57 protein-coding genes and 1 tRNA gene (1 of these 58 running past the window's edge) are annotated in these 57,671 nt (G+C 34.1%); 39 read left to right on the top strand and 19 right to left on the bottom strand.

The window, feature by feature from the left end; translation table 11 throughout:
* From BT156_RS13845 to BT156_RS13835, 3 genes are all read left to right on the top strand, one after another.
* Positions 1 to 1,081 carry the 3' portion of an NADP-dependent glyceraldehyde-3-phosphate dehydrogenase gene (locus BT156_RS13845; protein ID WP_072410875.1) on the top strand. The gene continues 548 nt to the left of window position 1, outside the view, so 1,081 of the gene's 1,629 nt are visible here — the last part of the coding sequence; its start codon lies off the left edge, out of view; it ends in the stop codon at positions 1,079 to 1,081.
* A gap of 152 nt (positions 1,082 to 1,233) precedes the next feature.
* Positions 1,234 to 1,728, top strand: a complete 495-nt coding sequence (locus BT156_RS13840; RefSeq protein WP_072410873.1) for an RNA polymerase sigma factor — start codon at positions 1,234 to 1,236, stop codon at positions 1,726 to 1,728.
* 77 nt (positions 1,729 to 1,805) lie between these two features.
* A complete protein-coding gene (locus BT156_RS13835) occupies positions 1,806 to 2,408 on the top strand; it encodes a hypothetical protein (protein WP_072410871.1) in 603 nt (200 codons plus the stop codon).
* 46 nt (positions 2,409 to 2,454) lie between these two features.
* Here BT156_RS13835 and BT156_RS13830 read toward each other — a convergent pair whose 3' ends face one another.
* A complete protein-coding gene (locus tag BT156_RS13830; protein ID WP_072410869.1) occupies positions 2,455 to 3,951 on the bottom strand; it encodes a S41 family peptidase in 1,497 nt (498 codons plus the stop codon).
* A gap of 174 nt (positions 3,952 to 4,125) precedes the next feature.
* On the opposite strand from BT156_RS13830, the gene BT156_RS13825 reads away from it, so the two are divergent.
* Positions 4,126 to 5,223, top strand: a complete 1,098-nt coding sequence (locus tag BT156_RS13825) for an MBL fold metallo-hydrolase (RefSeq protein WP_072410866.1) — start codon at positions 4,126 to 4,128, stop codon at positions 5,221 to 5,223.
* A gap of 1 nt (position 5,224) precedes the next feature.
* On the opposite strand, the gene BT156_RS13820 is transcribed toward BT156_RS13825, so the two are convergent.
* Complete coding sequence (locus BT156_RS13820; RefSeq protein ID WP_228430136.1) at positions 5,225 to 5,470, bottom strand: GNAT family N-acetyltransferase; 246 nt, start codon at positions 5,468 to 5,470, stop codon at positions 5,225 to 5,227.
* Between the two features lie 384 nt (positions 5,471 to 5,854).
* Here BT156_RS13820 and BT156_RS13815 point away from each other — a divergent pair, with 384 nt between their 5' ends.
* The 6 genes from BT156_RS13815 (at position 5,855) to BT156_RS13795 (ending at position 10,435) form a co-directional block, all read left to right on the top strand.
* A complete protein-coding gene (locus tag BT156_RS13815) occupies positions 5,855 to 6,280 on the top strand; it encodes a hypothetical protein (RefSeq protein WP_072410862.1) in 426 nt (141 codons plus the stop codon).
* 269 nt (positions 6,281 to 6,549) lie between these two features.
* A complete protein-coding gene (locus BT156_RS13810; RefSeq protein ID WP_072410860.1) occupies positions 6,550 to 7,455 on the top strand; it encodes a helix-turn-helix domain-containing protein in 906 nt (301 codons plus the stop codon).
* 88 nt (positions 7,456 to 7,543) lie between these two features.
* Positions 7,544 to 8,545 carry an aldo/keto reductase gene (locus BT156_RS13805; protein WP_072410858.1) on the top strand — a complete coding sequence of 334 codons (1,002 nt, stop codon included), beginning with the start codon at positions 7,544 to 7,546 and terminating at the stop codon, positions 8,543 to 8,545.
* Between the two features lie 43 nt (positions 8,546 to 8,588).
* A complete protein-coding gene (locus BT156_RS13800; RefSeq protein WP_072410856.1) occupies positions 8,589 to 9,581 on the top strand; it encodes an MBL fold metallo-hydrolase in 993 nt (330 codons plus the stop codon).
* A 272-nt stretch (positions 9,582 to 9,853) separates the two neighbouring features.
* Positions 9,854 to 9,991, top strand: a complete 138-nt coding sequence (locus BT156_RS22145; protein ID WP_170857319.1) for a hypothetical protein — start codon at positions 9,854 to 9,856, stop codon at positions 9,989 to 9,991.
* A gap of 72 nt (positions 9,992 to 10,063) precedes the next feature.
* Positions 10,064 to 10,435 (top strand): nuclear transport factor 2 family protein, encoded by a 372-nt coding sequence (locus BT156_RS13795; RefSeq protein ID WP_072410854.1) that lies wholly within the window; start codon positions 10,064 to 10,066, stop codon positions 10,433 to 10,435.
* A 27-nt stretch (positions 10,436 to 10,462) separates the two neighbouring features.
* Here BT156_RS13795 and BT156_RS13790 read toward each other — a convergent pair whose 3' ends face one another.
* Complete coding sequence (locus tag BT156_RS13790; RefSeq protein ID WP_072410852.1) at positions 10,463 to 11,362, bottom strand: LysR family transcriptional regulator; 900 nt, start codon at positions 11,360 to 11,362, stop codon at positions 10,463 to 10,465.
* Between the two features lie 67 nt (positions 11,363 to 11,429).
* Entirely contained in the window at positions 11,430 to 13,649 is a 2,220-nt protein-coding gene (locus BT156_RS13785; RefSeq protein ID WP_072410850.1) for an NADP-dependent isocitrate dehydrogenase, read from the bottom strand.
* A 166-nt stretch (positions 13,650 to 13,815) separates the two neighbouring features.
* Here BT156_RS13785 and tpx point away from each other — a divergent pair, with 166 nt between their 5' ends.
* The 20 genes from tpx to gcvP all read left to right on the top strand — a co-directional run bounded on the left by tpx (position 13,816) and on the right by gcvP (position 31,003).
* Positions 13,816 to 14,313, top strand: a complete 498-nt coding sequence (gene tpx, locus BT156_RS13780) for a thiol peroxidase (RefSeq protein WP_072410848.1) — start codon at positions 13,816 to 13,818, stop codon at positions 14,311 to 14,313.
* Between the two features lie 171 nt (positions 14,314 to 14,484).
* A complete protein-coding gene (locus BT156_RS13775; RefSeq protein WP_072410845.1) occupies positions 14,485 to 15,996 on the top strand; it encodes a T9SS type A sorting domain-containing protein in 1,512 nt (503 codons plus the stop codon).
* Positions 15,997 to 16,265: 269 nt separating this feature from the next.
* Complete coding sequence (locus tag BT156_RS13770; RefSeq protein WP_072410843.1) at positions 16,266 to 17,477, top strand: DUF763 domain-containing protein; 1,212 nt, start codon at positions 16,266 to 16,268, stop codon at positions 17,475 to 17,477.
* 289 nt (positions 17,478 to 17,766) lie between these two features.
* Positions 17,767 to 18,357 carry a Crp/Fnr family transcriptional regulator gene (locus BT156_RS13765; protein ID WP_072410841.1) on the top strand — a complete coding sequence of 197 codons (591 nt, stop codon included), beginning with the start codon at positions 17,767 to 17,769 and terminating at the stop codon, positions 18,355 to 18,357.
* Between the two features lie 76 nt (positions 18,358 to 18,433).
* The gene (locus BT156_RS13760) at positions 18,434 to 18,841 is read left to right on the top strand and encodes a VOC family protein (RefSeq protein ID WP_072410839.1); all 408 of its coding nucleotides are present in this window, start codon (positions 18,434 to 18,436) and stop codon (positions 18,839 to 18,841) included.
* A 92-nt stretch (positions 18,842 to 18,933) separates the two neighbouring features.
* The gene (locus BT156_RS13755) at positions 18,934 to 19,386 is read left to right on the top strand and encodes a hypothetical protein (protein WP_072410837.1); all 453 of its coding nucleotides are present in this window, start codon (positions 18,934 to 18,936) and stop codon (positions 19,384 to 19,386) included.
* 108 nt (positions 19,387 to 19,494) lie between these two features.
* Positions 19,495 to 20,019: a DinB family protein gene (locus tag BT156_RS13750; RefSeq protein WP_072410835.1), complete on the top strand. Its 525-nt coding sequence runs from the start codon at positions 19,495 to 19,497 to the stop codon at positions 20,017 to 20,019.
* A 2-nt stretch (positions 20,020 to 20,021) separates the two neighbouring features.
* A complete protein-coding gene (locus tag BT156_RS13745; RefSeq protein ID WP_072410833.1) occupies positions 20,022 to 20,798 on the top strand; it encodes an alpha/beta fold hydrolase in 777 nt (258 codons plus the stop codon).
* Between the two features lie 242 nt (positions 20,799 to 21,040).
* Positions 21,041 to 21,472 (top strand): VOC family protein, encoded by a 432-nt coding sequence (locus BT156_RS13740; protein ID WP_072410831.1) that lies wholly within the window; start codon positions 21,041 to 21,043, stop codon positions 21,470 to 21,472.
* A 74-nt stretch (positions 21,473 to 21,546) separates the two neighbouring features.
* Positions 21,547 to 21,960 carry an SRPBCC family protein gene (locus BT156_RS13735; protein ID WP_072410829.1) on the top strand — a complete coding sequence of 138 codons (414 nt, stop codon included), beginning with the start codon at positions 21,547 to 21,549 and terminating at the stop codon, positions 21,958 to 21,960.
* A 35-nt stretch (positions 21,961 to 21,995) separates the two neighbouring features.
* Positions 21,996 to 22,235 (top strand): helix-hairpin-helix domain-containing protein, encoded by a 240-nt coding sequence (locus BT156_RS13730; RefSeq protein WP_228430134.1) that lies wholly within the window; start codon positions 21,996 to 21,998, stop codon positions 22,233 to 22,235.
* A 113-nt stretch (positions 22,236 to 22,348) separates the two neighbouring features.
* Positions 22,349 to 23,215 (top strand): VOC family protein, encoded by an 867-nt coding sequence (locus tag BT156_RS13725; protein WP_072410825.1) that lies wholly within the window; start codon positions 22,349 to 22,351, stop codon positions 23,213 to 23,215.
* 67 nt (positions 23,216 to 23,282) lie between these two features.
* Positions 23,283 to 23,711, top strand: a complete 429-nt coding sequence (locus BT156_RS13720) for an SRPBCC family protein (RefSeq protein ID WP_072410823.1) — start codon at positions 23,283 to 23,285, stop codon at positions 23,709 to 23,711.
* A gap of 125 nt (positions 23,712 to 23,836) precedes the next feature.
* Complete coding sequence (locus BT156_RS13715) at positions 23,837 to 24,283, top strand: SRPBCC family protein (protein WP_072410821.1); 447 nt, start codon at positions 23,837 to 23,839, stop codon at positions 24,281 to 24,283.
* 28 nt (positions 24,284 to 24,311) lie between these two features.
* Entirely contained in the window at positions 24,312 to 24,770 is a 459-nt protein-coding gene (locus tag BT156_RS13710; RefSeq protein WP_072410819.1) for a DoxX family protein, read from the top strand.
* 226 nt (positions 24,771 to 24,996) lie between these two features.
* Positions 24,997 to 25,551: an RNA polymerase sigma factor gene (locus tag BT156_RS13705; RefSeq protein WP_228430131.1), complete on the top strand. Its 555-nt coding sequence runs from the start codon at positions 24,997 to 24,999 to the stop codon at positions 25,549 to 25,551.
* A 13-nt stretch (positions 25,552 to 25,564) separates the two neighbouring features.
* Positions 25,565 to 25,912: a hypothetical protein gene (locus BT156_RS13700; protein ID WP_066757441.1), complete on the top strand. Its 348-nt coding sequence runs from the start codon at positions 25,565 to 25,567 to the stop codon at positions 25,910 to 25,912.
* An 88-nt stretch (positions 25,913 to 26,000) separates the two neighbouring features.
* Positions 26,001 to 26,273: a hypothetical protein gene (locus BT156_RS13695; protein WP_072410815.1), complete on the top strand. Its 273-nt coding sequence runs from the start codon at positions 26,001 to 26,003 to the stop codon at positions 26,271 to 26,273.
* A gap of 678 nt (positions 26,274 to 26,951) precedes the next feature.
* The gene (locus BT156_RS13690) at positions 26,952 to 27,599 is read left to right on the top strand and encodes a DnaJ domain-containing protein (protein ID WP_072410813.1); all 648 of its coding nucleotides are present in this window, start codon (positions 26,952 to 26,954) and stop codon (positions 27,597 to 27,599) included.
* A 545-nt stretch (positions 27,600 to 28,144) separates the two neighbouring features.
* Positions 28,145 to 31,003 (top strand): aminomethyl-transferring glycine dehydrogenase, encoded by a 2,859-nt coding sequence (gcvP, locus tag BT156_RS13685; protein WP_072410812.1) that lies wholly within the window; start codon positions 28,145 to 28,147, stop codon positions 31,001 to 31,003.
* Positions 31,004 to 31,089: 86 nt separating this feature from the next.
* Here gcvP and BT156_RS13680 read toward each other — a convergent pair whose 3' ends face one another.
* Together BT156_RS13680 and BT156_RS13675 are read right to left on the bottom strand one after the other, a co-directional pair.
* The gene (locus tag BT156_RS13680) at positions 31,090 to 31,509 is read right to left on the bottom strand and encodes a DUF1801 domain-containing protein (RefSeq protein WP_072410810.1); all 420 of its coding nucleotides are present in this window, start codon (positions 31,507 to 31,509) and stop codon (positions 31,090 to 31,092) included.
* 143 nt (positions 31,510 to 31,652) lie between these two features.
* Positions 31,653 to 32,363: an AAA family ATPase gene (locus BT156_RS13675; RefSeq protein WP_072410808.1), complete on the bottom strand. Its 711-nt coding sequence runs from the start codon at positions 32,361 to 32,363 to the stop codon at positions 31,653 to 31,655.
* Between the two features lie 838 nt (positions 32,364 to 33,201).
* Here BT156_RS13675 and BT156_RS13670 point away from each other — a divergent pair.
* Positions 33,202 to 33,537: a DMT family transporter gene (locus BT156_RS13670; protein WP_072410806.1), complete on the top strand. Its 336-nt coding sequence runs from the start codon at positions 33,202 to 33,204 to the stop codon at positions 33,535 to 33,537.
* Between the two features lie 309 nt (positions 33,538 to 33,846).
* On the opposite strand, the gene BT156_RS13665 is transcribed toward BT156_RS13670, so the two are convergent.
* From BT156_RS13665 to BT156_RS13655, 3 genes are all read right to left on the bottom strand, one after another.
* Complete coding sequence (locus BT156_RS13665; protein ID WP_072410804.1) at positions 33,847 to 34,473, bottom strand: class I SAM-dependent methyltransferase; 627 nt, start codon at positions 34,471 to 34,473, stop codon at positions 33,847 to 33,849.
* Between the two features lie 59 nt (positions 34,474 to 34,532).
* Positions 34,533 to 35,267: a DNA-formamidopyrimidine glycosylase family protein gene (locus BT156_RS13660; protein WP_072410802.1), complete on the bottom strand. Its 735-nt coding sequence runs from the start codon at positions 35,265 to 35,267 to the stop codon at positions 34,533 to 34,535.
* 78 nt (positions 35,268 to 35,345) lie between these two features.
* Complete coding sequence (locus tag BT156_RS13655; RefSeq protein WP_139255483.1) at positions 35,346 to 35,888, bottom strand: hypothetical protein; 543 nt, start codon at positions 35,886 to 35,888, stop codon at positions 35,346 to 35,348.
* Between the two features lie 166 nt (positions 35,889 to 36,054).
* On the opposite strand from BT156_RS13655, the gene BT156_RS13650 reads away from it, so the two are divergent.
* A complete protein-coding gene (locus tag BT156_RS13650; protein ID WP_072410798.1) occupies positions 36,055 to 37,410 on the top strand; it encodes a deoxyguanosinetriphosphate triphosphohydrolase in 1,356 nt (451 codons plus the stop codon).
* A gap of 6 nt (positions 37,411 to 37,416) precedes the next feature.
* Here BT156_RS13650 and BT156_RS13645 read toward each other — a convergent pair whose 3' ends face one another.
* The 6 genes from BT156_RS13645 to BT156_RS13620 form a co-directional block, all read right to left on the bottom strand.
* The gene (locus BT156_RS13645) at positions 37,417 to 38,493 is read right to left on the bottom strand and encodes an NAD(P)H-dependent flavin oxidoreductase (RefSeq protein WP_072410796.1); all 1,077 of its coding nucleotides are present in this window, start codon (positions 38,491 to 38,493) and stop codon (positions 37,417 to 37,419) included.
* Between the two features lie 31 nt (positions 38,494 to 38,524).
* Positions 38,525 to 38,905: a nuclear transport factor 2 family protein gene (locus BT156_RS13640; protein ID WP_072410794.1), complete on the bottom strand. Its 381-nt coding sequence runs from the start codon at positions 38,903 to 38,905 to the stop codon at positions 38,525 to 38,527.
* 75 nt (positions 38,906 to 38,980) lie between these two features.
* Positions 38,981 to 39,712: an SDR family NAD(P)-dependent oxidoreductase gene (locus BT156_RS13635; RefSeq protein ID WP_072410792.1), complete on the bottom strand. Its 732-nt coding sequence runs from the start codon at positions 39,710 to 39,712 to the stop codon at positions 38,981 to 38,983.
* A gap of 7 nt (positions 39,713 to 39,719) precedes the next feature.
* Positions 39,720 to 39,938, bottom strand: a complete 219-nt coding sequence (locus tag BT156_RS13630) for a tautomerase family protein (protein WP_072410790.1) — start codon at positions 39,936 to 39,938, stop codon at positions 39,720 to 39,722.
* 272 nt (positions 39,939 to 40,210) lie between these two features.
* The gene (locus tag BT156_RS13625) at positions 40,211 to 40,744 is read right to left on the bottom strand and encodes a YceI family protein (protein WP_083582351.1); all 534 of its coding nucleotides are present in this window, start codon (positions 40,742 to 40,744) and stop codon (positions 40,211 to 40,213) included.
* Positions 40,745 to 40,864: 120 nt separating this feature from the next.
* Positions 40,865 to 41,437 carry a Crp/Fnr family transcriptional regulator gene (locus BT156_RS13620; protein ID WP_072410788.1) on the bottom strand — a complete coding sequence of 191 codons (573 nt, stop codon included), beginning with the start codon at positions 41,435 to 41,437 and terminating at the stop codon, positions 40,865 to 40,867.
* Positions 41,438 to 41,649: 212 nt separating this feature from the next.
* Here BT156_RS13620 and BT156_RS13615 point away from each other — a divergent pair, with 212 nt between their 5' ends.
* Positions 41,650 to 42,582 carry an SPFH domain-containing protein gene (locus tag BT156_RS13615; protein WP_066757502.1) on the top strand — a complete coding sequence of 311 codons (933 nt, stop codon included), beginning with the start codon at positions 41,650 to 41,652 and terminating at the stop codon, positions 42,580 to 42,582.
* Between the two features lie 53 nt (positions 42,583 to 42,635).
* Here BT156_RS13615 and BT156_RS13610 read toward each other — a convergent pair whose 3' ends face one another.
* The 3 genes from BT156_RS13610 to BT156_RS13600 form a co-directional block, all read right to left on the bottom strand.
* On the bottom strand, positions 42,636 to 42,983 hold the full coding sequence (locus tag BT156_RS13610) for a DUF4377 domain-containing protein (RefSeq protein WP_072410786.1): 348 nt from the start codon (positions 42,981 to 42,983) through the stop codon (positions 42,636 to 42,638).
* 202 nt (positions 42,984 to 43,185) lie between these two features.
* Positions 43,186 to 43,524 (bottom strand): Mpo1-like protein, encoded by a 339-nt coding sequence (locus tag BT156_RS13605; RefSeq protein ID WP_072410990.1) that lies wholly within the window; start codon positions 43,522 to 43,524, stop codon positions 43,186 to 43,188.
* A 138-nt stretch (positions 43,525 to 43,662) separates the two neighbouring features.
* The gene (locus BT156_RS13600; RefSeq protein ID WP_072410784.1) at positions 43,663 to 45,333 is read right to left on the bottom strand and encodes an APC family permease; all 1,671 of its coding nucleotides are present in this window, start codon (positions 45,331 to 45,333) and stop codon (positions 43,663 to 43,665) included.
* Positions 45,334 to 45,582: 249 nt separating this feature from the next.
* On the opposite strand from BT156_RS13600, the gene BT156_RS13595 reads away from it, so the two are divergent.
* The 3 genes from BT156_RS13595 (at position 45,583) to BT156_RS13585 (ending at position 50,530) form a co-directional block, all read left to right on the top strand.
* Positions 45,583 to 48,546 carry a tetratricopeptide repeat protein gene (locus BT156_RS13595; protein WP_072410781.1) on the top strand — a complete coding sequence of 988 codons (2,964 nt, stop codon included), beginning with the start codon at positions 45,583 to 45,585 and terminating at the stop codon, positions 48,544 to 48,546.
* 70 nt (positions 48,547 to 48,616) lie between these two features.
* Entirely contained in the window at positions 48,617 to 50,374 is a 1,758-nt protein-coding gene (locus BT156_RS13590; protein ID WP_072410779.1) for a TonB-dependent receptor, read from the top strand.
* 84 nt (positions 50,375 to 50,458) lie between these two features.
* Positions 50,459 to 50,530 (top strand) — tRNA-Arg (locus tag BT156_RS13585).
* Positions 50,531 to 50,803: 273 nt separating this feature from the next.
* On the opposite strand, the gene BT156_RS13580 is transcribed toward BT156_RS13585, so the two are convergent.
* Positions 50,804 to 50,995: a cold-shock protein gene (locus BT156_RS13580; protein WP_072410777.1), complete on the bottom strand. Its 192-nt coding sequence runs from the start codon at positions 50,993 to 50,995 to the stop codon at positions 50,804 to 50,806.
* A 703-nt stretch (positions 50,996 to 51,698) separates the two neighbouring features.
* Between BT156_RS13580 and BT156_RS13575 the strand changes: the two genes are divergently transcribed.
* From BT156_RS13575 to BT156_RS13565, 3 genes are all read left to right on the top strand, one after another.
* Complete coding sequence (locus tag BT156_RS13575; protein ID WP_228430128.1) at positions 51,699 to 52,580, top strand: glycosyltransferase family 2 protein; 882 nt, start codon at positions 51,699 to 51,701, stop codon at positions 52,578 to 52,580.
* A gap of 576 nt (positions 52,581 to 53,156) precedes the next feature.
* Complete coding sequence (locus BT156_RS13570; protein WP_072410775.1) at positions 53,157 to 54,701, top strand: T9SS type A sorting domain-containing protein; 1,545 nt, start codon at positions 53,157 to 53,159, stop codon at positions 54,699 to 54,701.
* A gap of 6 nt (positions 54,702 to 54,707) precedes the next feature.
* A partial coding sequence (locus BT156_RS13565; protein ID WP_139255482.1) for a hypothetical protein occupies positions 54,708 to 57,671 on the top strand: 2,964 nt, incomplete at its 3' end.

Below are 57,671 nucleotides of genomic sequence, written 5' to 3'. Positions count from 1 at the left end.
GAGCATGGGGCCGTTTAATTATCCTTTAAACGAAATTTTTACAACATTGATTCCTGCTTTGATTATGGGAAATACAATCTTGTTTAAGCTTCCTAAACATGGCGTGTTGGCGCATTATCCTTTGTTAAATGCTTTCAAAGAAGCTTTCCCGAAAGGAACCGTAAATACGTTGTACGGAAAAGGTTCCGAGATCATAACACCGATCATGGAGAGCGGAAAAATTAATGTTTTAGCTTTCATTGGTTCGAGTAAAGTCGCCAACGGATTGAAAAAACTGCATCCAAAGGTGAATCGTTTAAGGGCAATTTTAAGTTTAGATGCAAAAAACGCAGCGATCGTTACTAAAAACGCCAACCTTGATGTTGCGGTGAGCGAATGTATTTTAGGGGCACTTTCATTCAATGGACAACGTTGTACGGCGCTTAAATTGATATTTGTACAAAAAGATGTTGCAGAAGAATTTACGCAAAAATTAACTGCTGCAGTTTCAGCTTTAAAAGCCGGACTTCCTTGGGGAAAAGATGTGAAAATTACACCGCTTCCGGAAGTAAATAAACCACCTTATTTAAAAGAATGTATCGATGATGCTTTGGCGAAAGGAGCAAAAGTTTTAAATGAAAACGGAGGTTACAATGAAGCTTCATTTGTATTTCCGGCGGTTGTTTATCCTGTAAACAGTGATATGAAACTGTATCATGAAGAACAATTTGGTCCCGTAATTCCGGTTGTTCCTTTTGAAGATATTGATGAGCCGATCGATTATCAGGTAAATGCCGATCACGGAATGCAGGTGAGTATTTTCAGTGAAGATCCGTTGGAAGTTTCAAAATTAATTGATCCTTTTGTGAATTTGGTAAGCCGTGTCAATATCAACTGTCAGGCTCAACGAGGCCCCGATGTTTTTCCGTTTACAGGAAGAAAAGACAGTGCAGAAGGTACGCTTTCGGTTTTTGATGCGCTTCGTTCGTTTTCCATCCGATCTTTGGTAGCTGCAAAAATAACGGAATCCAATAAAAAATTACTGAATACGATTGTGAGAGAACATGATTCTAATTTTTTAAGTACAGATTATATTTTTTAAATTAAAAATTCTTATTTCATAAAAGAGATAAATCTTTTGTGGTGATAAATAAAAGTTCGATAGAATGCTTTCTGTCGGGCTTTTTTTATTATTTTTCAAAAAAACTGTAACATTATTTTTAAAACTGAACTAACTCTATAGAGTAAAAAGCCATGACCTCATTAGAACAGGAATTTTTAGATAAAATTGAAAAACATAAAGGAATCATTTTCAAGATTTCTAAAATGTACATGGACGAAAAAGACGATCGCGACGATCTTTTTCAGGAGATTACCTATCAGGTCTGGAAAGCTTATTCAAACTTCAGAGGCGAAAGTGAGTTTTCAACCTGGCTGTACAGAATTGCCCTTAACACCGCAATTGTTTTCTTAAAATCAGAAAAAAAGAGAAGTTTTATCGCTAATGAAGATTTTTCCAATTATAAAATCATTCAGGATGAATATGATCATGCTAAGGAAGAAAAGCTGGCTGAAATGTATAAAGCAATCAATCAGTTAAATCCCATCGATAAAGCTTTTATTTTCTATTACCTGGAAGATTTTTCCGGAAAGGAAATCGCCGATCAGATGGGGATTTCTGAGGTAAATGTAAGGGTGAAAATGAATCGCGCCAAAAATAAGCTGAAAGATATTTTAAACTCAAAATAGCAAAGTTATGAGAGTAGCGCTTACATCTCACAACTCTTATTTCGTAACAAATTAATCAAAATTTTAAATCAATTATCATGAATATAGATGAACTAAAAAATACCTGGAATGAAGACGATTCTTTTGAAGAAACCCCTGAAATAAGCATTGAACAGAAGAATAAGATCAACCTTCCGCTAGAAAAAATGCGCAAAAACATGAGGATGGAATTTTTATCAACCATCGGAATATTTATCTTCGGATTTATGGTTGTTTGGATTCCTGTTCCTGAAGCTCCGTTTAAATTTAAATTTTACCTCACTATTTTATTGGTTTCAATGGCTTTGGTGACGTTCTTTTTCTTTAGTAAATTTTTCAGGTTATATAAGGAAATGGGAAGTCCAATGTTGAAAACCTATGATTCTTTGCAGGATCTTCTCCATCAGTTAAATTTAAATAAACAGTATTATGTTTCATTTTACCTGAGTTTTGTGCCGTTTTTGGTGTGTGAATTGATTATCGTGATAGAATGTATTCCTCATCCACACCCATTATCGGATATGCAGATTGCGACGACGCTGATCGGATCTGTTTCAGTTGGACTATTTTTATTATACCTCGTAGGAAACTGGTGGTTCAAATATTTTTACGGTAAGCATATTGCCAAAATTGAGAATCTTTTGAAAGAATTGAAGCAATAAATAGAGTTTCGGCGGGCTGAAAGCCCGCCGAAACCTTTTAAATTATTTACTTTACATTCCCTTTTTCCTTTTCAATTTCCTGTTTTACCCAATCCAGCTGTGGATCTTTTTTCTCAATAATATCGTGCAGAGTCTGTGGAATGACAACATTTGGAATAACTCCTTTTTGAGAATTAGAAAGTATAATATTAGGATTGACAAGAAGCAGACCTATCGGCAGTGTGAGCCTTGAATTGGGAAGTACCTGATAAGAGTAAAATCCGGCAACGCTTCCATCATTTGCCCCTCCGGTTTCTTCTCCCACCAAAGTGGCACGTCTGTCGTATTTTAATTTAGAACTGAAAATGGAAGATGAAGAAAAGCTTCCGCCATTCACCAAAACGAAAACCTTTCCCTGAAAAGCATCTTTATTGGGTTGGGTTACATGGTCGGCTTTTATTTTATAGTAAGATTTTCCGTCTTTTCCTTTGTAAGTATTGAGGGCTTTAAGAAAAACATAGGTTGGGTAGGTTACCCCTTTTACGGCATATTCTAAAGCTGAACTTTTCTTAAAGTAATTGGTTTGTAACGGGGTAAGACTTGAATTAAGCTGTGAAGGCTTTATCAGTACAAAAGGCTTAGTGGCAAGATAAGAATACAGTTCATTGATTTCTTCAAGAGAGCCTCCGTAATTATTACGGATATCGATGATGAGGTACGATGTTTTAGCATCTTTTATTTCAGCGAACGTATTTTTATAAAACTTATCAGAAGCTGAATGAGAGAATTTTTTGATTTTTAAATACGCTGTAGAATTATCTTCACCTAAAAACCTGAAACTCCTGTTGTACGAACTGTTGCCTGCCGGTGGGGTGATTTCTTTCTTTTTACCACACAAAATGGGCTCTTCTTCTCGATGGAGAATGAAGGTCTGTTTTTGACCGTTATATAAGGTTTCAATTTTGGCACTGTCCAGAATTCCATTTTCCAAAGTATAGAAATGGAAGAACATATCTTTCAGATAATAAGGCTGAAAAGTGGTGTTGAAGCCGTCACTGCTTATTAATTTTTTATATTTTTCAATATAAAGAGAAACAGGAATATCATTAATGCTGATGAGTTCTGTTCCGGGTTTGATGTTTTGTAAAGAATCTTTATTTTCAACAATATATAGATGATTATCCTGAATTCTGTATCTGAAGCGCATAAACAAACGCTTTTTGATCTTTAAAAGATCCTCCTTAGAAAGTTCATTGGGAGACTGCAGAGAAAGATGTCCCTGCCTGATACTCGTAATAATAGGCTGTAGTCTGAAGTAAAACTGCGTTGGCGTAAGAGGTTTATCAAGAGTTTGTTTTAAACTGTCGATTTTATGATCCAGATCTTTTTGTGAAATATATTGATAAAGTTGAGGATGCATCTGCTTGAGCTTATAATAAGCAAAATCTACATCTTGTTTAAGTTTTTCGGACGGAATATAATTATCCTGCTGATTACGCTGCTTTCTTATGGAAGAGCAGGAAGCCAGAATGATGATAATTAGTATTACCGAATAGTTTTTCAATGTGTTTGAGTTTTTTCAATCGGCTAAATTAAAAGGTTTAAAATTACCATTCAATAAATGAGTAATAAATTATTCAAAACAGATTATAATTTTAGTTAAAAATAAAGGATTCTCGTTTCCGGATCGTCATGTAATATTAAAGTTATACATTTGAACCCTATTTTTTTCAAGGAAATGATCTATATAATTATCGCAGTTGTCGTTTTATTAGTAGCGGCATATTTCATAGTAACCGGTCAGGAAGTTTTTGGTGAAGCGCCTAAAGGTAAGAGATTAGAACGTGTGAAACAATCTGAACTATATAAGAACAAGCAGTTTCAGAATCTTAGTTATACCCCCTCCATCGCAGAAGGATATGGAATGACGACTGTGTTATACGATTTCTTTTTTGCTAAAAAACACCCTTTATTGAAGCCGTTAAAGCCTGTTCCATCCTTTCATACAGACCTTAAAAGTATTCCAAAAAACGAAGATGTTTACATTTGGTTGGGGCATTCATCGTATTATATTCAGACAGATGGCGTTTCTTTTTTGATAGATCCTGTTCTCAGTACATATGGTTCGCCATTCAAGTTTTTCAATAAAGCTTTTGCGGGATCAGATATTTTTAAACCTGAAGATATACCGGATATTGATTATTTGGTGATTACGCATGACCATTTTGATCATCTGGATTATCCGACGGTAAAATCTATAAAAGATAGAGTGGGAAAGGTGATTTTGCCGCTGGGAGTCGGCGCACATCTTGAAAGATGGGGTTATAAAGAAAACCAGGTCATTGAAGATGAATGGGGAGCTTCGTTTGATTTGAAAAGCGATCTTAAAATAACTTTTACGCCTGCAAGACACTTCTCAGGCAGAAATGTGAAACGCAACGGAACACTTTGGACTTCTTATGTATTGGAAACTCCAACCAAAAAAATATTTTTAGGTGGCGACAGCGGTTATGACACACATTTTAAAATGATTGGTGAAAAGTATGGCCCATTTGATTACATTATCATCGAAAACGGTCAATACAACGAAGCTTGGAAATATATTCACGGGTTGCCAGAAGATGTAGTTCAGGCATGTTTAGACCTAAAAGCTAAAAATGTAATTCCGGTTCACTCTTCAAAATTTGCGTTGGCACTTCACGCCTGGAATGAGCCTTTACAAAAAATTACAAGCCTCGGAAAAGACAAAAATCTACATATTCTTACGCCAATAATTGGTGAAACTGTTGATTTAAATAAAACCGACAATCAATTTAAGGTTTGGTGGGAAGATTAATTTAGGCGTGCCAAATATCTTTATATCTGGCGGGGTGATTTTCAAACTGCTGTCTTACAAAATCACATTCAGGGTCTACGAGTAGATCCTTTTCTTCGGCGTAGCGTACCAATTCATCCAGAAGCAACTTGGCAAATCCATGACCTTCATGCTCTTCATTAAGTTTGGTATAGTAAACAATGAGAAGCCTGCCATCAATTTTTATGGACATATATCCTGCCTTTTTTTCGTCAATTAATATCTGCAATTCATCTTGATATGGAGATATTTCGAATTTTATATTTTCCATAATAATTAAGATTTGGGTTGAATGAATATTAAATTAGAAGATTATTTCAACCTTCTTTTCTTTAAAATTACAAATTTAAAATGAAATTTAGACACAAAAAACACAAACATTCATGCAATTTCTTAAGATTCATTAGTGATTAGTATCTAAATTAAAGTAATTCTCCAAACACTAAACACTAAACACCAAACACTAAACACTAAACACTAAACACTAAACACCAAAACACCAAATACTAAAACCTATCCAGCTATTTGTGAAATGTTTAACAAAGATTGGGAAGATATTGTATTGATTTGGCATTTTAATTGAGAATACTATTATAGTAAAATTTAAAACGAAATGAAAAAGATATTATTAGCAGCGTTTTTTGTTGGGACATTTAGTCTCAGTTATGCACAGTCAGAATACTACAACGATTATAGAAGAAGTGTAACCGATATAAATTGGCAGACCGTGGCTGCGGATCTATTATTGTCAAAAACACAGACAAACGAATTAAATTCACTCAACGACAGATATCACGATTACAATTCTTGGAACAGAGTTTATGTAAACAACCCGGACAGATGGAGAGAAGACAGATATTATGAAATAGAAAGAATTTTAGGTAGAGAAAAATATCAGAAATTCAAAGCTAAATATTACAAAGGCCAAAACCCTACAGCAGTTTATAATCGAAATAAAAACAATGACAAAAGATATAAACACATGACCAAAAAATCCAAAAATTATAAACAAGATAACGGAAGAGGTCACAAACATTAACCTATTATCAACTATATATATTCAATTTTTTAACTTGACTGGTCGAAAGATCGGTCATTTTTTTTGATATTAATCGTAATTAGAGATAATCGAAAAATCTTTTGGAGTTCTGCCAGGTAGAACGTCTTTGCGAACTTAAAATCAACGGAATCATTTATAAAAAAAACTTTACGGGCTTTGCGTTAAAAAAATGGTATTATTAAAATGGATATTCAATTTTATAGAATTAATTGTAATTATATCTTGTTTGAATTTTATAACTTTGAATAATGGAAACACCGGAAACAATAAGCGAATTTTACGAGCGTAATGTAAATAATATCACTTTCAAAGGTACTACAACCCCGGGAATTGGGCATTTTAATGTCTTTAGCCGTGACGATTGTTCTTTGATAACGCCTTACAGTAGGAGAGATTATTATAAAATTTCATTAATCATCGGAAAAGGAAAACTTCATTATGCTGATAAGTGGATCCATGTTGACAGACCCGCATTATTGTTTTCAAATCCAGTGGTTCCTTACTCTTGGGAGGCTGATGATGAGGATCAAACGGGTTGGTTTTGCCTTTTCTCAGATCAGTTTTTGCAAAATGGAAACCGTTTGGGAAACCTGCAGGATTCTCAGCTTTTTAAAATTGGAGGAACACCGATTTTCTTTGTTGATGATGAACAAAAGAAGTCAGTTTCTGAGATTTTCCAAAAAATGATGATCGAAATTCAGTCTGATTATATTCATAAATACGATATGCTTCGCGCCTATCTCCATCTCCTGGTGCACGAAACCATGAAAATGAATCCAGCCGAAAATTTTGAACATTATCAAAATGCTTCTCAGAGAGTAGCTTCATTATTTATGGAATTGCTTGAAAGACAGTTTCCAATTGACAGTCCGGAGGCTTATCTCAAATTGAAAACTCCAACCGATTACGCAGAAAGTCTTTCTGTTCATGTGAATTCACTGAATCGTTCTGTAAAAGAAATTACGGGTAAAACGACAAGTCAGCAGATCACTTCAAGGATCATTCAGGAAGCCAATGCATTATTACAGCACACAGATTGGAATATCTCTGAGATCGCGTATGGATTGGGATTTGAAGAACCTGCTTATTTTACCAATTATTTTAAAAAGCAGACCGGGCTTACTCCAAATGCCCTTAGAAATTCTCTTGTTTGATTTTTATAATTCTTAGTTTGAATTCTATATGAAATATTAAAAGTTCTTGTTCTAATTTTGTTCTTATAATTTAAAATCACAATCAATTATGAAATTCAGAAAATTAGGAAACACAGGAGAGCAGTTATCTGCTATTGGTTTAGGATGTATGGGAATGAGCTTTGCGTATGGCCCTGCAGACGAGCAGGAAAGTATCAGTACTTTACATAAAGCGCTGGATCTTGGAGTGAATTTTTGGGATACTGCGGATATGTACGCCAACGGTGAAAATGAAAAACTGATCTCAAAAGTATTGGTTCCGAATCGTGATAAGATTTTTATAGCTACAAAATTCGGATTCAGGTTTAAAGATGGAAAAGCAAGCCACAGCGGTGCTCCCGGAACTTATTTTGATGGTTCTCCGGAATGGATCAAAAAGGCTGTTGATTTGAGTCTTCAAAGATTAAAGATTGATGAAATAGATCTTTACTATGCTCACAGAGTTGACCCAAATATTCCTGTTGAAGAAACGGTCGGAGCGATGGCTGATCTTGTAAAAGCGGGTAAAGTAAAATATCTTGGTTTATCGGAAGCTTCTCCGGAATCCATCAGAAAAGCTAATAAAATTCATCCTATTACGGCTTTACAGTCAGAATATTCTATACTTACAAGAGATGTGGAGAAAGAAATTCTAGCCACTATCAGAGAGCTTGGAATTACTCTGGTACCTTATTCGCCTTTGGCAAGAGGTTTTTTTGCTAATATTAATGAAGCTCAGAATTTCGGCGATGATGATTTCAGAAAGTCTCTTCCGCGCTATCACAATGAAAGTTTGGAAAATAATAAAAATTTAGCCAAAGAATTCAATGATTTAGCAGAATCTAAAGGAATAAAAGGAACTCAATTAGCCTTAGCTTGGGTTCTGAATCAAGGGGAAGACATTATTCCGATTCCAGGAACAAAACGTATCAAATATTTAGAAGAAAATATTGCCGCAACGAATATTGAGCTTTCTCAATCTGAACTTGAAACCATTGATTCTATTCTGAAAAAATATCCAAATATTGGAGAAAGATACAGCGAAGGTTCTATGAAATTGGTGAATAATTAAATGAAAATTTTAATTCAATAATTAAAAAAACACCATTTAAACCATGAATAGGAGAGAACTTTTAAAAACCGGAATATTGGCGGGAACATTGAGTATTATTCCTTTTTCTGAAACTTTGGCGACCGCAAAAGAGACAGCATTGAATCTGGAGGATGATCTTTCAGGCTTTAAAAAGATAAAATTAGGCGAGCTTGATCTATTCATTTTAACGGATGGGTTTATTCATGAGAAAAATCTGGAATCTTTTGCTCCGAGAGGAAATATTTCAGAACTGAAAACCATTCTTAAAGACAACTTCAGATCCGATGAATACGTAGATATGGCGATGAATGTATTGCTGGTAAAAGCAAAAAATAAACTGATTTTGCTGGATGCCGGAATGGGAATTTTCTCTGATGAAAGAACAGGATTTTTAGTTAAAAGTCTTCAAAAAGCAGGATTTTCACCCAAAGATATTACAGATATTTTCCTTTCTCACGCTCATCCGGATCATATTGGCGGAGTAGTGGATAAGCAAAATAAACTGGTATTTCCGAACGCCAATATTTTCATTTCAAAAGTTGAACATGATTTTTGGATGCAAGCAACGATTAAAGATTTCAGCAACAGTATATTAAAAACGGTACCAGATGTTCTTAATCAAATTATTCCGGGCATTCAGAAGGTATTGAAAATCATTCAGCCAAAGTTAAAATTTTACGATTTAAATAGCTCTTTATATGATAATTTTAACTTTCAATTGGCGCCCGGACATACTCCAGGCTTAACAGCCATCACGATTTCTTCGGGCAATGAAAAACTAATTTATATTGCAGACCTGATTCATTCTGATATCATCCTTTTTCCGCATCCGGATTGGGGATATTTTGGAGATACGGATCTTGATATTGCAATCGCATCACGTAAAAAACTGCTTCAGCAATTGGCCGAAACCAAAACGAGAGCTTTTGCCTATCATTTGCCTTGGCCTGGATTAGGTTTTACCAAAAAATGGGGTAATGCATTTGAATGGATTCCTGAGGCATTTATGAATTAAGTTTCATTTAAAATTAAAATTTTCTACGACATAATTAAACAATAAATCCTCTCATTTCTGGGAGGATTTATTTTAACATAAGAAAAGTTGATACTGTTATGTATCGTTGTGCAGTATTAATGACGGAAGAAGTTTATTATTACTTTAAATTTCCCTAAATAATGCGTAAGCTATTTTCACTGCTCGAAACTCATTTTCAATAATGCTGATCTTTTTTCTTACAGATGTTTGTAAAGTATATGGACGTTATGTAAAATGAAATGCGTACCCTGATGTTCCAACAGAATATTGCAGAACTTTTCGGGAAAATAGTTGCATCAATGATTAACTGGGGCAGGGAGCATAGAAGAGTGATTGTGGAGGATAGGATTTTTAATGATCCATATATTAATAATGATGAAAAAAAGTAATACTATCATGAATTCTTTTCATTTTTATTGAATATATTTAATATATACCTTTGTCAATAAAAATAAATCAAAATGATTGAACAAGAAATCAGAGCGATGCTAGAAAGATATTTCGACGTATTGCAAACTCAGGATCTTAATGAATTTGACAAAGTATTTAATGCAAACAGTGTGTTGTACTCTGCGCAGGACAATAATTTTGTAGTAAGACCTTTTCAGGAATACAGAGAAATGGTGAAAAACAGAAAATCACCTGTTGAACTAGGTTCAGGCCGTAGAGACGAGATTGTTTTTTTAGATATTTTATCTGATGAAATGGCTTTTGCGAAAGTGCGCTTACAGTTATTCGATAATATTATGGTAGATTATCTGAATATCGTAAAAGTAGACGGAAACTGGAGTATTGTTTCTAAACTTTTCTATAGAGAAGGCTCAGCAGTATAATCTGCTATCTAAGGAATTCAGTATATTTTAATCTACTAAGTCGCAAAGTTCCAGTTTTAAATATTCAATAAATTTATTGAAATAATCGGGATTTTTTGTGTCTTTCAAAATTGAAATATATTGAATTCTTTTTAATCCATTTTCTCCAATTTTAATTGCTTTTAAGGTTGGATTTGCCAATAAGTGCTGTTCTGCAGACCATTTTGGCATTGTCATTATTCCCATTTCAGCTTTCACCATAGATAAAGATGCTTCTGTAAGAGGGATTGGCATTATTTTTTTTGGAACTATATTTTGTGGTTTTAAAAATAAATTATAAACTGTTACCTTTTCTAATGGTAAAGAATGAACGATCAGATTTTCATCTTGGAAATCCTCTGGTAAAACATATTCTTTTGATGCTAAATGATGGTTTTCAGAAACAAGTAAAACAGTTTCGTTCTCAAAGAGTTCTATATATTCTAAGTTTTTATTTTCTATAAGGTCACTTGTAAGGGCAATATCCAGAGTATGGTCCAAAAGACTTTCTAAGGCATTGTTTGCCGCATGTATTGCTATATTCAGATCTACTTTAGGATAAGAATTATTAAACTTTTTTAATACTGGAGCCAGCCAATGGTACCCGGAAAAACATTCACTACAAAGATTTATAGTGCCTGTATCTCCATGAATCAGACTATTGATTTCATTCTGAGTATTGTAAAGTTTATCAAGAATCTCATTTGCTGTTTTATACAGCTTTTCTCCTGCTTCTGTTAAAATAAGCTTTTTATTACTTCTGATAAAAATATCAGTACCTAATTTCTGTTCGGCCTCTTTTAATTGATGACTTAATGCAGACTGTGTCAGGTGTAACTTATTGATGGCTTTTGTGATGCCGCCTTCCTCAACAATAGCTTTTATGAGTTTTAAATGTCTGATTTCCATTCTTTGCTGAAGATTTTTATAATAATTCCCCCTTTTTAAAAGGGGGAATTACAGTTTATTTTTTTTTTTAGATTCCGTCAATAATTTCATTTAAAACGGTGCTTGGTCTCATTGCTTCATACGTTTTGTATGTATCAGTTTTGTAGTAACCATCAATGTTTTGTGGTTTACCTTGAGCACCAATTAATTCAGCATTAATTACTTCTTCGTTTTCCTGCATTGCTTCTGCAACCGGAGCAAATTGTGCAGCTAATTCAGCATCAACAGTTTGGTTTCCTAAAGCTTCAGCCCAATACATTGCTAAATAGAAGTGAGAACCTCTGTTATCAATCTGGCCAACTTTTCTAGCAGGAGATTTGTCTGTTGCTAAGAATTTAGCATTTGCCTCGTCTAATGCATCAGCTAAAACCTGAGATTTTGTATTTCCCTGAGTTTGTGCTAAATGTTCTAAAGAAGCCTGTAAAGCCAAGAATTCACCTAGAGAATCCCATCTTAAATATCCTTCTTCCAAGAATTGTTCAACGTGTTTTGGAGCAGAACCTCCGGCACCTGTTTCGAACAGACCGCCACCGTTCATTAATGGAACGATAGAAAGCATTTTTGCAGAAGTTCCAAGTTCAAGGATTGGGAAAAGATCCGTTAAATAATCTCTCAATACGTTTCCTGAAACAGAAATTGTATCTTTTCCTTCTCTTGCTCTTTTCAATGTTTCAGTCATTGCGTCTTTAACATCAAGAATCTTAATGTCAAGTCCGGTAGTATCGTGATCAGCCAAATATTTTTCAACTTTTTTGATCATTTCTCTGTCATGAGCTCTTCCTTTATCTAACCAGAAAATAGCTGGAGTTTCAGAAAGTCTCGCTCTGTTTACGGCTAATTTTACCCAGTCCTGGATTGGAGCATCTTTAGTCTGACACATTCTGAAAATATCACTTTTTTCTACTTTTTGAGAAAGAAGAACGTTTCCATTTTCGTCCTGAACTTCAATTGTACCGTCTGCAGTTGCCTGGAAAGTTTTGTCATGAGAACCGTATTCTTCAGCTTTTTGAGCCATTAAACCAACGTTAGGAACTGATCCCATTGTTGTAGGATCTAATTTTCCGTACGCTTTCATATCATCAATTACAGACTGATAGAAACCTGCGTAAGAACGATCCGGAATGATACAAACTGTATCTTCTTCTTTTCCTTCTTTGTTCCACATTTTACCGCCACCTCTTACCAAAGCAGCCATAGATGCATCAACAATGATATCGGAAGGAACGTGGAAATTAGTAATTCCTTTGTCAGAATTTACCATTGCCACTCTTGGTCCGTTTGCCAAAGCAGCTTCAATATCAGCTTTAATGTCAGTTTCCTGAGCATTTCCTTTGATTTTATCGAAAAGGTCAGCAAGACCGTTGTTTGGATTAACATCTAAAGACTTGAACGTTTCAGCATATTTAGCAAAAACATCTTTAAAGAAAGTTTCTACGATAGCCCCGAAAATAATTGGATCAGAGATCTTCATCATCGTAGCCTTTAAGTGAGCAGAAAGAAGTACGTTTTTGTTTTTAGCTTCTTCAATAGCTTGTTGAACGAAAACTCTTAAAGCGTTTAAGTTCATTACAGAAGAATCAATTACTTCTCCAGCCTGAAGACCTGCGAAATCTTTTAATAAAGTTTCTGCACCATCATTTCCTTTGAAAACGATTTTATATTTTGTTGCATTCTCAAGAGTGATAGAAGTTTCTGTTCCGTAGAAATCCCCGCTGTCCATATGAGCAACGTCAGTTTTGCTGTCGGAAGCCCAATCTCCCATTCTGTGAGGGTTTGCTTTTGCGTAGTTTTTAACAGCTTTTGGAGCACGTCTGTCAGAGTTTCCTTCTCTTAACACAGGGTTTACAGCGCTTCCTAACACTTTAGCATATTTAGCTTTGATTGCTTTTTCTTCGTCATTTTTAGGCTCTGCAGGATAATTTGGAATTGCGAAACCTTTAGACTGTAATTCAGCGATAGCCGCATCTAGTTGAGGTGCTGAAGCTGAAATATTGGGTAATTTGATAATGTTTGCATCAGGTTGAGTAGCCAATTGACCTAATTGAGCCAATGCATCGTCAATTTTCTGATCATCTTTCAAAAATTCAGGGAAGTTTGCTAAAATTCTTCCTGCCAAAGAAATATCCGGAACTGCAATTTCAATATTCGCTGATTTTGTAAATGCTTTTACAATCGGTAAAAACGAGTGTGTTGCCAACATTGGAGCCTCATCCGTTAATGTGTAATAGATTTTTGATTTGTCTGACATTATACTGTTATTTATTATTTGATTTTTTAGTTCCACAAATTTAGTTAAAAATTAAATTTTTAGATTAATCCTAAATGAGATTTTTCACTTTAAGATTAATTTAACCTTTGTTTGATGAAAAAAGTTTTCATTTTCATTAAATTTGAAAAACCTTAAAAAATAAATTATGTCAAATATTACCTTAAAAGGAAACGCAGTAAACACAATAGGAACTTTACCGTCAGTGGGAACTACCATCAGAGATTTTGCTTTGGTAGATTCAGGTTTAAACGTAAAAACACTAGAGAGTTTTGAAGGAAAGAAAAAAGTGTTCAATATTTTCCCAAGCATCGATACGCCTACTTGCGCATCTTCTGCAAGAAAATTCAACGAAGAAGCTTCAAGCTTAGAAAATACAGTTGTAATCAATGTTTCTAAAGATTTACCGTTTGCATTAGGAAGATTTTGTGCTGCAGAAGGACTGAATAATGTAGAAACGCTTTCAGATTTCAGAAGTAGTTTCGGTGATGATAATGAGCTTACAATTGCAGATTCTCCATTGAAAGGACTTTTAAGTCGCGCAGTAATTGTAACTGATGCTGATAATAAAGTAGTTTACACAGAACAGGTTTCGGAAATCGCTGATGAGCCAAATTATGACGCGGCGCTTTCAGCTTTAAAATAATTTAGGAATAAAAAACTTTTCTATGAAAAAGCCTTGTGAAATATTTTACAGGGCTTTTTTATGAAAATAATTCGACATTAATTATTTGCTAATTAATATTTTAAATTGTTTCATTACGATTGTTGCATTTTATTTGTAAAAAAGATAGTTTTGCAAAAAACTAAATAATCAATGAAACAAATTTTCACATTTTTATCAACCCTAACCTTTGCATTAGGGTTCTCACAGGACGGCTTTTTAGACACAACTTATGGGAATTCAGGATTTTACGTCCATAATAGCGGAGCTTACGGAAAATCTATTGAAATTGATGCCAATCAAAAAATGGTGATTGGAACCTATGGTACGGATCTTACTTTTAAATTCTTTAGATTTAGTTCATCAAATCAATTAGACACTACTTTTGGAACAGGAGGTTCAACGTCAATAAGTTTAGGCGGAGAAAATGCTGTACTAAATGATATGAAAATACAGTCTGATGGAAAAATTGTAGCAGTAGGATATTGGGAAGATGCAGGAAGCGCTAACAGGAAAGATTTTATTGTTATCAGATTAAATGCAGACGGAACATTGGATACTACTTTCAATACAACAGGAAAACTTACCATTGCGTTTGGTTCAAATGAAGATGTGGCAAATGCAGTCGCAATACAGAATGATGGTAAAATTCTGGTAGCAGGACATTCTTTCACGGGATCTTACAGAGATGTTGCCATTGCAAGAATAAACGTAAACGGAACATTGGATAACACATTTGGCACCAACGGGAAGATTACAACAGATATTGCAGGAAATCATGATGCAGCGACTTGTATTGCTATAAATAGCGACGGTAAATTTGCCGTAGGCAGCTATACTTACGGAGCGGGATCATCAAGTATTTTTGCTGATTTTGGTATTGCGAAATACAATACAAATGGTTCTTTAGATACATCATTCAGTTCAGATGGAAAGCATGTTGTGGTGATTGCTTCATCATTTAATGATAAACCTGTTGCAATAGCATTTCAAAGCAATGGAAAAATCTTAATGGGTGGATCTGCATTTCTTTCCACTAGCAGCAGAGACGATTTTGCGGTAGTAAGATTGAATGCTAACGGTACATTAGATACTTCTTTTAATACAGCGGGTATTTTTACAACCACCTTAGGATCATCTGATGATACAGCTTATGCTATGAAATTGCTTTCAGACGGTAAAATTTTATTGGCAGGAACTATTGCTTCAGGATCTTATAATGATATAGGTTTAATAAGAGTTACAAGCAGCGGTTATTTAGATACAACTTTCGGAACCAACGGGAAAACTCAACAGGGATATGGTAATTTATCCGTTATTCAGGATATGGATGTTATGAGTGATGGAAAAATAATGGTTTGCGGATCTGCAGGAACAACTAATATTTTTCTGGCAAGATTCAATGGGTCAACACCTTTGTCTTTGGGAACTAACGATTTGGCAGCAGATAAAAAAGAGCTTTCTGTATATCCAAACCCAGTAAAAGATGTATTATATTCTGATCAGAAACTGGAAAATTTTGAGCTGTATTCTGCAGGCGGAGACTTGGTGAGATCAGGTAAGAATGAAAGCAGTATCACCTTTCATGATCTTCCTAAAGGAGTATATATGCTGAAAATTAAAAATAAGGATAAAGGCATAACAAAGAAAATAATTAAAAATTAATCATAGAAAAGCATCCTGAAAAGGGTGCTTTTTCTTATTATTGGAAATAAAATAATTTTTAATGAAAAGTTTGATGAAGAAAAACATAAAGATTTGAAATTTTATTCGAATGATTGATCTTTTAAACACTAGTATTTCCACAAATAACGACAAACATCTTTGCAGATCTGTGAAATCTGCGGGATAAAAAAATCAACACAAATTTGTGTTTAAATTAATGATTCAGCTCATCAAAATATCATTATATTAAAACTAACTTTACACAATAAATGAAACGTTCCGGAACCGCAGATCTACCTCTTCACTATGGCAAAGTACCTCCATGGCTGTACGAGCGTATGTCTATTCTCGGACTTTCAATTATTGAAGTTATCTTGGCAGATTACGGAAAAGATGAAGTCCTTCGTCGGCTTTCTGATCCATTCTGGTTTCAGAGTTTTGGAGCTGTAATGGGTATGGATTGGCATTCTTCGGGAATAACGACTTCTGTAATGGGAGCTTTGAAACGTTCAATCAATCCCAATTCACAATCGCTTGGATTGTATATTTGCGGAGGAAAGGGTAAGTTTTCCAGAGAAACTCCATCAGAATTACTTCAAATTGCTGATAAAACGGGACTAAATGGAACTGAACTGGTAAGAGCCAGCAAACTTTCCGCAAAAGTCGATAATACGGCAATTCAGGATGGTTATCAATTATATTTACACAACTTTATTGTATCAGACAACGGAAATTGGAGCGTCGTTCAACAAGGAATGCACGAATCTGACGGAACTGCAAGACGCTACCATTGGCATTCAGAAAACATAAAATCCTTTATTGAAGAGCCTCATACGGGAATCAATGGAATTTCGAGAGGAACAATTTTAAACTTAACGGACTCAGAAGCATCAGAAAACCGAAAAGGAATTTTAGATATTTCTCACACAGATTCTGCAGAAATTATGAGCGATTTTTCACGATTAATTCTTCCTAATCATCATGATGTTCAGGCTTCTGATGTAGATTTAAAACGTCTCGGAGCGCTTTTATATGTAACCCGCGAACAGCAACCGCAGAATTTCGAAGATTTATTATTGTTAGAAGGTGTCGGCCCTCGAACCATGCAGTCTTTGGCTTTGGTGAGCGAGGTGATTCACGGTGCGCCTTCAAGATTCAAAGATCCGGCAAGATTTTCCTTTGCTCATGGCGGAAAAGACGGGCACCCGTTTCCTGTTCCGACTAATGTTTATGATGAAAGCATCCAGATTCTTAAATCAGGAATTGAAAAATCTAAGCTGGGCAATTCAGATAAATTAAAAACGTTAAATAAGCTTCATCAAATTGTTGAAGCTACCGAAAAAGATTTTATTCCAAGTTTTGATATTCAGGAGGTTATTGAAGAAGAACGGCAAAATTCCTGGCGATTCGGTGGGAAAACTGTTTTCGGAGATGCCCAGAAACCTTCTCATCCAAAAGCGATTCAGCTTTCTTTGTTTTAAGATCCTATTTTCTGACTTAGGAAGCGGAGACGTGAAGAAAATTAGAATTTAAACCGTTAAAAAATTCCCACTGTTTGAGTGCTAGACAAATTTTGATTCGAAGAACAAATGATAAATTCTCGCTAGTTTTGGGAATTTTAGGATTAAATTGTAATTTTTAGTCGAAGTTTCCAGTCTTGAACTTTTGGTTCTTTTGCTTCAAGGTAAAAGAACATATAATTAATATTCAATTAATTTTCATCAATTCCAATAAAAATTCTAATTTTAAAATCTTAAAAACATTGATTTGATGACAAACAAAGCCTTAGAAATCTGCTATGATTTCCCGTTTTTCTTATCCGAGGAGCTTGAAGAAATATTTCTGGCTCATGAAAAAGTAGTTTTCCAGAAGGGAGATATTATTCTTGAAGAAGGAAAAACTGCCAACGAATATTATATTTTGGAGAAAGGTCTGGCTCGTTCGTTTGTTAATGATTTTAATGGAAATGATGTGACGACCCATTTTTTTGCGGAAAATGAGATCATCATTGAAGTTTCTTCTCTCTTTCAAAGAATTCCGACGCAGGAAAATATTGTTTGTATTACAGATTGCGAATGCTGGAAATTCAGTTTTGAAACTTTTCAGGAATTATTCCATAAAATCCCCAACCTCAGAGAATGGGGAAGAGCATGGATGTCGCAGCAGCTTTTCATTTACAAACAGCGTTCTGTGGAAATGTTTACTCTTTCCGCAACAAAGCGGTACCTTAATCTTTTAGAGCAGAAACCTCAGGTGGTACAATTTGCGCCTTTGAAGCAAATTGCTTCCTATCTGGGAGTTACGGATACTTCTTTAAGTAGAATTCGCAAAGAAATTGTTTCACATCCAAAGAAAATTTAATTCTTGTCTTATGGCAAGTTGATATTCGCAATGATTTGATAATTTTGGTTAAAAGTTTAATACTAAAAATTACAAAATGAAAATCAATCAAATTTACGTCAACCTTCCGGTTAAGGATATTCAAAAAACGAAAGAATTCTGGACAAAACTTGGATTCCCGATCAACGAACAAATTTCAGATGAAAGAGCAGTTTGCGTGATAATGAATGACAATATTTATGTCATGTTTTTAACGGAAGAACATTTCCAGACTTTTTCCGAAAGACCGGTTCCTAAAGGTGATACAACTCAGGTTTTGCTTGCTATTGGGCTAAACAGCCGTGAAGAAGTTGATCAACTGGTAAATACTGCTGTAGAAAACGGAGCGTATCAGCACGAAGAACCTCAGGATTACGGCTGGATGTATCATAATTCTTTCTGGGATATCAACGGGCATGGCTGGAATGTCATGTTTTCAGATCCTTCTCAAATGCCGACTGAGTAATTCTTTAATATAAAAAGTTCTGACAGATTTAACAGATTTTTAAGCAGACTCATCTGTGAAAATCCGGATAAAAATACACCAACCCCAAAAATATGAGCAACGATAGTGAAATTGTAAAGTATCTGATATTCAGTAATTACAAAGTGATTTCGATGAATATTAACGATATTTCGAACGAAGAATCTATGATTTTTCCTAATGGAGAAGCCAACTGTATGAATTGGGTTTTAGGACATTTAATTTATATAAGAAATGCTTTTTTGAATGTTTTGGGTGAAGAACCAGTTTGGAATAACGAAAAATTTTCGTGCTACAATCGTGGTGAAATTCCTTTAAACAGAAAAGATGAGTTTGTAAGTTTTGATGAATTAAAGTCATATTTAAAATCATCACAGAATAAATTTGAAACAAAGCTTAACAGCCTTGAAAGCCTTGATTCTGTCATAATTAATGATATTTCGGGATTATCTCTTCACGAAATTTATCACAGCGGACAGCTCGGATATATAAGAAGAATGCTTGGGAAATCGGGTGCAATAAAATAAAAGGTAAAAATTATTTAAACTCAAATCTCATAAATATTTTCACAAACAAACACAATCATCTGTGAAAATCTGTGAAATCCGTGGAAAAAAAATAAAAAATCAAACAAAATGGACACACCAAAATCAAAAAAATTAGACATCATCATTCCCGCATTTCGAGGTCACAGCCAAAGTTTCCTGATGGTTCTTGACGGAATTTCCGAGGAAGATGCCCTAAAAAGAATTGAAGGCAGAACCAACCACATCATCTGGATGGTCGGGAATTTTCTGGACATGCGTTATGCTTTGGGATACGTTCTCGGACTTCAGGAAGAATTTGAATTTAAAGATCTTTTCTTTCAGGGAAAAGCTTTGGATGAGAGTTTAACCTATCCGTCTTTACAGCAATTGAAAGACGCTTTTCATAAAATTTCTCCACTTGTTTATCAAAAATTATTGGAAGCGACAGATGAAGAATTAGACAAAGCATTTCCCATGGGAATGAACATCGACTTTTTCCCTGAAACCGTTCTGAATTTCGTTGGAATGTGCATCGGCCGTGAAGATTATCTTTCCGGGCAAATTGGATTAATGCGAAGAATCCTTGGTTATGAAGGAATGAAATATGATTTTGATAAAGATTTAAAATATTAACAATGAATCCGGTTGAAAAAGGTCATAAGCAAGTTAACGGAATTAAGATGTATTACGAAATCTACGGTTCCGGAAAACCTGTGGTGCTGATTCATGGCGGTGGTGGTTCTATTTTATTTGATTATAAAGAAGTCATCACAAGATTAGAAAATAAATTTCAATTAATTGGAATTGATCTTCAAAACCACGGAATGACCGAACATCGCGATATTCCTGAAACTTTCGAACAGGACGCTCATGATGTTGCCGCTCTTTTGAAAGAATTAAATATAGAAAAAGCATCATTTTGGGGTTTCAGCAATGGTGGAAATACGGTCATGCAGATTACTCATCTTTATCCTGAACTTGTAGAAAAATTGATCGTTGCATCAGCTTTTTACAAAAAAAGTGGAATGATGGATGGCTTCTTTGAAGGAATGACGGAAGCAACTTTGGAATCTATGCCCGAGCCTTTGAAAATCAATTTTCTAAACTTAAATCCAGACTTTTCAGCGCTCGAAAATATGTTCGACAAAGACAGCAAAAGAATGCAGACTTTCGAAGATTGGAGCGAAGATATTTTGAAGGGTATAAAATCTCCAACTTTATTTATTTCCGGCGATAAAGATGTAATGAAACCAGAACATATCGTTGAAATGTGGCGTTTGGTGAAAGATTCTCAATTAATGATTCTTCCTGCAACTCATGGTTCTTATATGATGGCTGATTTTGGAGGGAATGTTGATGAGAAATTAATTGATTTGACGGTGAATGAAGTGGAGAAATTTTTGAACCATTAAGATTCAGTTAAGTTTTTAGGAATATTAAGTTGAGATTCTTCCTTCGTCAGAATGACAAACTGGATGGTTTGGGAATTATACTTTCAATCTTCGCTGAGTGAAACGCCTTTGCGAACGAAAAATATTCTCAATCATTTCAAGAAAAAACTTGCGCTCTTTGCGTTAAAGAAAAGATGAGATTGCCACGTCGCAAAGCTCCTCGCAATGACAACAAAAAAACAAACTTTAAAAAATAAAATATCATGGCTAAATTAAATCCGTACTTAAATTTCGATGGAAAAGCAGAAGAAGCTTTCACTTTTTACAAATCTGTTTTCGGTGGAGAATTTCTAGGTGAAATCCACAAAATGGGAAATGCTCCCGGAACTGAAAATTTATCAGACGAAGAAAAGAACAGAGTAATGCACATTGCGCTTCCTATCGGAGGAGATTTGCTGATGGCATCGGATATTGTTCCAAGTTTCGGACAAAAACTGAATGTTGGAAACAACAATTATGTATCAATTTTCCCTGAATCTAAAGATGAAGCAGACAGACTTTTTAAAGGACTTTCTGAAGGTGGAAATGTAGAAATGCCAATTGAAGACCAGTTTTGGGGAGACTATTTTGGCAGCTTTCAGGATAGATTCGGTGTTCATTGGATGGTGAACTATAATGCAGAATACACAAAATAATCTTATATTTAAACTAAATTACAAAAGGGCTGCTAAACTTTAGCCGCCCTTTCAATACATCAAAAATACAATTTATGGAACCTATTAAGATTGATATTACGATTTTAGAGCCTGTTCAAAAGGTTTGGGATTATTATAACGGTCCGAAACATATCACAAAATGGAACTTTGCACACGAATCTTGGCAATGCCCAAGTGCTGAAAATGATTTAAAAGTTGGCGGAAAATTCAAAAGCAGAATGGAAGCAAAAGACGGAAGTTTTGGATTTGATTTTGAAGGAATTTATGATGAAGTAATTCCAAATGAGAGAATAAAATACCATTTGGAAGATGGAAGAAATGTAGACATCGTTTTCGATCAAATTGATGAAAATACAACGAAAGTTAAGATAAATTTTGAGCCTGAAAAACAAAACTCTGTGGAAATGCAAAGGGATGGATGGTATGCTATCCTGAATAATTTTCACAAATATGTTGAAAACAATTAAATAACTTTTTGATCATCATGATAAACTTAATAATAATGGCGAAATGTTTAAGCTCTATTTGTATGGTTAATCATGTTGTGGAAGGAGATTTTTTGCAGGGTATTATTGCAATGCCCGCAAGAAGGGCTTTGGAAAAAGAGAAAATAAATTCTTTAGAAAAACTGTCGGACTATTCTGAAAAAGAAATTATGCAATTGCACGGTTTTGGAAAAAATACGATGGGAAAACTGAAGATTTATATGAAAGAAAATCATGTTTCTTTTAAAGATAATTAAAACTAAACTCACAGTTTGTCATTTTGAAGGAACAAGCATCTTAATGGTTTTTAATCACTAAGAGATTGCTTCGCTTCGCTCGCAATGATGTTCAACCCTAAATTTAAAACTATATGAACAACGATATTTTCCCATGCCTTTGGTATGACGGAGACGCAAAAGAATCAGCAGAATTTTACTGTAAAATATTTGATGGAAAAATTACAGCAGATACTCCTGTTGTGATGAATATTGATCTTTTTGGTCAAAAAATAATGCTTTTGAACGGAGGCCCTCAATTTAAGAAAAATGCTTCGGTTTCGTTCATGGTAATCTGTGAAACGGAAGCTGAGGTTCAGAAATACTGGGATCAGTTAATGGATGGCGGAATGGCTTTAATGCCCTTGGACTCCTATTCATGGAGTAAAAAATACGGCTGGCTTAAAGATAAATATGACGTTACCTGGCAAATATTTTTAGGTGAAAAACAAGCTGAACAGAAAATTATTCCGACTTTAATGTTTATCCATGAAAATAATGGAAAAGCTTTGGAAGCGATGGAATTATATACCAATATTTTCCCAAATTCTAAAATTGGAAATATTTTAAGATATGGAGATGGAAGCGAAGGTCACCCAAGTCCTGAACCTGCAAAAAATATACAGCATGCTCATTTTGAAATCGATGGTTACAGTTTCTTCTGTATGGACAATTCTTATGATCATCAATTCGATTTCAATGAAGGAATTTCAATGGTTGTAATGACCGATGATCAGGAGCAAACAGATAAATACTGGAATACGTTGACTTCAGATGGAGGCAGAGAAAGTATGTGCGGTTGGCTTAAAGATAAGTATGGTTTTAGCTGGCAAATTGTTCCTAAAAAACTAATTCAGTTGATGAGCGATCCCGATCAGTCTAAAGCTCAAAAAGTTGTTCAGGCAATGATGAAAATGCAGAAAATTATTATTCAGGAGTTAGAAGATGCTTATAATTCTTAAACTTATTTCGGCTTGTTGTTTGATTATATTTAAATAAATCATTTGCACTTTGTATTAAAAGAAAAAAATGGAAAAATTATCATTTGAAATTGAAATAAATGCATCACCCGAAAAAGTTTGGGACGTGCTTTGGGGCGAAATAACGTACAGACAATGGACGACTGCTTTTACCGAAGGTTCTTTTTATCAGGGAACTTTAGAAGAGGGTAGTATTGTGAAATTTTTTGATCCGAATAACAATGGAATGTACAGCCAGGTTGAAAAAAATATTCCTCATAAAGAAATGAAATTCTTACATCTTGGAGAAATTTATGATGGAATTGAAGTTCCGAAGGATTGGGGAGAAGCAACAGAAACGTATTTTTTAGAAGAAAATGAAGATGGGACAAAATTGAAAAGTGAAATTCAGACACCTGTAGAATTTAAAGGATTTTTTGAGGATAAATTTTCAAAAGCCTTGGGAATAGTAAAGAATCTTTCGGAAAACCAGCTTTAGTTTTAAACACAAATATCACTAATGATTTTCACGAATATCACAATTATTAAACTCTTTAATTTGTGTAATTAGTACTAAAAATTCGTGTCATTAGTGTTTAATTTAAAATCATAAAAATTAAAAATATGGAAACTTTATCATACGAAACAGTAATCAATGCCCCTAAGCAAAAGGTTTGGGATGTTCTTTGGAGTCCGGAAACTTATGGTCAGTGGACGCAGTTTTTCAATCCGAGTTCTCAATCTCAAATGAAATCCGATTGGAAAGTTGGAGGAAAGACCTATTTTCTGGATATGAATAATGAAGGAATGGTTTCAACAATCGACAGTTTAGATGAGCCTAATCAAATTATTTTTAAACATTTAGGAATGGTCGGCAAAGATGGAGTAGAAGATACCGAAAGCATGGAAATCAAGCAATGGAGCGGTTGTTTTGAAAAATATATTTTAATAGATTTTGACGGAAAAACAAAACTTCATACAGAAGTTCAGGTAGAGAAAAACTGGGAAGAACATATGAATACAGGCTTTATAAAAGGTTTGGAAATTGTAAAAAATCTTGCTGAAAAATAGTTAATCTGTGGGAAGCAAAAAATAAAATATGAAATTATTAACCATCCTTTTCGTCACATTCATTCTGGCTTTGATAGGAACAAAACTCTATCAGGGAGATTGGAATTTTTTATTTTCAGGGAATCTGGGAATGGCCGTTTTCATTATTTTCACAGGGTTTGCCCATTTTAAATTCCAAAAAGGAATGGCAATGATGATTCCTGATTTTATCCCTGCAAAAATGTTTTGGGTCTATTTTACCGGAATTATTGAAATTGCGGCAGGAATTGGATTAATGATTCCGTCAATTCGAGAAATAACCGCAATTTTATTAATAATTTTCCTGATTCTCGTTTTCTTGGCGAATATCAATTCATCACAGAAAAAAGTGAACCTTTTCAAAGGAGATTATTCAGGACCCGGAATGAGTTATTTTTATAAAGAAAGACTTCCGATGCAGATTATTTTAATCGCCTGGACTTGGTATTTCGGGATTTATTTACATTGAAATTTTAAGAACATTATAAATGAACGGATTGTATTTTACTTTCCGTTTTTTGTTTTTTTATGGTTAAAATTTATGTTGTCCGTATTTATTTAAAATGTAATGATTATAATTAAACCCCCGATCAACAAAAGAAAACTAAAATTTCAGAAAAAATATTTTAAATTTATTAAAGTAAAACAAAAATATCAATCGTCATAGCAATATGGAGATTGTCGAAAAAATAACAATGCCGCAAAAAGAGAAAGAAAGTATCATCTCACAAACCGTTTCAAAGTACGGAGGAAAGCTGATGTCTTACATTCGTCCCAAAGTGAAAAACACGGAAGATGCGGAAGATATTCTGCAGGAGGTTTGGTATCAGTTCAGTAGCATTACCAATCTTTCTGAGATTGTAAATGTTGGTGGTTGGCTGTACAGGGTGACGGCCAATAAAATAACAGACAAATACCGTAAAAAGAAAACGGAAAATCTTGAAGATTTTGTGTATGAAGATGAAGACGGAACTTTTTCTATAAAAGATATCCTTTTGCTGGATGAAAGTGCGGGACCGGAAGTGAAAATGTTTCAGGATGAAATTTGGAAAAAGCTTTTTGAAGCGTTGGATGAACTTCCCGAAAAACAAAGATTGGTATATGTTGAAAATGAACTAAACGACAGAACTCTCCAGGAAATAGCCGATGAACAGGGCGAAAATATTAAGACCATTATCAGTCGGAAAAATTATGCCGTGAAGCATCTGAGAAACAGACTGAGAAAATTATACGAAGATTTAAATAGTTAGTAAAAAGAAAGTTATGAATCATAATAAACACAAAAAAGGCTGGATTTTTTTATTCTTATGTCCGCCATTAATCTTACTGGGAGTTACATGGATCGTCATGTCTCTTTGGAATTGTCTGCTTCCTGATATTTTAGGAGTGAAATCGATTACTTATTGGCAGGCAATGGGAATTTTGATCTTAAGTAAAATACTTTTCGGAGGTTTCCATTTTGGGAAAGGAATGAGAGATTTTAAAGAGAAAAAAATGATGCGAGAAAGAATGATGAGTTTATCTCCCGAAGAAAGAGAAAAATTCAAAGAAGTTTGGAAAGACAGATGCTCAGGCGGATTCTTTAACCGAAATAACAGAACAAACGAATAATAAAAAATTTTAGAAGTAGTAAAGTAAAATTGAAACTTATTCGTCTATATAAAAAACAAGAAGTAGTAAAATTTAAAATTTTGAAAAAATGAAAAATTCAGTATTAAAAGGAGCTCTAGGAGCATTAGCCGTTGTAGGGGTAGCATTAATTGCTAAAAAAATGGCAGCCAGAAAAAGATTTGTAAAAGGTATTTTTAACGAATACGGAATCAAGGAAAGATCTCCATTCGGTCTTGCAGACAAAATCAGAGAAATGGATGAAGAGCAGTATCAGGAATTGAAGGGAAAATTCAAAAAAGAATTTGCTTCAAGATGCTGCCACAGAAGGTCTGAAAGAAAAGAAGACATTGCGCAAGCATAATAATAGAAAGTAACTAAATTGAAATTGTTTAATTTCGGCGCGGGAAGCAGAGCTTCCCGCGCCGAAATATTTTCATATAATCACGAGGAGCGAAGCATCGAAGCAATCTCAAAAAATATTCTCAATCATGTAAAACTTCTAGCTTCCCTCTTCCTACTTCCATCTTTTTTAGGAGCTATTTCCCGCTCTCCGCACTCGCTATTTTTTAGGTTTCGGCGGCGGCAAAGCCGCCGCCGAAACCCAAAAAATAAGCTCAAACAAATACTACGATCGGGGCTAGGGTATTTGTCGTTACTTTCAACTTTTCACAATTACCACAACATTTTGTCATTACGAGCAAAGCGAAGCAATCTTTTTCAAACATTACGAAATCACCACAAAGTTTGTCATTCCGTAGGAATCTCAACAAAGATTTTACAAAATACTTTATACAAGATAATTATAGATTTCACACTCCACTTCGTTCCGCTCTGAAAGACAAACTAAATGGATATTGTAACCTTTCAACCTTCGCTGAGTGAAACGCCTTTGCGAACGAAAAATATCCTCAATCATTTCAAAAAAAACCTTTTCGACTTTGCGTTAAAAAAAAAATATTGCTGTTACTTCTCAATGACAAAAATCCTGCAAAATTGAAGACAAAAAGAAAATAAAATTCTTATTTTTGCATAGCTATACATGAAAGATTACTACTATTTTCTCGGTATTTCACAGGATGCTTCAGAAGAAGACATCAAAAAAGTGTATAGAAAACTCTCCATAAAATATCACCCGGATAAAAATGATAACGACGATTTTTTTTCGGATCGTTTTCGTGAAATTCAAGAAGCGTATGAAACGTTGAGTGATAAAAGTAGAAGATATGCGTATGACCAGAATTTAGAAAGTCATCAGAAAAGTTTTAGATATAATATTCCGCCATCAATTAAGACTTTTACAGCGAATAAAATTCATGCGAAAAAAGGAGAGGAGATTATTATTAATTGGCAGACAAGCAATGCTGATGTCGTTAAAATTCTTCCTTTTGGGTTAGAAAAACCTTACGGAGAAAGGATTTTTAAGATAACCGAATTCAAAGACGGTAAATTTCAGCTTTTACTTCATGTAACGAATTCACTTTTGCATAAAACCGTGGTTCAGGCCATCACAATCACAGAGGTTTTTGAAAATGATGCCGAAAAATTCAGAGACAAAACGGAAGATCTATTCAGGTCACAACCGAGAACAGTTACAAATCCGCATGGTCAGCCCAAAATTATAAGAATAATCGGGATGATAGTAGCGTTGGCAGTTGCCATCTATTTTTTAATAAAAAGTTTTAGCTAAACTAAGCCATTTTCTTTCTTCCGGGGCACTTTTTACATCTCTTCCCTTTCTTGAATTTCTTGCAACAAGATTTCTTTTCGCAAAACATATCTTCATTTTTGAAAGCAAATACTGGAGTTAAAGCCGGAACTTTAAACGGGACAATCATATTCATGTTGCAAATATATTAATTTAGAATAAATATAGATAATAAATTTTCAAAAAATGTTATTGACTGACTATTAATACCTTCAACCGAAAACTTAAATATTCTATCTTGAAAATTCTAAAAAAATATTCCCATAAGTGTATTTGCCCGATAAAAATCTAACTTTAAAGATTTCGCACTCATTTTTAGCATATTTTAAATTATTAAAAACTTAATACTAATTTAACTTTAAAGTGAATATTAACTGTTTTTATATACAATATGATAATAAAAACCTATTAGTTTTGAAACAGATAGAAAACTTTTACTGATTTGTTCGTGATTTAATTAAGTTGTAAAATCGCTCAAAAAATTGTAATTTTACCCATCTTTTTACAAACAAAATCTAATATAAAAAATGAATACAGAACAGTTTGTGAGCCGTCACATTTCCTTAAATGAAGCCGATAAACAGGCGATGTTGGAAAAAGTTGGCGTTTCAAGTATCGAAGAGTTAATTTCTCAAACCATCCCTTCTTCTATCCGTTTAGAAAAAGATCTTGAAATCTCAGAACCGCTTTCAGAGTATGAAATGCTTATCCATTCTAAGGAATTGGCATCGAAGAATACTGATTACACAAGTTACATCGGTTTCGGATATCACAATACATTGTTGCCATCGGCTATTCAAAGAAATATTTTTGAAAATCCGAGCTGGTATACAGCTTACACCCCTTACCAGGCGGAGATCGCACAGGGTAGATTGGAGGCTTTGCTGAACTATCAGACTGTTGTGTGTGATCTTACAGGTTTTGCACTGGCAAATGCTTCATTATTAGATGAATCTACAGCTGCTGCAGAAGCAATGCACATGTTCTTTAACAACAGAACAAAAGATCAGAAGAAAGGAGGTGCTAACAAATTCTTCGTTTCCGACCTTGTTTTACCTCAGACAGTTTCAGTTTTAAAAACTAAAGCTGAAGGATTGGCAATCGAGATCGTTAAAGGTGACCACAAAACTCACCAGTTTGACGAATCTTATTACGGTGTTTTATTACAATATCCGGGTAAAAACGGTGTTGTTTTAGACTATACAGAAAATATCGTTGAATACAAAAAATTAGACTTACAGGTTGTTGTAGCTTGTGATCCGATGGCTTTGGTTAAACTAAAATCACCTGCTTCTATGGGAGCTGACTGTGCGGTTGGTACTTCACAGAGATTTGGTATTCCATTAGGGTACGGAGGTCCTCACGCAGCATTTTTCTCTTGTAAGGAAGATTATAAAAGAGATATTCCGGGAAGAATTATCGGGGTTTCTCAGGATATGTACGGAAAACGTGCATTGAGAATGGCTTTACAAACGAGAGAGCAGCACATCAAGAGAGAAAGAGCAACTTCAAATATTTGTACTGCTCAGGTTCTTTTGGCTGTAATGGCCGGAATGTACGCTGTTTATCACGGTCCGAAGGGATTAAACTATATCGCTGATCAGATCCACTTTAAAGCAAATGCTTTGAAAAACGGTCTTAAAGCTTTAGGATATCAAACAGTAGAAGAACCTATTTTTGATACCGTAAAAATCACTTTAAGCGAGGATGAAAAAGGAAGGTTAATGAGAATGATGCTGGATCACAGACTTAACTTAAACTATTTCACTGAAGGTGTTGTAAGTATTGCCATCAACGAAAGTACTACATTGGACAAATTAAATGTTTTAATGGCTTCTTTTGCTCAGTTTAAAGATAAGCAGACTTTCAAATTAGAAATAAAAGAAGGATACAGCATTCCTGAGGAGAATTTAAGAAAAGACGAAATTCTTACAGAAAGTGTATTCAACAAATACCATACGGAAACGGAATTGATGCGTTACATCAAACGTTTGGAAAGAAAAGATTTATCATTAACACATTCAATGATTTCTCTTGGTTCTTGTACAATGAAACTGAACGCTGCTACTCAAATGTTGCCGCTTTCTTGGGATAACTGGGGAGCTGTTCATCCATTTGTACCGGTAGACCAAGCTGGAGGTTATCAGGAAATGATCAGAGAATTGGAGAAAGATTTAGCTGAAATCACTGGTTTCGCAGGAACTTCTCTTCAGCCAAACTCTGGAGCTCAGGGTGAATATGCAGGATTAATGGTGATCAGAGAATACCACATTTCAAGAGGCGAAGGTCACAGAAATGTAGTATTGATTCCTCAGTCTGCACATGGAACAAACCCGGCTTCTGCAGCAATGGCAGGAATGAAGATCGTTGTTGTTAAAAATCTTGAAAGCGGAGAAATTGATTTCGAAGACCTAAAAGCTAAAACAGAACAGCATTCTGAGAACTTGTCTTGCGTAATGATCACGTATCCGTCAACTTACGGATTCTTTGACGCAAACATTAAAGAAATTACAAGCTTGATCCACCAACATGGCGGACAAGTATATATGGACGGTGCCAACATGAACGCTCAAGTAGGATTCACAAGTCCTGGAAACATCGGAGCAGACGTTTGTCACTTAAATCTTCACAAAACTTTCGCAATTCCTCACGGAGGTGGAGGTCCCGGAGTTGGTCCGATCTGTGTGGCTAAACATTTGGTTCCTTTCTTGCCTACCAACGCAAACATTAGAATTGGTTCTAAAGAAGCTATTGAAGGGATTTCTGCAGCACCTTACGGTTCTGGTTTGATCTTGAATATTTCTTACGCATACATCAAAATGTTAGGAACTTCAGGCTTGAAAAAGGCCACTGAACATGCGATTTTAAATGCTAACTATTTAAAAGAAATTTTAGCGGAACATTTCCCTATTTTATATTCAAATACTGAAGGTAGAGTAGCACACGAGTGTATCGTAGATTTCCGTCAGTTTAAGTCATTAGGAATTGAAGTTGCTGATGTTGCGAAGAGATTGATGGACTACGGTTTCCATGCTCCAACAGTTTCTTTCCCGGTTGCAGGAACATTAATGATCGAGCCTACAGAGTCTGAAAGCAAGTCTGAAATCGACCGTTTTGCAGAGGCTTTAATTGCTATCAAACATGAAATCGGTGAGATTGCCAACGGAGAAGCTGATGCTACGAATAACGTATTGAAAAACGCTCCTCACACTGAACAATTGGTTATCTCTGATTCTTGGGATAAACCGTACAGCAGAGAAAAGGCGGCATATCCGCTGGAGTGGGTGAGAGACCACAAATTCTTTGCTTCTGTTTCAAGAGTTGATGAAGCTTACGGAGACAGAAACTTGGTTTGTACTTGTGAGCCGATTGAAGCTTATATGTAATAGAACTTTTTCTAGATATAAATACAAATTCCTCTCAATTTTGAGAGGAATTTTGTTTTTTTTCAGTGTTTAAGATTTAGAGAAAATTACAACTCGTTTACATATTGTATAATCTCTTCCAATACTTCAATATTAATCTCTTTCAAAGTTTTAAACTTAATACAATATCCGCTCACACTTGCTTTTCCTAGCTTTTTTCCATAGGTTTCAGCTAAAAATTTCTTATCCTCAATACCAAAAATATAAACAGATATTCCCGTTGTATTTGCGCTGAGACCAATTTTATAAAACTCTTTTGTTGTTCCGTTGGTATATTTTATTGTGTGAAGTCCGTATCCGATATTTGGATTGGAAACAATTTTACCTTCACCGTCTTTACCGTCTAAGAACCATAATTTACATTCAGGCATTATTTGCTTGATGATTTGATCTAGTGTTTGCATTTCACTACATTTTGGTTCGGGCTGGCTGGCGATGTATTGTTTGATTTGTTCTTGTATGTTCATGGAAAATATTTAAATGTAAAAACAAAATCTTTTAATCAATAAAAATTTTAAGAGTAAAGATTTCTTCTATTATACAAAGTATTTTATAAACCTGTTTTTTAAATGAAAGACTAACTTAAATTGATCCTTCAATAAATTAATATTTATTTATATTCCTCTTCCAACTTCTCAATCAATCTCCCTTTCACCACCGTAAAAGCATAATCCTTCGCCTCCGCAAAAGAAACCTCATATTTCCTATCAATATTTCTCAAATCCTCTGGAAATTTAGACAACAAATTATCATAAAAACTGTCCAAAAATTCCTTAGAAGGCATTTCATAATTAATTTTCAATTGAAAACGTCGTAAAATAGCAGTATCAATGATTTCGGGATGGTTGGTGGCGCAAAGTAAAAGCGCATTTTCAGGATAATAATCAATTAACTGAATCAAAGTATTCACAAGCCTTCTCATTTCGCCCACATCTTTATCGTCGCTGCCTCTGGCTTTCCCAATCTGATCTAGTTCATCAAGAAAAAGAACCGATCTTTCGCGACCAGCTTTGTCGAATATCATTTTAATATTCTGAGAAGTTTCTCCGATTCGAGACGAAACAATATTGCTGAGATTTAAGATCATGATATTTTTACCCAGCGCATTGGCGATCGCTTTTGCTGTCATCGTTTTTCCACAGCCTGAACTTCCCTGAAGTAAAACTTTATTGTTAACAGGAAGTCCGTATTCCTGAAGTTCTTTGATGTAGGTATGTTCCTTGATGAGCTGGGCGAACTGTTCCTTATTAGATTGATCAAGGAATACGTCATTAAGCGTTATTTCTTCTTTGTCCTGAATAATAAGGTCGTACAGATTCATGATAGCAAATGATTTTTATAAATTCTCTGCAAAGATAAAGCTTTCAGTTGTGGGAAAAAGAAAAGCTGAACATTATGCTCAGCTTGACTAAAAAAATATAATTAAAAATTTTGTTCCGTTGAAATAGGTTTTCGCGTTATGTTTTGTCTGCTCTTTTACTCGGGTTGAGTAAAAGAGCGCGCGATCCGAAATACAGATCAAAAACATAAATAACCGATGTGTAAAAGTTTTCTATAGGCTATATCTCTTTAGAAAGCTTTAATTAGTTTTTCTCTTCTCTTCTTGCTGTTACGAAATAAGAAGCGAATACTACTAAACATGTTGCGATTCCGATGTAAGTTACCATTTTTTGTTTTATTTATAATTAATTAGGGTTTTATTGCTTATTTTTCAATTGCAATATTACTACTTTCAAACTGTGTGCCAAAATAAATAATACTGATGTTTATCAGTGAGTTATGGTGTATTATTCTTAATTTTTGTCACATATTTGTTTACATTAATTTAATATATTATAAAAGATTTTTGTCTATATTTATTGTCTTATTCGTAAAATTTTATCAATCTGATAAACGTTTTACGTCTTGTATTTAAGAGTTGATAATACAAAACAAAAGAAATGGTGTGCATAATATGATCCGAATTAAACTTTCAAAGGCGTTAATTTTTTGCTTAAAAAGAATTTTTATGTTACGGGAATTTATTATTTATTCTAAAGAGTGTGAATTTTGTATGTGAATTTTTGTCAGTTTCTATGCATAAAGTGACACTGACAATTATGCCGGAAAAAAAATAACTGTCAATTTTTGCTACTTTTGCAGATCAAGTTTAAAAAATTATGGGACGCAGTTACATCTATCTTATTTTGGCAATTGTTTTTGAAATTATTGCAACAACTTTTCTGAAAAAATCCGAGGAATTTTCAAAACTGATGCCTTCAATAGTTACGGTAATAGGATATTCGGCGGCGTTTTATTTTTTAAGCCTGACGCTTCGTCAAATACCGGTTGGGATTACGTATGCAATCTGGTCGGGTGTTGGGATCATATTTATTACGATCATTGGTATTGTAGCTTTTAAACAGATTCCTGATCTTCCTGCCATCATCGGCATTGCCCTGATTGTGATTGGAGTAATTATTATTAATATTTTCTCGAAAATGGGAACACATTAAATTTATTTTTAGGATGTTCTGCTGTATGCTTAATTTTTACTATCTCAAAAAATCTTTGATAACTTTAAAAGAGTTAAAATTATTTCTTTATAGGCTTTCCAAAAGGGTTATTCAAAAATATAGTCTTTGAAAAATTCTTGATCAGCTTTTTTTACAAAATATTCTGATGGATCTTTAATTTTGAATGGTAATTAAGTCATTAATAAATGATCTGGAAAGTTGTAGCGTTAAAAAAACGAATTTTAGCTACAGCTTCCAGTCTTGAACTTTTTGAAAAAGGAGAAGTAGATTTTGTCTAAATTTTCAAAATTATTTTTTTTGTCCTATAAACCTAATCACAGAACCTGTTCCATTATGAAAAATACCTTCATTAAGCTCAATTTCAGTCTCAATTAATTCAATGATATCGTAATTTGGGAAATCAGATATAATTTCATCGATAGAAAATAATGAACCAATATCTTTTGGGCCGCCAACTTTTTCGTTTTTTAAAACCAATTCAAGATGGCTTTTACTGAAAGCTTCAAAAATAATAAAACCGCCTTTACGAAGATATTTGTCTAACATTCTGTGAATTGACGATTTAATATCAGCCGGAAAATGGGCGTAAATAAGAGCAATCGCATCAAATTGTTCTTCCTGAAAATCCAGTGTCTGCAATTCGCCAACCTGATAATCAATTTTTACATTGTTGGTTTCTGCAAGCTGTAGTGCTTTGTTTTTACCTTCAGAGCTGATATCAAAAGCAGATACATTCCATCCAAGTTGAGCCGCAAAAACGGCATTTCTTCCTTCACCTTCAGCCGGAAAAAGGATGGAGCCAAGGTTTAGTTTTTGTAATTGATCTTTTAAATAGTTATTGGGAGCGGTTCCGTAAACAAACTCATCATTGCTGTATCTTTCGTCCCATCTGTCGAGCCAAGTATTGTCGGTCATTGTATCGTTTTTAAGTTACTCTAAAAGTAAGATATTTCCTTCTTCTTAAAAACATGATTTTAATACAGTTTCTGGTCTTTCTCACAATAGAAACTACTTCTTTTTCCAAGTCCCGTATTTTTCTGGATGAGCTTTTGCCCACAAATTGGGCATGTTTTTTTGTTGTAAACCTGCCAGTGTTTTTTCAGGACAGACTGGCTTTTCCATTGTAAGAAATCAAAACTGTAATTTCTGGCTTCAGTAATGAGTTCTTTTACTTTTTTCGGAGGTAAATTTCCTAGTAAACTTTCGGGCTGAATTTCAATTCTGAACAAAACTTCATTCTTAATAATATTCCCGACACCTGAGAAAATATCCTGATCCATCAAAGCATCACAAAGCATCATTTCAGGATTTGATTCTAATTTTTCTTCAGCTTTTTTAGTATCCCAATCATCGCTCATGACATCGGCTTCCCAATCGATTTTCGATAAAAATTCTAGATCAACTAATTTTACGTTGCAGGTATAAAAGTACATTCCACCGGTTTTGAATTTCAATCCTAAACGTAAATTTTTCTCAGATTGCAGATGTTCATCAACAATATAAGAACCGAACATTAATAAGTGAATTCTAATGGCAAATTCATTAAAAATAAGATAAGTCTGCTTTCCAAAAGTTTGAATTCTCCTTAAAGTTTCACCTTTCAGAGGTTCCTTTTCGAAGTTGGCATCCCCGAATACATCAATAACTTTTTTACCTGCAAATTTTTGCAGATCTTCTTTCATTAATAGGATGGTAGGACCTTCTGGCATACGCTGATTTATACTTTCATAAATTGCAATTAGTTTGCCATGATTTTAATTTTAAATTGAATTTTTGGTTTAAAATTTTCACTTATGCAAATCATTAAACATTTCAACATATTTTTCTTTAAACAGTCTTTCTGCATTTTCAGGAAAACGAAAACCATCCGGACCTACGTAAATCTGCTTTGTTTTTGTGTCTTTATCAATTGATCTTATTTGATTATATTTTGTGAGCCAAACATCAAAATGCTCGATCAGTTTTGAGGTTTCATCCAATAATTCCGGAGGCAGAAAATGGCCGTTGTTGATTAACAGATCTCTGATGTGCTGATTAGATTTAAAAATGATTTCATCTTCATAATAAGAATCATATTCCGGGATTTTGGAGTATTTATTTTGAAAACCAAGCCCCAATCGGTTTAGATGAATATACACTTGTCCCAGAAGTTCTACTGTATTTTTTCTCCATTCAAAATGGGAATTATCCTTACTTGATAATTGCTCAAATTCTCTTTTGAGAACGGCATTTTGCCTTTCTGTTCTTTTGTGAAAAAAATAGGCAATAGCTGATGTAAACAAAGCAATCACAATAGAATTGCTTATTATTTGTTGTAATAATTCAGACATGACGAGTTTTTTAAGTTGGTTATTAGCAATCACTAAGTTAGCTTGAAAAAGAGAAAGATCTTCACGGGTTTTCACGGAAAATTATTGGTTTCGGAAATAAGGTTTTTCAGAAAAAATCATCTTATTAGTTCATTAAAATTAAAATTTGAAGTAATTTTGAAAAATGATGAACTTGAATCAGATTTTTACGAATCAGCGCACAGGAAATAATCCACATACCAAAGCTTCACGAACAGATTTTCAGAGAGATTTTGACAGAATTATCTTCTCTTCTGCGTTCAGAAGATTGCAAAATAAAACCCAGGTTTTTCCGCTTCCGGGAAGTGTTTTTGTGCACAACCGTCTGACGCATTCTTTGGAAGTTTCGTCTGTGGGACGAAGTTTGGGAAGTGTTATTGGAGAATTTATTCACGATAATTATCAAAGTGACTTGACGGATGATTCTAAAAGTTTTTACCTTCATAATTTAGGAAATGTAATCGCGGCAGCCTGTCTTTGTCATGATGTTGGAAATCCTGCTTTCGGACATTCGGGAGAAGATGCCATTGCCAGCTATTTTGACAGAAATGAAAATGATCTTAAACCTAAATTCAATGAAAAAGAATGGGCTGATCTGGTTAATTTTGAAGGAAATGCCAATGCAATAAGGGTTTTGGCTCAACAACAGCAAGGAAAAGATGCTGGAGGAACTCAATTAACGTTTGCCACGTTGGCGAGTATTGCGAAATATCCGTGTGAAGCGATCGCGAGAGATAAGAAAATTATTCACAGAAAGAAATTCGGTTTTTTTCAAAATGAAAAGGATATTTTTCTTGAGATTGCAAAGGGAACAAATTTAATTTCAGAAAGCGAAGAACCGCATATTTTCAAGCGACACCCGTTTGTTTGGTTGGTGGAAGCTGCAGATGATATCTGCTACAATATTATCGATATGGAAGATGCTCACAGATTGGGTATCGTTTCAACTGCGGACTGTCAAAACCTGTTTTTTGAACTGGTAAAATCCGAAACAGATGATGTTGACAGAGTCAAAAGAAAGCTTGATTCTATTGGAAATGACAACGAAAAAATTTCATATTTACGAGCGAAAGTTATTAATGCTTTAATTAATAAATCGATTTCAATGTATAAACAGAACTTTGATAAAATTCTTGAAGGAAATCTTGATAAAGCTCTGCTCGATATGTATAAAGGTGAAAATAAAGCATTACAGGATATTGCAAGCTTTTCCGTTGAAAAAATTTATAACCATAAAGCGGTTGTTGAAATTGAAAATGCAGGCTATAACGTAATGTATGAACTGCTTGATCATTTTATTCCTTCAATTTTAAAATCTGAAGAAAAAATTAAGTCGTATGATATAAAAGCGTTAAAATTAATCCCAAAACAATTTATCTATGAAAACGGAACTGATTACCAAAAAGTTCTTGGTGTGATCGATTTTGTTTCGGGAATGACAGACAATTACGCAACTGATCTTTACAGAAAAATCAAAGGAATTGATATTGGAATGACCATGTAATCAATTCTATGTATTCAATATTTCAGAAGCATCTTCAATTAATGATTTCATTAATGTTGATGCTTTTTTATGTTTTAAAATTGGAGCGATTTGTCCGGACCAGAAGAAAACCAATTCGTGTTTCTTTTGTTCCAAAGCTGCTTTTCTCATGGATGAAATGAAGGTTGTCTGCAAAGGAAACGGCAAGGTTTGCTCTGTTGCTGTTAAGAGTTTTCTTGTGATTTCTGTGGTAATTCCGCGTCCTAATCTTCCGGTGTACGCTCTGGAAAGGGTAGTAGATCTTGCGGCTTCTGAAAACAGAAATTCTTTGTGAATCGGCAATGCTCCAGATTCTTCTGTGGCTAAAAATGCAGTTCCGATTTGTGCGGCTTCTGCTCCCAAAGTCATTGCTGCTGCGATTCCGCGACCGTTGGCAATTCCACCTGCTGCTACAATTGGAGTTTTCACTTTATCTTTAACCAATTGAATTAATGCAAAAGTTCCCGTCGTTGAAAGCTCGGCTTTATCCAAAAATGAAGGCCTGTGACCGCCACTTTCAAAACCTGATGCGACAATCACATCTACACCGATATTTTCCAATGTGATAGCTTCGTCTAAAGTTGTGGCATTTCCGGCAACGACTGTTCCCTGATTTTTCAATCTTTCAATAATATAAGGATCCAAAAGTCCGAACATGAAGCTGAAAACTTTAGGTTTAATATCAAAAACAACCTGCAACTGATTCTGAAATCTCGACTCAAAAGAGGGTGGAAGTGTAGGAACTTCAATATTTAAACTGTCGTAATAAGGTTTGAAGATTTCAACCGTCTTTTTATATTGATTCTCTGTGTGTTCCTGATCAATGATGTCATGATCGTTTACCCAAAGATTGAGATTGTAAGGTTTGTCTGTCTTTAATTTTATCTGTTTATCAATTTCATAAATTTCGTCGGGAGACAATGTATAAGCTCCGAAACCGCCCAATCCACCGAGATTACTGACTGTAGAAGTCAATTCAACCGTTGATAATCCGCCACCAAAAGGTCCCTGAAAAATGGGATATTCAATTCCCAATAAATCTGTTATTCTGTTTTTATTCCACATGATTTTGATGATTTTGGTTTAAAATTTAAAATTAAAGTTTTACATCAGTTAATGTTTTATTGACAATGAGCCATTTACCATCAGTTTTATTGAAAGTTATAAAATTATAGTAATTATAATCATACATTTTTACATTTAATTTTGCTGTGGCAATCGTGTTTATCACGTCGATAGAGATGATTGTAGGCTTAAAATCTTTTCCTGATTTTTGGGAACTTATTCTGCTTCCGACACCTTCAATATATTGTGTAGCGGTTTTGTAGTAAGGAACTCCTTTTATATCTCCGAAAAGCAGGGCATCTTTATGAAAAACCTGTTTCAGAAGATCGGTATTTCCTTCATAAATTCCTTTAAAATAATATTGCTCGATGGCATTTCTTATTTCTGTTTCTTGTACTGTGTCTGTTTTCATGACTTTGATTTTTTGAGCAAAGCTTGCTTACCGGAAAGATAAACAGCCATGCAAATAATAGTAGAACTTTCATTTTTACAATTGATGACCGGCGCCCATTCCTCCGTCTACATTAATGATGGCGCCTGAAATAAATGTGTTTTTAGCAATAGCGTGAACCATTTGAGCGACCTCTTCCGGTTCTCCGATGCGGTTGATCAGGTGAATTCCCGCATTGTTATCAATACTTTCATCATGCATCGGCGTTCTGATGAGTCCTGGTGCAACGACATTTACTCTGATATTATCTTTTCCGAATTCTGCTGCCAGTTGCAATGTCAAAGCGTGAATTGCTCCTTTGCTCGAAATCGGTGCCGTTGACGGAGATTGTGCGATCGCATGGTAAACCAATGGTGTACCGATATTGATAATAACTCCGTCTTTTTGTTTCTGCATTTGAGGAATTACAGATTGTGTTGTGAAGAATGTTCCTTTTAAATTGGTATTTAAAAATCTGTCTAAATAGTCTTCCGTAACTTCTAAAAACGGTTTGTTTTCGTAAATTCCTGCATTGTTGACCAATACATCAATTGAACCAAATCTTTCAATCGCCGTTTTTGCCAGTTTTTCTCCAACGGCTTTATCTGCAACACTTCCCGCGACCATCGCAAGGTTTTCGCCTGCTCCCAACTCGTTGTAAACCTGTTGTAATTTTGATTCTGTTTGTGAATTAATTACTACATTATCACCTCTGTCCAGAAAATAACGGGCGATTTCCAAACCTATTCCTGATGATGCGCCTGTGACGATTACTGTTTGTTTTTTCATGTCTGATTTATTGTTTTTCAGTTGAAAATCCTTGTTCTTTCAGGACGGTAACCTGTTCTCCGGCATATCCCCAGTTGTCGTCTTCAATTTCATTGATCACGATGTGTGTCAAGTGTGGATCTTTATTTAAAACTGTTGTTACAGCTTTATTGAGTTCTCTGATTAATTGTTGTTTTTTTTCGCGATTAAGATCTTCGCGCAAAACATCTACTTTTATGAATGGCATGATGTTAAATTTTAATTGTTAAGTTTATTTGAACTATTATTTTAACCGCAAAAGAGACAAAAGCTATTTGGATATTTAACCTTTATTTAATTATTATAAAACAAAGTTTTGCAAAAGAAAAAATCAAAGATTTTTTAAACTTATGTGTTCTTTTTTGCTGCTTGTTAATGAACTTAAGATAACTTATGTGTTAATCTTTTGTGACTTTTGACTCCGTCGAATCTTCGATTTGTGGTTGAAATAAGAATTGAAACAAGTTTGTTGTTAATAAATTACTGTGCGTCTGCAGCTAAGTGAACATTCAAATCGAAATTGTTGTAGATCAAAGTATCTCCAAGATTGCTGAAGAGATTTGATGATCTGAATTTGATGTTGAATTTTGTTCTGTCGATGACAATTTTACCATCTAAAATTGCAACGTTGTCTGTCTTCACGATCTGTAAAGTCGTTTCCAATGAATGTGTAATTCCTTTGATGGTAAGGTCTCCGGTTACGTGGTAAAAATTGTTTTCACCCGGTTCTGTGTGTTTGATCTCGAAAACAGCATCAGGAAACTGCTCTGAATTAAAGAAATCGTCAGAAGCCAAATGACTTGCAAATTGTGCGTTTGTTTCAGAATCATCGATATCAAGAATTTTGACTGATCTTGTGTTGATGACAAATTTTCCTGAAGAAAGGATGTTGTTTTCAAAATTGAAATTCCCTTCTTTTACTTCGATTGTTCCGTTGTGGGCTCCGGTTACTTTTCTTCCGATCCATTCAACTAAACTGTTTTCGCTGTTTACTTTAAAATTTTTTGTATCCATTTTGATTTGTTTTAAATGATGATACAAATGTCAGCCGATTGAAGGAAAAAGTTACGTGACCTACATCACGAAATATTGGGAGTTTTAAAGCTAAGATTTGGGTTAAGTTAAGGTTGGGAACTACTGATGAAGTCTGCTTAAAGTCTCTCGAGTGACTCCCAAATACGCTGCAATCAAATGTTTAGGAACTAAGTTGTACAATTGAGGATACAACGCTAAAAGCTCTTCATATCTGAATTTTGCATCATTATTCATGAAAGAAAGAAGGCGTTTTTGGGTTGCAACATAACCTTTATTCGTTCGCCACCTGAAAAAATGTTCAACTTCGTGAATTTCTTTGCAGATTTTTTCTCTGTCTTCATTGGAGATTGATAAAATACTAGCGTTAGCAATGCAGTCAACGTTTATGGTTGCTCTGCTTTTGCTGTAAAGTGCGTCAAAGTCGGTTACCCACCAATTCGGCATGGCAAACTGCAGAATAAACATTTTCATACCGTCATTAAGGTAGAATGCTTTCAGGCAACCGTCCAGAACGAAATACTCTTGATCTACGAAGTCTCCTTCCGTGATCAGCATTTGTCCTTTTTTTAATTTGATTATATTAAAATGTGAAAAAACATAATCAAACTGTTTTTCCGTAAGAGAAGTGAATTTTGAAATGTGTTCCTTTAATATTTCTTTAGCATTAACCATAATGATAATTAATATTCAAAATTAAGGTTTTTATTAAAATATTTTTCCAAGAGGTTGAAAACTAACTTAAGTTTTAAATCAAATAAGAAGTGTTTTGGTTTTCAATGTATTAAAATATGATTATTTTACCTACTTTTGAAAATATGGGCTTTGAAAGATAAGTTCCATTTAACAAATCGTAAATAATTACGACACATTTAAAAAATAAAACTATGATATATTTAGGTATTTTGGTCTTTTTCGGACTGATCACATTGTTCGCCTCTTTTTTTACTGTAAAGCAGGAGTCTGCGGCAGTTGTAGAAAGATTAGGTAAATTCTTAAAAGTCAGTCATGCTGGTCTGCATTTGAAAATTCCGTTTTTGGATCAGATTTCTAAGCGTTTGAATCTGAGAATTCAACAGCTGGATGTTATTATTGACACCAAAACTTTGGATAACGTTTTCATTAAAATGAAAGTTTCAGTGCAATATCAGGTGATCAGAGAAAATGTAAAAGATGCGTATTATCGTTTAGAAAATCCTGAAAATCAGATTACATCTTACGTTTTTGATGTTGTACGCGCAGAAGTTCCAAAAACGAAATTAGACGATGTTTTCGTAAGAAAAGATGATATTGCGGTTGCTGTAAAAAGCGAATTGCAGGAAGCAATGCAAAGTTATGGCTATGATATTATTAAAGCTTTGGTAACCGATATTGATCCGGATGAGCAGGTAAAACATGCCATGAACAGAATCAACGCTGCAGAACGTGAAAAAACTGCCGCAGAATACGAATCTGAAGCGCAAAGAATACGAATTGTTGCCGTTGCAAAGGCAGAAGCAGAATCTAAAAAACTTCAGGGACAGGGGATTGCAGATCAAAGAAGAGAGATTGCAAAAGGTCTTGAAGAGTCTGTAAAAATGCTGAATGCCGCAGGAATCAATGCACAAGAAGCTTCGGCATTAATTGTGGTGACACAGCATTATGATACTTTACATTCCATCGGAGCAAATAACAGAAGTAATTTGGTGTTATTGCCCAATTCGCCACAAGCAGCAAGCTCTATGCTGAATGAATTGGTTGTTTCTATGGCTGCAACGCAGAAAATGGATGAAGTTAATAAAGCGCAATTACCCGAACCTCCGAGAAATCATGAGCATTAAGATAGTTTGATGAAAAAAAAATCCCTTTCAAAGCATATTGAAAGGGATTTTTTTTATTTCTTAGTTTTAGAAACTTCTTTCACTAAGGTATACTTGATTGAAGAACCATCCATCGGTGGATTTTCGATTTTTTCTGTTTTTACTTTTAAAACATATTCATATCCAGGTTCGTACGTGAATCCCTCAATATTACTATAAAAATTAGTCCAAGCTCCTGATTGGGTTTCTTTCACCTGAAGACATTTCATAGGAGCAACACCTGTACAGTCTGCGGTTTGTGGACCAACGATAAACGTTTTTTCGTCTCCGCCGGAAGCATTCGTTGCTGTTGTACATTGCGTAATCGCAAATAGAGCTGCCGCTGAAATTGTTCCTTTTAAAATTGCTGTAATACTTTTCATAAGTCTGATTTTAACTCGTAGGCGACAATTTCTATGCCGAATCTTTTTTAGATTAAAATTATTTATGTTAAGTTTAGATTTGTGAGAAGAGACAAATTGGATGTTAATATTTTACGAAATAATTTTCAATCACTTTGTCATCTTGAAAAGATCTAAACATTAGTAATTTATATTTAACATTTAATTTATGATTAAAAAAAAGCTATTCCCAAGGCTGCTTTGGCTTACTGACTCCAATAAAGCTTTGCTTTCCAATCAATAATTCAAAAAATAATCTAAAGTCTGAGATTAGTGACCAAAGCGGATATTTAAAAGTTGCAGGTTTATTCTTTTCAATCAAAGCGTGGCTTAACCAGGCAAAACCATAACCAAAAATAGGAATGTACCATAAGAATCGTTCTTTTCCTGAACTGATTACATATCCGATCACGAGAAACACGAGTAATGTTCCTATAAAATGAAAGATTCTGGTTCCCGTTCTACTGTGTTCTGTAAGGTAGAATTGATAAAATTCTTTGAATGTTTTTATTCTTTCAGACATGGCGTTTAGTTTAAGTTCTTGATTAACATAAAGCAATAAGTTCGCCAACTTTTAAGCAAGATCATTAAAAGTAAAAAGGCAAAACTGTGAGATCACAATTTTGCCCTTTAATATATTTTATTTCTAACTTTTTGAAAACTAAGCTTTCCTAAGTTTACTGTTTCTGTAACCGTAGCAGAAATAGATAACTAAACCTAATGCGAACCACAATCCGAACCAGAACCAGTTCTCATGACTCATTCCGGTTAAAAGATATAAACAAGAGCTTAATCCAATTAAAGGAATTAAAGAGAAATTTTTAATAAAAGTGAAAACACAAAGAATTAAGTTGATCAGAATGTAAACAAGAATAGAAGCTCTGAACTCGCCTTCTTTTGGATCGCTCCAATCTTTTAAACTATTGAAGAATTCAGGTTGCCAGAAGTAGAAACCAATTAATCCGCCAATGAAAATAACAGGAAATATAATCTTACCATTAATATAAGGAAGGTGAAATCTGCCTTTGATCTTTTCTTTAGCAGGAAGCATTAAAACCCCTGCGCAAACCAATACAAACGCGAAAATTGTCCCGATACTCGTAAAATCAAGAATGAAAGTTTTATCTGTAAATAGGATAGGAACACCCACTGCAATACCTGTAACAATAGTCGCAAACGAAGGTGTTTTGTATTTTGGATGCACTGTTTTGAATTTTTCAGGCATCAGTCCGTCGCGGCTCATTGCGTACCAGATTCTCGGCTGTCCCATTTGGAAAACCAATAATACAGTGGTAATGGCAACAATTGCTACAAAAGAAACGGTAAGTTCCATCCAGGCAACGTTGGCATTTGATTTTTCAAATATAAACGAAAGCGGATCTCCAATACCGTCGAATTTTCTGTAATCAACCATTCCGGTTAAAACTAAGGTTAATGCAATATAAATTACGGTACACAATACAAGAGAAATGATCATCCCTTTTGGTAACGTTTTCTGAGGATCTTTTGTTTCCTCGGAAAGTACGCTTAACGCATCAAAGCCTATATAAGCAAAGAAAACTCCTGAAACGGCACTCATAACTCCTGCAAAACCATTCGGCATGAAAGATGCAACATGAGTTTCTGGGTTAACGGGTGTCCAGTTTTCGGTATTAATATAAGCAAATCCAACCAGGATAACCAAAACAATTACGGCCAATTTTAAGATAACCAAAGAGTTATTGAAGTTCTTACTTTCTTTTACTCCAACGTAACATAACCAAGTGATTAACCCGTTGATAACCAAAGCCGGAACATCAACAATAAATTTTAAACTTCCAATTAAAGGAGCTGATTTCCATGCATTTAATAGATCTTTATTTTCAGAGCCATTCATGAAAGCTTTTTTAGCTTCTGTATAGCTGCAGGTTAAATAATCCGGGATATGCATTCCGAGTCGCTCGAGAAAGCTGGTAAAGTAGTCTGACCATGAAAATGCGACATAGATATTCCCGAACGAATATTCCATAATCAATGCCCAGCCAATGATCCAGGCGATTAATTCACCAAAACTTGCATAAGCATAGGTATAAGCTGATCCTGCAGTGGGAATTCTACTCGCAAATTCTGCGTAGCAAAGCGCTGTAAATCCACAGGCAAAACCGCAAATCAAATACAACAAAATAACGCCGGGACCTCCTCTGAATACAGCTTCTCCCAAACTGCTGAAGCTCCCCGCTCCGATAATTGCCGCAATACCAAAAAAAACGATATCCCAAACGCCCAAAACTCTCAAAAGATTCGTGGAAGTATCTGTCTCTGAATAGTTTTTCCTTCTAAAAAGTTGATTCATCAATGTCTATATTTGATTTGAAAAAAACAAATGTAATTATTTCTGTGAAATAATTAAGATTTTCTTAATATTTCTTATGAGAAAGTTAATAAGTATTAAAAAATAATCCACTTACTAACAATATGTTAAAAGGCTTGTTTATACAATATCTTTTCAATATTTTCGTTGATAAATTGTGGATAAAATCTCTCTATAAATTTAAAATATTTGGTATTTACTTTGCCTTACCCATTTTAAAATTTGATATTAATGAAATCAAAAAAAATACTTTTAGCAGCTGCCGTATTTTATTTCGGAATTTCCGAAGGACAGCAGTCTCAATACTTTACCCAGCAAGATAATTACAGGTTCAGTTTAGCCGAAAATCTTTATCAGACCAAAATATACAATGCTTCTCAGTACGAATATGCTAGACAATATTTTTATAATCAAAATTTGTCGAGATCGAAAAAGGAAGCTGCACAGTTCTTTGATAACGTAATTGGCGTTATTCTTCAGAAAAATCATGCTGAAGAAGGGTTAACGGCATTTATGAAAGAATACCCGAACTCTGCTTATTTTGCTCAGGCAAATCTTCCTCTGGCGGATTACTATCTGGCTAAAAAAGATTTTCCGAAAGCATTGGAAACATTAAAAAAGGTTAACCAATATCAGCTTTCAAAAGAAGAGAACACGCAGTATATTTTGAAATTAGGTTATGCTAAATTCATGATGGGGGATTCTAAAGGAGCAACTGATGCTTTAGAGGAAGCTTATAAAACTGCCGATGAGTCTCAAAAAGGCGATATTGCTTATATGTTGGGACATTTGTATTATTCAAACAGACAGAATGATAAGGCTTTCCAATATTTTGATTCTGTGAAAGATCAACCGAAATATTCGAAATTGGTTCGTCCGTATTATGTACAGATGTATTATAATGACAAGGATTATGATAAGGCTATTTCAGAAGGGAATCTTTTATTAAATGAAGATATTTCCGCTGCTTATAAAGCTGAGGTTCATAAAATCATTGGTGAAAGTTATTTCATGAAAAATGATTATACTTCTGCTTATCCTCACTTAAAAGATTACCTGAGTGTTCAGCAAAATCCATCTGAAAATGATCTTTATGAGATGGGATTTGTGGCAGCTCAGCTTAAAAAGTATGATGAAGCGGTTTCTTACTATAACCAATTGTTAAACAGCAATTCCGCTTTGGCTCAAAATGCTTACTATCAGCTTGGAAATGCTTATTTGGCGGTTGATAAAAAGCAGGAGGCACTTTCGGCTTTCCGTTCATCTTATCAGATGAATTATGATCCGAAGGTTAAAAAACTGGCTCACGAACAATACGCAAAGTTAAGCTACGATATTGGGAACCCGTTTGAAAGTCCGTCTGCAGTTATTCAAAGTTATATCAATGAAAATCAAAACGCTGCGAATGCTTCTGAAATGAGATCACTTTTAGTGAAATCATATTTGTATTCGGGGAATTTCAAAGAAACGTTAAACGCAATTGATAAACTTCAAACTTCTTCGCCTGATATTGATAAGGTAGATCAGGAAGTTTCTTATTTATTGGGAACGGAAGAATTTAACAAAGGAAATTATGATGAAGCTGAGAAATACTTCTTGAGAAGTTTAGGCTTTAATATTAATAAAGAATTCAATAACAGAGCTTTATATTGGTTGGGACAGGTTTATTATCAGAAAGGAAATTATCCGTCTGCGATCGTTCGTTACGAAAAACTGCTTACCGAAACTTTCCCTGAAAAACAGCAGTTGCCTTACGATTTGGGATATGCTTATTTTAAATCTAAGAAATTTGATCAGGCGGCAACTTATTTTAAGCACTATTTAACCAATCCGAAACCTGAGTTTAAAAATGATGCAGAACTTCGTTTAGCAGATATTTATTACGCCAATAATGATCTGAATGAAGCCATTGCGATCTATGATAAAAATGAAGATGCAACGGATTATACTTTATTCCAAAAAGCAATGGCTTTAGGGTTTAAAGGAGATACTCAGGCAAAAATTACCAACTTAAAGAATCTTTTATCTAAATATCCTGGATCTGAATATTACGATGATGCTCAATATGAAATGGGTACTGCTTATGCAGCTCAGGATGATTTTGCCAACTCAAATGACTTCTTCGGAAAAGTGATTAAAACTTCTTCTGATAAAGATTTGATTGCCAACGCGTCGATTTACAGAGCACAGAATTATATCGATCAAAATCAAAATGATAAAGCTTTATCTGAATTAAAATCTCTTGGTGATCAGTATAAAAATACAGCTTACGCAGAGAAAATCGTTCAGGCCGCAAAACCTATTTTTACGAAAAACGGAGATGTTGCAGGCTATGAAAGCTTCGCGAAAAATATTGGAATAAATATTGACGCTTCTGAGATCGATGAAATTAATCTGTCTACAGGAAAACAGTATTTCACCAAGAAAGATTATAAAAATGCGATTTCTTATTATGAGAAATATTTAACGCAAAATCCAACAGGAGAGGGGCTTTATCAGGCTAAATATGAGTTGGGAGAAAGTTACTATCAAACCAATAACACGACAAAAGCGCTTTTAGTTTTACAGGAAGTTGCAGATGTTCAAAATGATTATCAGGATGATGCGCAGACTCGTTTAGCTCAGATTTATGTGGCACAAGGAAATAATACAGATGCTAAAAAATACTTGGAGAACCTTAGAAACTCATCAGATGTCAACATTAAAAACTACGCAAATGTAGAATTAATGAAGATGTATGCAGACGAAAAGAATTTCTCTCAGGCTGAAAAATTAGCCGACGCTGTTATTTCTAACAATAAAAACTCGGCTGCCGTTATTGAAACTGCGAAAGTGATTAAGGCAAGAAGTTTGATGAATTCAGGGAAGGATAAAGATGCACAGGCAGCCTATACTTCTCTTGAAAAGTCTTCAAACACAGAAGTTGCAGCGGAAGCTCTTTATGCAAAAGCTTTCTATCAAAACAAAGGAAAAGCCTTTAAATCTTCAAACGAAACGATCTTTAAATTGGCCAACAATTACTCTTCAGAAGAATATTGGGGGGCAAAAGCATTGGTGTTGATGGCGAAGAATTATGTAGGCTTAAAAGACAATTATCAGGCGAGTTATACTTGTGATCAGATCATTTCTAATTACAAAGATTTCCCTGAGATCGTAGCTGAAGCAAAAGAGGTTAAAAAACAGATTAAAAAGTAAAAGTAGTAAAAAAGTAGCAGGATTTAGGGCTTAGGATTTAGGGACGCTACATTTTAAATATTGATAAATTATGATGAAATATATTCTTCCAATCATATTTCTGGGGATGTCGTCTGTTGCGTTTTCCCAGATCAAAGAAGAAAAACTGATTCTTAATAAAAAAAGAGAACCGGAAATAAAAAAGATCGAAAAAAAGAAAACTTCTGTGGAAACAATTAAAAATTATCCACCGGAAGAGAAATCTCAAAACCCTGTAAAATATACCATTACAGACGTTCCTGCGGTTTCTGATTTTAAAACATCAACCATTCAGGGGCAAGATGTTACTCCAAAGTTTGAGGGCACTGCTCAGAATAATTATCTGCAATTCGGAATGGGTAATTATGGGAAGATTTTGGGTGACATGAACATTTCAAAAACGCTTGAAAATAAGCTGGAAGTTGGCTTGGATGCTCATTTTCTTTCTACTTTAGGGTTGAAAAAAGAATATGCCTGGGATTCTAAACAAAGTGCTGCAACAGTTGGAGCTTTCTTGAATTCTTACGGAGAAAAAGGTAAGTTCAACTTAAATGCTGAATATGGCTTAAATAACAACAATTATTACGGAATTTATGCTTTAGAACCGGGTGATGTAGACTTGGATCAAAGAGTTAATCAGTTTAAAGTAAATGGTTATTATGACTTTTATTCAAATGAAATTTTAAATGATGTAAGAGTGAAATCTTCGTTCTTGAAAGATCATTTTGATGCAAAGGAAAATCAGGTTTCTATCTTGGCAAATCTGTCTAAACATGGCGTTGAGGTCGGAGGTTCCGGAATTACTTTAAATGCAGACTTGGGAGTTGGTTTGGAAGCTGTGAAATCGGAATTTGCGATCAGAGACAAAAACTCTTCTAACTTTTTTAATACAAGTTTAACTCCGAAAGTTACTTTCAGAAAAGGAGATTCTTATTTGATGTTAGGCTCATCTTTTTCATTTTTAAATGCTAAAAACAATAATGATTTGTTAGCTGAACAAATGAAAAACAGTAAAACGTATTGGTTCCCACAGGCTGAATTCCAGTTTGCGGCGGCGAAAGAATTTAAATTTTATGGTGGAGTAGATGGAGGATTAAAATTAAACACCTATTCAGATCTTTTACAGCAAAATCCTTTCATTGTTTCTGATCAATATTTAAAACCGACTGAAACCAAATATCATTTTTATGTTGGTTTAAGAGGTGATATTGATGAAACTTTCAAATATGATTTCTCTGCAGGTTATGGAAAAATGAGAGATATTATGTTCTTTAAGGCGAATGATCTGTTTGATAATATTTATACGCTTAACCGTTCTGCTTATAACTATGCAAACACGTTCTCTGCAGTTTATGATGATGGAAATGTGAGCGATATTAAAGGAAGTCTACAGTATTTCCCATTAGAAAACTTGATTGTAGACGCAGAGGTAAAGTTTACAAAATTTGATCTGAAAAATTACGAAAATATCTACAACGTTCCATTGCTTAATGCGAGTATTGGCGCTAAATATACGATGCTTGATAAAAAATTATTACTAGGTTTTAAAGGGATTTTTGCAAGCGACAGAACAACGAACTCCTTTGCTATTGAGGGAGTTGGAAGTCCGATGATGTATCAGTCAACAGAGAATACCGACGATAAAGTTGGGGGGTATGCAGATTTAAACCTTTCGGCAGAGTATAAAATTTACAAAAATTTCAGTATTTTCGCGATCGGAAACAATCTTTTCAACTCAAATTATCAGACGTACAAAGGATATAAAGTTCTTGGAGCGCAGATTTTGGGAGGAGTGAAGATTACGTTTTAGAGTCATAGAGTTGGAGAGTTTTAGAGTAAAGGTATGTTTGTGTATTTAATAAACCCTAAAACTCTCCCGCACTAAAACCCAACCGGCTGCATAGTTTAATGGATAGAACTTTGGATTTCGGCTCCAACAGTGAGGGTTCGAATCCTTCTGCGGTCACTTTTTAATCAAAAAGAGAATTTGTATATTATTGAAAATTAAATAATTGCACTTTCTCTTTTTTGTTTTTATACCCAAATTTTAGAAATGTTCTTGTTTTATTTGCATCTGTTGGAGCAAGTATGAATATTAATATCTTAGTACATAAATTTTAGAAGATGGCAATGATGAGAACATACAATAACAGGGGGAAAGGTAATTATTGGAACAAAAAAAAGCAGATAAAATAAATTATCTGCTTATATATGATTGAAGATTATTAATCCTCAAAAATTAAGCTATTTTCACGTTAACTGCGTTAACCCCTTTTGCTCCGTTTTGTAAATCGAATGTTACGACATCATTTTCACGAATATTATCTACTAAACCTGAAGTATGTACGAAAACATCTTGTCCACCTGTTGATGGTGTAATAAAACCAAATCCTTTGGCATCGTTAAAGAATTTTACTGTTCCTTGTTGCATTGTAATGTATTATAAAATTATTGTATTACTGATAAACTGTTTTTGGCTGTTGCCATTACTGCTTTGATATTGATGTCAAAACAATAATAAATCGATTTGTAAGCAAGAAATGATGTTGATATTTTTTAGAATCTTGAAAATATTCAAGTTGAAAAAAGGTACTGCACCTGTTATATTGACGACAAAAATTAGCGGCTGTAAAAGCGAAAACTGATAAAAAGAGTAAACTCAAAAGTTTCAGAAGAAGCGTCGGCAGTAGCCTGATTATTTTACAAATGTACACATTATTTATTAAAAACAAGAGTTTTTTTATTTTTATTTATTTTCCATTACAAATCAGCATCTATTTTTATGATTTTAATTGGGATGAATAGTAGACTAAGTATTACACACTTACTTCATCTATCCGCGAATAAAATCAGAACCATACTCAAAATCTCAAAAGTATTTATCCCAGAGATCCCCGAAATCCCCGAAATATTAGTTTGAGTTAGGTAGAAGTGTGTTAAAATATGATATATGAGATAAATTTAATAGATTTATGGTATTTACAAATATTGATATTTTTTTTAGAAATGCTATAAATAAAATAAATAATTAATGTAAATATGTTATTTTTATGTGTTATTTTTTTTAAATATTGAATTTCATCTTGATTTTCTAAAATATTTTTTTTTTAATATTGCAATTACAATTTAACATAATGAAGAAGATTTCAATTCTAATTGCTAATTACAATAATGGAAATTTTTTTAGAGACTGTTATATTTCATTGATAAATCAGACATATAAAAACTGGGAGGTTATTATTGTTGATGATGCTTCTACAGATAATTCAGTAGATATTATTAAGGAAACTATTAAGCAGGATAAAAGATTTCAATTATATGAAAATGGAGAGAATAAAGGTTGTGGGTTTACCAAAAGAAAATGCATGGAATATGCTACTGGAGAAGTCTGTGGATATCTTGACCCGGATGACGCTCTTTATCCGACAGCATTAGAGAAGTCAATCCAGCAATATGGTAACAATAATATAGTTGCTACATATTCTAAAATGATGATGTGTGATAAAGAATTGTCCCAACAAAAGATATTTGGTAATACTAAGCAAATTTATAACAATCTTTATTTTTTTAATTGTCCAATTCAATTTGCACATTTTTTTACTTTTAGAAGAGAAACGTATCTAAAAACGCAGGGAATCAATCCTGATTTGAAAAGTGCTGTTGACCAGGATTTATATTTAAAAATTTTAGAATTAGGAAACGTCAAGTATATTAACGAGGTACTATATAAATACAGACTCCATTCTGATGGAATATCTCAACAAAGTTCGAAGCAAAATGCAAAAGATTCATTTGCATATGTTATACATGATACCATGAAAAGAAGAGGTATCAAAACAATTAATAACCAACAAGTTCCCGAAAGTTACAAAGATTCAGAGGAAATTTTTAAACTTCTGAATTATCAGGCTAGTTTTTTATATAGATTGAAAACTAAATTTAAATTAATTTTCAAAAATTCGAATCTTCCTATCTTTATGTATTTCTTAAATTATTCGATTTACGAACTTTTATAACCATACAGCTAGGGTTTTGAATAAAAATATTCACTTATATTGTATTTTAAGTTGAATATTTTTTTTCGTCATTTGTGTTTTTAAAATTTCTCAACTTGAGTGACTTTTTTTGTTTCTGGGATAAACCGGCAAATATATATTGACAAAAATATATTTGTTTTAAGTCTTATTTTTTCAACCTCCGACAAAATTATAAAAAGCACTTGCCAAATGTATAAGTTCATTATTGCAAGTCACAATATTGTCAGTTTATTTGAGCCAAGCCCTTTTAAACAAAACGACTGTCACTCTTTTGAATAAATTTTATATGTATTCCAACCAAAACAAATAAAAATGCATCTATCATATAATACGACATGGTTTGTCGCTGTGCAGATATATCTTTGCTACAGAACATTAAACCAAATAGATATGATAAAAAAGCGCCAAAAATAAATCAAAACCTATTGAAAATTATGTTAAATTTGCAAAAAATTAAATGAAAACACAAAATGAAAAAGAATTACACTGAAAAAAGGGTGCATTTTCTATGCACAGTTATATCAACAAAATATATCAACTAACAATAACACAAGTATGAAAAAACTTTATATGGGTGCACTTATGATGTGCACGACTGCTGTATTGTATTCTCAGGAAGTCATTTGGCAAAAGGATATTAAATCCAATACACAGGATTTTTTAAGCCAAGTTACCACAACAATAGATCAGCAGTACCTTATTACAGGAAGCAGCATTCAAGGCGATAAGCTTCAGGCAGGAGGCAGTAAGCAGAATAACGGTTATGATTTCCACTTAGTCAAACTTAACCAACAAGGAGAAGAAGTTTGGGAGAAATTCTTTGTAGGAAATAACCACGACTTCCTATCTGCTACAGTTGCTACTCAGGAAGGCGGGAATTTATTAGCAGGAACTTCTTACAGCGGGAAAGGGCTGGATAAAAAAGATGATTCCAAAGGAGGTTCAGATTTATGGTTGATTAGAATTAATGAATTCGGAGATGAGCTTTGGCAAAAAACTTTAGGAAGTTCTTCTGATGAAGAGGCAAGATCTGTTATTCAGACTACAGATTTGGGATTTTTCGTTGCCGGAAATGTTCAGAATTCAGCTAAAGGTTACGGCTCTAAGGATATTTTAATTATCAAATTAGATAAAAACGGAAAAGAATCATCACAGTTAATTTTAGGTGGAAAAGGTTTGGATGAAGTTGAAAAAATGATTCCAACTAGAGATGGCGGAGCTTTGTTAGGGATCTATTCCAGAAGCAATGCAGGAGGTTCAAAGAAAACTGAAAACTTTGGTGAAGGAGATTATTGGATTATTAAACTTTCCAAAGAAGGAAAGGTTGAATGGGAAAAGAACTTCGGTGGAAAAGGTGATGATCATTTGAGAACGCTCGCTTTAACATCTACAGGATTTCTAATTGGAGGTGAATCCAGATCCGAGAGATCAGGAAACAAAACCGTTGGAATTGAAGAAGGTACGGATTTATGGTTAATCTCTTTGAATGAAAAAGGAGAAGAAATCTGGCAAAAATCTTACAATTTCAAAAACAGAGATGTTTTGATGGGAATGAGTGTCCTACACAATTCCGATGATAAAACTTCAAAAGGGTTCCTTTTAGGTGGCTATACACAAGCTGAGGGAAGAATTGAAGCCGATGATGAGAAATTCTGGATGCTTTATTTAGATCAAAACGGTAATGAACAATGGCGAAAACATGTTCAAGGTCAATCAAATAAGAAAGAAGAAAGATTATCTGATATAAAACTTAACAGTGACGGTTCAATTATTTTAGCAGGAACCAGTGCTGAGGAACTTGGGAAAGAAAAATGGAAGATCATTAAGCTTGGAGACAAGCAAATCGATCAATTGATTGTAAAACAGGATATCAAGATCTATCCGAATCCTGTTTCAGATTACACTTATGTTGAAATTGGATTTGATTTCAAGGATGCAGATATTATTTTGTATGATATGTCAGGACGACAATTGCAGAGTTTGAAAACCAAAAACAAAGTAACCAAGATCAATACTCAGAATTTGATTCAGGGAGCTTATTTGGTTACTGTTAAAACTGATATGAATAAAACGGCTAGCGCTAAATTAATTAAGAAATAAACACAAATGAGAAAAATAATTGCAGCATCTCTGATTGTATGTGGATATATCCTTGGATATTCACAATCTATGGACGCAAAGGAAAGTAAATATAATCTGACAATAAAGTCGCCTGATGCCAGCCAGCTATCAAAACATACAGATATTCCAACATCTACAAATACCGGAACCATTGGCATTGATATTCCAATATATACCATAAAAGTAGGAGATTTTAGTCTTCCGATTTCTTTGAAATATCATGCATCAGGAGTAAAAGTAAAAGAAACCGCTTCTAAAGTAGGTCTTGGCTGGTCTCTATCGGTAGGTGGGATGTCTCTTTCTAAACAAGTTTTAGGACGTGAGGATAAAGGTAAAATTCAGTATATAAATCCTGACAGCTTCAATCCTGTTCAAAGCAACACTAATGATTATAATTTAGCAAAAAGTATCAAAGAGGAATTCTCAACACTTGATACTCAACCTGATATCTATTCCTTCTCTTTGGGAAGTGCATCAGGAGAATTTTACTATGACAGTTCGGGAAAAATTATTCAGATTCCCTATAGTACTGTCAAGATAGAAGATTCATTTGTTTTCACGGATGATCAGGGTATAAAGTATTATTTCAAGGCAGGAAATCAGACTCAAACTGTAGGCGGGAGTGCTCCTGCCCCTAATGACTTTAGTAATACAGATTTTATCATTACAAGAATCCTTTTACCAACAGGGAAAGAAATAAAGTTTTATTATCAGGCAAGTAGTTATAGCTATTTGAATAATTTTTACAAAGGGCTTAAAATTCCAAGAGCATGTATATACCAGAATGGTACAACCTATGAAGAATTTGTAACAAAGACAAATGTGCTTTCTGAAAGTGTACTACAAAGCATTGAATTTGAAGGCAGTGAAGTGAAGTTTATTTATAGTAATCGTGAGGACATCAATAACGGACTTTCTTTAAATAAAATAGAAGTTAGAAATCCCCAGCAGGCACTGGTATCAGATTATAGTCTGGTAAAAGATTATTTTACCAGTACAGATTCTCCTTTAGCTCCCGGATATGATTCTGAAATTCCATATCTGATGAAAAGACTGAAGTTAAAAGAAGTTGTAAACTTGAAAGATAATTCAAAATATAAACTTCAGTATTATGAAAGCAATCCATTACCTAACAGATTATCAGATCAAACAGATTTTGTAGGCTTTTATAATGGTAAATTAGCCAATCATGGAATTCCTTTCGTTGCATATGGTGATAAAATTTACGGTTTTGGAGATGATAAAAACCCTGATATTAACTATGCTGTTTCCGGGAGTTTAAAAGAAATACAATATCCTACAGGTGGGAAAATGGGGTTGCAGTACGAATTGGATGATTTTTATTTTGAAGGTACTGAAACACAAATAGGAAAAAAAGATTTTCTTATTTCAAACCTTGAACCTCTGGGAGGGGTATTTAACGTTAATACCGATGGGAATACAGTAGATTTCAAAATTACTTTTCAAAGTACAGCAAATCCAAGTGAAGGTCCGGAAGGCTCTCTACCAGAGGGGCCGCATTTTGTAGGAGAACTTTTGGATAATACCAATACTGTTCTCAAAACATTTCTGATCAATAAAGAATATGAATTTGTCGAAAATATAAAACCTTCATATAAAATCAGAATCAGAAAGGTTGGAAATGTAAGTAGCAGCCACTACGCCACTCTGAATGCACAATGGTATGAAAAAGTTTCAGAAACCAAGCACTACAATAAATCTGTTGGTGGAATAAGGGTACAAAAGATAACGAAAAGTGATGCTGACATACTAACTCATGAAACCGAGTTTATTTATAGAGATGAAAACAATAGGTCTACAGGAAGATATATGGCAGATGATATTGAATATTCTTATATCCAAGAGTTAGCGGAGGATCAGGAGATGGGATATACTTGTGAACAAATGGTCATTAGTAATTCTGGTAATTTTAACATTAGCACTATTAACGGGAAGCCTACTATTTATGATAGGGTCACTACCAGAAATAAGAATATAAACAACAACGCAGAAAGCTATGAAATAACAGATGAATATATGAATCTGTCCCATACCAATCCTAAAAATGCAAGAAGCCCAATCTTTACTTATGCCAATAATCAGTTTGCACGTGGTATATTAACCGATAGAAAATATTATAACTCTCAGCATAGACTTATCAAAAAAGATTCATACATCTATGAATTTGATAATCACTTCAATAATCTTTCAAATGATTATAGCTTGGGATTCCCTGATCTTACGATAAGACCTTATTATATAGGGATAAAGTCCGTTGCTTGTGCGGTTCATAATGAAAATGGGGTCTGTTTAGGAAATAATTATACCTTTACGGTAGACCGCTATGAAGTGTCATCAGCTTGGGCAAAAAAGAAAATGATGACGACAACTGATTATTATGAGAATAATGGTATCAGTCAAATTACCAATTATACTTACGACAATACTTATAAACATACCAACCCAACAATTGTAAATGTTGATTTTTCTGATTCCAGTCAGAAAACAATTTATGCTTACGCCCACGAAAAAGGCAACCAGTTAATGATCTCAAAAAACATGATGGGAATTCCATTGGAAACAACCACGACAAAAACTATAGGAACCACCACTAAAACTTTATCAAAAACAGAAACTATCTATCCAATAAGTCAATCAGAAGCAGATGTGAAAACTTCAGGGTTGGTATTACCTTATACTGTACTTTCCACAGATCTACAAAATACTCCATCCACCGAAGTGACTTATGACAAGTACGATTCAAAAGGCAACTTACAACAGTACACCACAAAAGACGGTATTTCTACAACGATTATCTGGGGGTATAACAACACTCAGCCTATTGCAAAAATAGAGGGAGCAAAACTATCCGATATTCAGCAGTCTATGATTGACAGTATTGTTAATGCATCCAATACCGATGCTTTAGCAGCTCCAAATAATGACGAA

It is taken from the genome of Chryseobacterium limigenitum (genome assembly GCF_900114875.1).
Classification (GTDB): Bacteria; Bacteroidota; Bacteroidia; order Flavobacteriales; family Weeksellaceae; genus Chryseobacterium; species Chryseobacterium limigenitum.
The sequence above is the reverse complement of the archived record's forward strand: the minus strand, read 5'-3'. Positions and strand labels throughout refer to the sequence as shown.

Bases quoted from the DNA above. Each gene is read 5' to 3' on its own strand.
- BT156_RS13610 (WP_072410786.1), bottom strand. From the start codon at position 42,983: ATGAAAAGTATTACAGCAATTTTAAAAGGAACAATTTCAGCGGCAGCT.
- BT156_RS13670 (WP_072410806.1), top strand. From the start codon at position 33,202: ATGGGACGCAGTTACATCTATCTTATTTTGGCAATTGTTTTTGAAATT.
- BT156_RS13625 (WP_083582351.1), bottom strand. From the start codon at position 40,744: ATGGATACAAAAAATTTTAAAGTAAACAGCGAAAACAGTTTAGTTGAA.
- BT156_RS13835 (WP_072410871.1), top strand. From the start codon at position 1,806: ATGAATATAGATGAACTAAAAAATACCTGGAATGAAGACGATTCTTTT.
- BT156_RS13750 (WP_072410835.1), top strand. From the start codon at position 19,495: ATGGACACACCAAAATCAAAAAAATTAGACATCATCATTCCCGCATTT.
- gcvP (WP_072410812.1), top strand. From the start codon at position 28,145: ATGAATACAGAACAGTTTGTGAGCCGTCACATTTCCTTAAATGAAGCC.
- BT156_RS13605 (WP_072410990.1), bottom strand. From the start codon at position 43,524: ATGTCTGAAAGAATAAAAACATTCAAAGAATTTTATCAATTCTACCTT.
- BT156_RS13720 (WP_072410823.1), top strand. From the start codon at position 23,283: ATGGAAAAATTATCATTTGAAATTGAAATAAATGCATCACCCGAAAAA.
- BT156_RS13840 (WP_072410873.1), top strand. From the start codon at position 1,234: ATGACCTCATTAGAACAGGAATTTTTAGATAAAATTGAAAAACATAAA.
- BT156_RS13700 (WP_066757441.1), top strand. From the start codon at position 25,565: ATGAATCATAATAAACACAAAAAAGGCTGGATTTTTTTATTCTTATGT.
- BT156_RS13590 (WP_072410779.1), top strand. From the start codon at position 48,617: ATGATGAAATATATTCTTCCAATCATATTTCTGGGGATGTCGTCTGTT.
- BT156_RS13690 (WP_072410813.1), top strand. From the start codon at position 26,952: ATGAAAGATTACTACTATTTTCTCGGTATTTCACAGGATGCTTCAGAA.
- BT156_RS13800 (WP_072410856.1), top strand. From the start codon at position 8,589: ATGAATAGGAGAGAACTTTTAAAAACCGGAATATTGGCGGGAACATTG.
- BT156_RS13570 (WP_072410775.1), top strand. From the start codon at position 53,157: ATGAAAAAACTTTATATGGGTGCACTTATGATGTGCACGACTGCTGTA.
- BT156_RS13580 (WP_072410777.1), bottom strand. From the start codon at position 50,995: ATGCAACAAGGAACAGTAAAATTCTTTAACGATGCCAAAGGATTTGGT.
- BT156_RS13640 (WP_072410794.1), bottom strand. From the start codon at position 38,905: ATGAAAACAGACACAGTACAAGAAACAGAAATAAGAAATGCCATCGAG.
- BT156_RS13675 (WP_072410808.1), bottom strand. From the start codon at position 32,363: ATGAATCTGTACGACCTTATTATTCAGGACAAAGAAGAAATAACGCTT.
- BT156_RS13710 (WP_072410819.1), top strand. From the start codon at position 24,312: ATGAAATTATTAACCATCCTTTTCGTCACATTCATTCTGGCTTTGATA.
- BT156_RS13810 (WP_072410860.1), top strand. From the start codon at position 6,550: ATGGAAACACCGGAAACAATAAGCGAATTTTACGAGCGTAATGTAAAT.
- BT156_RS13575 (WP_228430128.1), top strand. From the start codon at position 51,699: ATGAAGAAGATTTCAATTCTAATTGCTAATTACAATAATGGAAATTTT.
- BT156_RS13790 (WP_072410852.1), bottom strand. From the start codon at position 11,362: ATGGAAATCAGACATTTAAAACTCATAAAAGCTATTGTTGAGGAAGGC.
- BT156_RS13765 (WP_072410841.1), top strand. From the start codon at position 17,767: ATGACAAACAAAGCCTTAGAAATCTGCTATGATTTCCCGTTTTTCTTA.
- BT156_RS13760 (WP_072410839.1), top strand. From the start codon at position 18,434: ATGAAAATCAATCAAATTTACGTCAACCTTCCGGTTAAGGATATTCAA.
- BT156_RS13735 (WP_072410829.1), top strand. From the start codon at position 21,547: ATGGAACCTATTAAGATTGATATTACGATTTTAGAGCCTGTTCAAAAG.
- BT156_RS13740 (WP_072410831.1), top strand. From the start codon at position 21,041: ATGGCTAAATTAAATCCGTACTTAAATTTCGATGGAAAAGCAGAAGAA.
- BT156_RS13730 (WP_228430134.1), top strand. From the start codon at position 21,996: ATGGCGAAATGTTTAAGCTCTATTTGTATGGTTAATCATGTTGTGGAA.
- BT156_RS13770 (WP_072410843.1), top strand. From the start codon at position 16,266: ATGAAACGTTCCGGAACCGCAGATCTACCTCTTCACTATGGCAAAGTA.
- BT156_RS13655 (WP_139255483.1), bottom strand. From the start codon at position 35,888: ATGTCTGAATTATTACAACAAATAATAAGCAATTCTATTGTGATTGCT.
- BT156_RS13715 (WP_072410821.1), top strand. From the start codon at position 23,837: ATGGAAACTTTATCATACGAAACAGTAATCAATGCCCCTAAGCAAAAG.
- BT156_RS13755 (WP_072410837.1), top strand. From the start codon at position 18,934: ATGAGCAACGATAGTGAAATTGTAAAGTATCTGATATTCAGTAATTAC.
- BT156_RS13695 (WP_072410815.1), top strand. From the start codon at position 26,001: ATGAAAAATTCAGTATTAAAAGGAGCTCTAGGAGCATTAGCCGTTGTA.
- BT156_RS13645 (WP_072410796.1), bottom strand. From the start codon at position 38,493: ATGTGGAATAAAAACAGAATAACAGATTTATTGGGAATTGAATATCCC.
- BT156_RS13635 (WP_072410792.1), bottom strand. From the start codon at position 39,712: ATGAAAAAACAAACAGTAATCGTCACAGGCGCATCATCAGGAATAGGT.
- BT156_RS13600 (WP_072410784.1), bottom strand. From the start codon at position 45,333: ATGAATCAACTTTTTAGAAGGAAAAACTATTCAGAGACAGATACTTCC.
- BT156_RS13795 (WP_072410854.1), top strand. From the start codon at position 10,064: ATGATTGAACAAGAAATCAGAGCGATGCTAGAAAGATATTTCGACGTA.
- BT156_RS13775 (WP_072410845.1), top strand. From the start codon at position 14,485: ATGAAACAAATTTTCACATTTTTATCAACCCTAACCTTTGCATTAGGG.
- BT156_RS13660 (WP_072410802.1), bottom strand. From the start codon at position 35,267: ATGCCAGAAGGTCCTACCATCCTATTAATGAAAGAAGATCTGCAAAAA.
- BT156_RS13665 (WP_072410804.1), bottom strand. From the start codon at position 34,473: ATGACCGACAATACTTGGCTCGACAGATGGGACGAAAGATACAGCAAT.
- BT156_RS13650 (WP_072410798.1), top strand. From the start codon at position 36,055: ATGAACTTGAATCAGATTTTTACGAATCAGCGCACAGGAAATAATCCA.
- BT156_RS13725 (WP_072410825.1), top strand. From the start codon at position 22,349: ATGAACAACGATATTTTCCCATGCCTTTGGTATGACGGAGACGCAAAA.
- BT156_RS13615 (WP_066757502.1), top strand. From the start codon at position 41,650: ATGATATATTTAGGTATTTTGGTCTTTTTCGGACTGATCACATTGTTC.
- tpx (WP_072410848.1), top strand. From the start codon at position 13,816: ATGTCAAATATTACCTTAAAAGGAAACGCAGTAAACACAATAGGAACT.
- BT156_RS13595 (WP_072410781.1), top strand. From the start codon at position 45,583: ATGAAATCAAAAAAAATACTTTTAGCAGCTGCCGTATTTTATTTCGGA.
- BT156_RS13825 (WP_072410866.1), top strand. From the start codon at position 4,126: ATGATCTATATAATTATCGCAGTTGTCGTTTTATTAGTAGCGGCATAT.
- BT156_RS13705 (WP_228430131.1), top strand. From the start codon at position 24,997: ATGCCGCAAAAAGAGAAAGAAAGTATCATCTCACAAACCGTTTCAAAG.
- BT156_RS13815 (WP_072410862.1), top strand. From the start codon at position 5,855: ATGAAAAAGATATTATTAGCAGCGTTTTTTGTTGGGACATTTAGTCTC.
- BT156_RS13630 (WP_072410790.1), bottom strand. From the start codon at position 39,938: ATGCCATTCATAAAAGTAGATGTTTTGCGCGAAGATCTTAATCGCGAA.
- BT156_RS13680 (WP_072410810.1), bottom strand. From the start codon at position 31,509: ATGAACATACAAGAACAAATCAAACAATACATCGCCAGCCAGCCCGAA.
- BT156_RS22145 (WP_170857319.1), top strand. From the start codon at position 9,854: ATGTTCCAACAGAATATTGCAGAACTTTTCGGGAAAATAGTTGCATCA.
- BT156_RS13785 (WP_072410850.1), bottom strand. From the start codon at position 13,649: ATGTCAGACAAATCAAAAATCTATTACACATTAACGGATGAGGCTCCA.
- BT156_RS13745 (WP_072410833.1), top strand. From the start codon at position 20,022: ATGAATCCGGTTGAAAAAGGTCATAAGCAAGTTAACGGAATTAAGATG.
- BT156_RS13620 (WP_072410788.1), bottom strand. From the start codon at position 41,437: ATGGTTAATGCTAAAGAAATATTAAAGGAACACATTTCAAAATTCACT.
- BT156_RS13805 (WP_072410858.1), top strand. From the start codon at position 7,544: ATGAAATTCAGAAAATTAGGAAACACAGGAGAGCAGTTATCTGCTATT.